The 56787-nt window shown below is 67.8% G+C and carries 58 protein-coding genes (2 of these 58 cut by a window edge); 17 read left to right on the forward strand and 41 right to left on the reverse strand.

Annotation, left to right across the window (positions count from 1 at the left end):
- Window positions 1-199 carry the start of a suppressor of fused domain protein gene (locus ACFWU2_RS07295; protein WP_378603200.1) on the reverse strand. 398 nt of this gene lie to the left of the window's left edge, so 199 of the gene's 597 nt are visible here — the first part of the coding sequence; its start codon is at window positions 197-199; its stop codon lies beyond the left edge, outside the window.
- 46 nt (window positions 200-245) lie between these two features.
- Window positions 246-1373 carry a winged helix DNA-binding domain-containing protein gene (locus ACFWU2_RS07300; RefSeq protein WP_378603203.1) on the reverse strand — a complete coding sequence of 376 codons (1128 nt, stop codon included), beginning with the start codon at window positions 1371-1373 and terminating at the stop codon, window positions 246-248.
- A gap of 73 nt (window positions 1374-1446) precedes the next feature.
- Here ACFWU2_RS07300 and ACFWU2_RS07305 point away from each other — a divergent pair, with 73 nt between their 5' ends.
- Window positions 1447-2292: a chromosome partitioning protein ParB gene (locus ACFWU2_RS07305; protein ID WP_378603206.1), complete on the forward strand. Its 846-nt coding sequence runs from the start codon at window positions 1447-1449 to the stop codon at window positions 2290-2292.
- 33 nt (window positions 2293-2325) lie between these two features.
- Here ACFWU2_RS07305 and ACFWU2_RS07310 read toward each other — a convergent pair whose 3' ends face one another.
- From ACFWU2_RS07310 to ACFWU2_RS07350, 9 genes are all read right to left on the reverse strand, one after another.
- Window positions 2326-3501: an ABC transporter ATP-binding protein gene (locus tag ACFWU2_RS07310; RefSeq protein ID WP_378603209.1), complete on the reverse strand. Its 1176-nt coding sequence runs from the start codon at window positions 3499-3501 to the stop codon at window positions 2326-2328.
- A 5-nt stretch (window positions 3502-3506) separates the two neighbouring features.
- Window positions 3507-4337, reverse strand: coding sequence for a carbohydrate ABC transporter permease (locus ACFWU2_RS07315; RefSeq protein WP_378603212.1), 831 nt, complete (start codon window positions 4335-4337; stop codon window positions 3507-3509).
- Between the two features lie 2 nt (window positions 4338-4339).
- Window positions 4340-5233 (reverse strand): carbohydrate ABC transporter permease, encoded by an 894-nt coding sequence (locus tag ACFWU2_RS07320; RefSeq protein WP_378603763.1) that lies wholly within the window; start codon window positions 5231-5233, stop codon window positions 4340-4342.
- A 53-nt stretch (window positions 5234-5286) separates the two neighbouring features.
- Entirely contained in the window at window positions 5287-6630 is a 1344-nt protein-coding gene (locus ACFWU2_RS07325) for an ABC transporter substrate-binding protein (RefSeq protein ID WP_378603215.1), read from the reverse strand.
- Window positions 6631-6757: 127 nt separating this feature from the next.
- On the reverse strand, window positions 6758-7990 hold the full coding sequence (locus ACFWU2_RS07330; RefSeq protein ID WP_378603218.1) for a GNAT family N-acetyltransferase: 1233 nt from the start codon (window positions 7988-7990) through the stop codon (window positions 6758-6760).
- A gap of 90 nt (window positions 7991-8080) precedes the next feature.
- Entirely contained in the window at window positions 8081-9013 is a 933-nt protein-coding gene (locus ACFWU2_RS07335) for a hypothetical protein (RefSeq protein ID WP_378603220.1), read from the reverse strand.
- 115 nt (window positions 9014-9128) lie between these two features.
- Entirely contained in the window at window positions 9129-9617 is a 489-nt protein-coding gene (locus ACFWU2_RS07340; RefSeq protein ID WP_169621655.1) for a general stress protein, read from the reverse strand.
- An 88-nt stretch (window positions 9618-9705) separates the two neighbouring features.
- Window positions 9706-10668: an HpcH/HpaI aldolase/citrate lyase family protein gene (locus tag ACFWU2_RS07345; RefSeq protein WP_378603222.1), complete on the reverse strand. Its 963-nt coding sequence runs from the start codon at window positions 10666-10668 to the stop codon at window positions 9706-9708.
- Window positions 10669-10840: 172 nt separating this feature from the next.
- Window positions 10841-11284, reverse strand: coding sequence for a DUF4383 domain-containing protein (locus tag ACFWU2_RS07350; RefSeq protein WP_378603224.1), 444 nt, complete (start codon window positions 11282-11284; stop codon window positions 10841-10843).
- A gap of 268 nt (window positions 11285-11552) precedes the next feature.
- On the opposite strand from ACFWU2_RS07350, the gene ACFWU2_RS07355 reads away from it, so the two are divergent.
- From ACFWU2_RS07355 to ACFWU2_RS07375, 5 genes are all read left to right on the forward strand, one after another.
- Entirely contained in the window at window positions 11553-12827 is a 1275-nt protein-coding gene (locus ACFWU2_RS07355; protein ID WP_378603227.1) for a magnesium transporter MgtE N-terminal domain-containing protein, read from the forward strand.
- The gene (locus ACFWU2_RS07360) at window positions 12820-13344 is read left to right on the forward strand and encodes a DUF1003 domain-containing protein (protein ID WP_378603229.1); all 525 of its coding nucleotides are present in this window, start codon (window positions 12820-12822) and stop codon (window positions 13342-13344) included. The genes ACFWU2_RS07355 and ACFWU2_RS07360 overlap by 8 nt, the downstream gene beginning before the upstream one ends.
- A gap of 91 nt (window positions 13345-13435) precedes the next feature.
- Window positions 13436-14359 carry a hypothetical protein gene (locus ACFWU2_RS07365; protein WP_378603232.1) on the forward strand — a complete coding sequence of 308 codons (924 nt, stop codon included), beginning with the start codon at window positions 13436-13438 and terminating at the stop codon, window positions 14357-14359.
- Window positions 14360-14687: 328 nt separating this feature from the next.
- Complete coding sequence (locus ACFWU2_RS07370; protein ID WP_378603235.1) at window positions 14688-15557, forward strand: lytic transglycosylase domain-containing protein; 870 nt, start codon at window positions 14688-14690, stop codon at window positions 15555-15557.
- A gap of 25 nt (window positions 15558-15582) precedes the next feature.
- Complete coding sequence (locus ACFWU2_RS07375; RefSeq protein ID WP_378603238.1) at window positions 15583-16716, forward strand: Mrp/NBP35 family ATP-binding protein; 1134 nt, start codon at window positions 15583-15585, stop codon at window positions 16714-16716.
- A 76-nt stretch (window positions 16717-16792) separates the two neighbouring features.
- On the opposite strand, the gene tatB is transcribed toward ACFWU2_RS07375, so the two are convergent.
- The 4 genes from tatB to sigE form a co-directional block, all read right to left on the reverse strand.
- Complete coding sequence (gene tatB / locus ACFWU2_RS07380) at window positions 16793-17188, reverse strand: Sec-independent protein translocase protein TatB (RefSeq protein WP_169621646.1); 396 nt, start codon at window positions 17186-17188, stop codon at window positions 16793-16795.
- Between the two features lie 81 nt (window positions 17189-17269).
- Window positions 17270-18823 carry a S1C family serine protease gene (locus ACFWU2_RS07385; protein ID WP_378603241.1) on the reverse strand — a complete coding sequence of 518 codons (1554 nt, stop codon included), beginning with the start codon at window positions 18821-18823 and terminating at the stop codon, window positions 17270-17272.
- A gap of 115 nt (window positions 18824-18938) precedes the next feature.
- The gene (locus ACFWU2_RS07390) at window positions 18939-19313 is read right to left on the reverse strand and encodes a zf-HC2 domain-containing protein (RefSeq protein WP_378603244.1); all 375 of its coding nucleotides are present in this window, start codon (window positions 19311-19313) and stop codon (window positions 18939-18941) included.
- Between the two features lie 16 nt (window positions 19314-19329).
- A complete protein-coding gene (gene sigE / locus ACFWU2_RS07395) occupies window positions 19330-19965 on the reverse strand; it encodes an RNA polymerase sigma factor SigE (RefSeq protein ID WP_378603247.1) in 636 nt (211 codons plus the stop codon).
- 285 nt (window positions 19966-20250) lie between these two features.
- Between sigE and ACFWU2_RS07400 the strand changes: the two genes are divergently transcribed.
- Window positions 20251-20886, forward strand: coding sequence for an O-methyltransferase (locus ACFWU2_RS07400; RefSeq protein ID WP_378603250.1), 636 nt, complete (start codon window positions 20251-20253; stop codon window positions 20884-20886).
- A gap of 72 nt (window positions 20887-20958) precedes the next feature.
- Here ACFWU2_RS07400 and glgC read toward each other — a convergent pair whose 3' ends face one another.
- Entirely contained in the window at window positions 20959-22173 is a 1215-nt protein-coding gene (gene glgC, locus ACFWU2_RS07405; RefSeq protein ID WP_378603253.1) for a glucose-1-phosphate adenylyltransferase, read from the reverse strand.
- A 134-nt stretch (window positions 22174-22307) separates the two neighbouring features.
- Between glgC and ACFWU2_RS07410 the strand changes: the two genes are divergently transcribed.
- Together ACFWU2_RS07410 and glgA are read left to right on the forward strand one after the other, a co-directional pair.
- Window positions 22308-22646 (forward strand): metal-sensitive transcriptional regulator, encoded by a 339-nt coding sequence (locus ACFWU2_RS07410; RefSeq protein WP_378603256.1) that lies wholly within the window; start codon window positions 22308-22310, stop codon window positions 22644-22646.
- A 65-nt stretch (window positions 22647-22711) separates the two neighbouring features.
- Entirely contained in the window at window positions 22712-23884 is a 1173-nt protein-coding gene (gene glgA / locus ACFWU2_RS07415) for a glycogen synthase (protein WP_378603259.1), read from the forward strand.
- Here the strand turns inward: glgA and ACFWU2_RS07420 are convergent.
- The 10 genes from ACFWU2_RS07420 to dapE form a co-directional block, all read right to left on the reverse strand.
- Window positions 23871-24758 (reverse strand): putative RNA methyltransferase, encoded by an 888-nt coding sequence (locus ACFWU2_RS07420; protein ID WP_378603262.1) that lies wholly within the window; start codon window positions 24756-24758, stop codon window positions 23871-23873. The genes glgA and ACFWU2_RS07420 overlap by 14 nt on opposite strands.
- Window positions 24759-24846: 88 nt before the next feature.
- Window positions 24847-25014: a DUF3117 domain-containing protein gene (locus tag ACFWU2_RS07425; protein WP_006554284.1), complete on the reverse strand. Its 168-nt coding sequence runs from the start codon at window positions 25012-25014 to the stop codon at window positions 24847-24849.
- A 97-nt stretch (window positions 25015-25111) separates the two neighbouring features.
- Window positions 25112-25741, reverse strand: coding sequence for a DNA-3-methyladenine glycosylase I (locus ACFWU2_RS07430; protein ID WP_378603265.1), 630 nt, complete (start codon window positions 25739-25741; stop codon window positions 25112-25114).
- A complete protein-coding gene (locus ACFWU2_RS07435) occupies window positions 25738-26172 on the reverse strand; it encodes a DivIVA domain-containing protein (RefSeq protein WP_378603269.1) in 435 nt (144 codons plus the stop codon). Before ACFWU2_RS07435 ends, ACFWU2_RS07430 begins: the two co-directional genes overlap by 4 nt.
- 59 nt (window positions 26173-26231) lie before the next feature.
- Complete coding sequence (locus ACFWU2_RS07440) at window positions 26232-27149, reverse strand: glucosyl-3-phosphoglycerate synthase (protein ID WP_378603271.1); 918 nt, start codon at window positions 27147-27149, stop codon at window positions 26232-26234.
- The gene (gene folP / locus ACFWU2_RS07445) at window positions 27146-28087 is read right to left on the reverse strand and encodes a dihydropteroate synthase (protein ID WP_378603274.1); all 942 of its coding nucleotides are present in this window, start codon (window positions 28085-28087) and stop codon (window positions 27146-27148) included. Before folP ends, ACFWU2_RS07440 begins: the two co-directional genes overlap by 4 nt.
- 52 nt (window positions 28088-28139) lie before the next feature.
- Entirely contained in the window at window positions 28140-29924 is a 1785-nt protein-coding gene (locus ACFWU2_RS07450) for a long-chain-acyl-CoA synthetase (RefSeq protein WP_378603277.1), read from the reverse strand.
- A 98-nt stretch (window positions 29925-30022) separates the two neighbouring features.
- Window positions 30023-30586: a TIGR00730 family Rossman fold protein gene (locus ACFWU2_RS07455; protein WP_378603280.1), complete on the reverse strand. Its 564-nt coding sequence runs from the start codon at window positions 30584-30586 to the stop codon at window positions 30023-30025.
- A complete protein-coding gene (locus tag ACFWU2_RS07460; protein WP_378603283.1) occupies window positions 30583-31392 on the reverse strand; it encodes a TIGR00730 family Rossman fold protein in 810 nt (269 codons plus the stop codon). Before ACFWU2_RS07460 ends, ACFWU2_RS07455 begins: the two co-directional genes overlap by 4 nt.
- A 10-nt stretch (window positions 31393-31402) precedes the next feature.
- Window positions 31403-32479 carry a succinyl-diaminopimelate desuccinylase gene (gene dapE / locus ACFWU2_RS07465; protein WP_378603286.1) on the reverse strand — a complete coding sequence of 359 codons (1077 nt, stop codon included), beginning with the start codon at window positions 32477-32479 and terminating at the stop codon, window positions 31403-31405.
- A 100-nt stretch (window positions 32480-32579) separates the two neighbouring features.
- Between dapE and dapD the strand changes: the two genes are divergently transcribed.
- Together dapD and ACFWU2_RS07475 are read left to right on the forward strand one after the other, a co-directional pair.
- Window positions 32580-33533: a 2,3,4,5-tetrahydropyridine-2,6-dicarboxylate N-succinyltransferase gene (dapD, locus tag ACFWU2_RS07470; RefSeq protein ID WP_378603289.1), complete on the forward strand. Its 954-nt coding sequence runs from the start codon at window positions 32580-32582 to the stop codon at window positions 33531-33533.
- Between the two features lie 77 nt (window positions 33534-33610).
- A complete protein-coding gene (locus tag ACFWU2_RS07475; RefSeq protein ID WP_378603766.1) occupies window positions 33611-34945 on the forward strand; it encodes an amino acid permease in 1335 nt (444 codons plus the stop codon).
- Here the strand turns inward: ACFWU2_RS07475 and ACFWU2_RS07480 are convergent.
- The 8 genes from ACFWU2_RS07480 to ACFWU2_RS07515 form a co-directional block, all read right to left on the reverse strand.
- The gene (locus ACFWU2_RS07480) at window positions 34914-36479 is read right to left on the reverse strand and encodes a substrate-binding domain-containing protein (RefSeq protein ID WP_378603292.1); all 1566 of its coding nucleotides are present in this window, start codon (window positions 36477-36479) and stop codon (window positions 34914-34916) included. The two genes, ACFWU2_RS07475 and ACFWU2_RS07480, sit on opposite strands and share 32 nt — an antisense overlap.
- A gap of 155 nt (window positions 36480-36634) precedes the next feature.
- On the reverse strand, window positions 36635-37840 hold the full coding sequence (locus ACFWU2_RS07485) for a PucR family transcriptional regulator (protein WP_378603294.1): 1206 nt from the start codon (window positions 37838-37840) through the stop codon (window positions 36635-36637).
- Window positions 37841-38048: 208 nt separating this feature from the next.
- The gene (locus tag ACFWU2_RS07490; protein WP_378603297.1) at window positions 38049-39491 is read right to left on the reverse strand and encodes an acyl-CoA synthetase; all 1443 of its coding nucleotides are present in this window, start codon (window positions 39489-39491) and stop codon (window positions 38049-38051) included.
- 43 nt (window positions 39492-39534) lie between these two features.
- Window positions 39535-40230 (reverse strand): rhomboid family intramembrane serine protease, encoded by a 696-nt coding sequence (locus ACFWU2_RS07495; RefSeq protein WP_378603300.1) that lies wholly within the window; start codon window positions 40228-40230, stop codon window positions 39535-39537.
- Between the two features lie 84 nt (window positions 40231-40314).
- The gene (gene dapC, locus ACFWU2_RS07500) at window positions 40315-41424 is read right to left on the reverse strand and encodes a succinyldiaminopimelate transaminase (RefSeq protein WP_378603303.1); all 1110 of its coding nucleotides are present in this window, start codon (window positions 41422-41424) and stop codon (window positions 40315-40317) included.
- A gap of 33 nt (window positions 41425-41457) precedes the next feature.
- Window positions 41458-41781: a ferredoxin gene (gene fdxA, locus ACFWU2_RS07505; protein ID WP_072699889.1), complete on the reverse strand. Its 324-nt coding sequence runs from the start codon at window positions 41779-41781 to the stop codon at window positions 41458-41460.
- A 186-nt stretch (window positions 41782-41967) separates the two neighbouring features.
- Window positions 41968-44559, reverse strand: a complete 2592-nt coding sequence (locus tag ACFWU2_RS07510) for a bifunctional FO biosynthesis protein CofGH (RefSeq protein WP_378603306.1) — start codon at window positions 44557-44559, stop codon at window positions 41968-41970.
- A 44-nt stretch (window positions 44560-44603) separates the two neighbouring features.
- Entirely contained in the window at window positions 44604-44804 is a 201-nt protein-coding gene (locus tag ACFWU2_RS07515; RefSeq protein WP_378603309.1) for a hypothetical protein, read from the reverse strand.
- Window positions 44805-45014: 210 nt separating this feature from the next.
- On the opposite strand from ACFWU2_RS07515, the gene ACFWU2_RS07520 reads away from it, so the two are divergent.
- The 3 genes from ACFWU2_RS07520 to ACFWU2_RS07530 all read left to right on the forward strand — a co-directional run bounded on the left by ACFWU2_RS07520 (window position 45015) and on the right by ACFWU2_RS07530 (window position 47817).
- Complete coding sequence (locus ACFWU2_RS07520; RefSeq protein ID WP_378603769.1) at window positions 45015-45491, forward strand: PH domain-containing protein; 477 nt, start codon at window positions 45015-45017, stop codon at window positions 45489-45491.
- A gap of 113 nt (window positions 45492-45604) precedes the next feature.
- On the forward strand, window positions 45605-47074 hold the full coding sequence (locus ACFWU2_RS07525) for a PH domain-containing protein (RefSeq protein ID WP_378603772.1): 1470 nt from the start codon (window positions 45605-45607) through the stop codon (window positions 47072-47074).
- Window positions 47071-47817 (forward strand): uracil-DNA glycosylase, encoded by a 747-nt coding sequence (locus ACFWU2_RS07530; RefSeq protein WP_378603312.1) that lies wholly within the window; start codon window positions 47071-47073, stop codon window positions 47815-47817. The genes ACFWU2_RS07525 and ACFWU2_RS07530 overlap by 4 nt, the downstream gene beginning before the upstream one ends.
- On the opposite strand, the gene ACFWU2_RS07535 is transcribed toward ACFWU2_RS07530, so the two are convergent.
- From ACFWU2_RS07535 to typA, 5 genes are all read right to left on the reverse strand, one after another.
- The gene (locus ACFWU2_RS07535; protein WP_378603315.1) at window positions 47771-48211 is read right to left on the reverse strand and encodes a hypothetical protein; all 441 of its coding nucleotides are present in this window, start codon (window positions 48209-48211) and stop codon (window positions 47771-47773) included. The two genes, ACFWU2_RS07530 and ACFWU2_RS07535, sit on opposite strands and share 47 nt — an antisense overlap.
- A 52-nt stretch (window positions 48212-48263) precedes the next feature.
- Window positions 48264-48422: a hypothetical protein gene (locus tag ACFWU2_RS07540; protein ID WP_378603318.1), complete on the reverse strand. Its 159-nt coding sequence runs from the start codon at window positions 48420-48422 to the stop codon at window positions 48264-48266.
- Between the two features lie 121 nt (window positions 48423-48543).
- Window positions 48544-49449, reverse strand: a complete 906-nt coding sequence (gene mshB, locus ACFWU2_RS07545; protein WP_378603321.1) for an N-acetyl-1-D-myo-inositol-2-amino-2-deoxy-alpha-D-glucopyranoside deacetylase — start codon at window positions 49447-49449, stop codon at window positions 48544-48546.
- Complete coding sequence (locus ACFWU2_RS07550) at window positions 49446-51329, reverse strand: ABC transporter family substrate-binding protein (protein WP_378603775.1); 1884 nt, start codon at window positions 51327-51329, stop codon at window positions 49446-49448. Before ACFWU2_RS07550 ends, mshB begins: the two co-directional genes overlap by 4 nt.
- Before the next feature lie 147 nt (window positions 51330-51476).
- Window positions 51477-53375, reverse strand: a complete 1899-nt coding sequence (gene typA / locus ACFWU2_RS07555) for a translational GTPase TypA (protein WP_378603324.1) — start codon at window positions 53373-53375, stop codon at window positions 51477-51479.
- A 355-nt stretch (window positions 53376-53730) separates the two neighbouring features.
- On the opposite strand from typA, the gene ACFWU2_RS07560 reads away from it, so the two are divergent.
- On the forward strand, window positions 53731-53910 hold the full coding sequence (locus tag ACFWU2_RS07560; protein ID WP_169621621.1) for a hypothetical protein: 180 nt from the start codon (window positions 53731-53733) through the stop codon (window positions 53908-53910).
- 2 nt (window positions 53911-53912) lie between these two features.
- On the opposite strand, the gene ACFWU2_RS07565 is transcribed toward ACFWU2_RS07560, so the two are convergent.
- On the reverse strand, window positions 53913-54317 hold the full coding sequence (locus ACFWU2_RS07565; protein WP_378603327.1) for a (deoxy)nucleoside triphosphate pyrophosphohydrolase: 405 nt from the start codon (window positions 54315-54317) through the stop codon (window positions 53913-53915).
- Between the two features lie 25 nt (window positions 54318-54342).
- Between ACFWU2_RS07565 and ACFWU2_RS07570 the strand changes: the two genes are divergently transcribed.
- Complete coding sequence (locus tag ACFWU2_RS07570) at window positions 54343-54639, forward strand: 4a-hydroxytetrahydrobiopterin dehydratase (protein WP_378603330.1); 297 nt, start codon at window positions 54343-54345, stop codon at window positions 54637-54639.
- On the opposite strand, the gene ACFWU2_RS07575 is transcribed toward ACFWU2_RS07570, so the two are convergent.
- A complete protein-coding gene (locus ACFWU2_RS07575) occupies window positions 54575-55894 on the reverse strand; it encodes a mannosyltransferase (protein WP_378603333.1) in 1320 nt (439 codons plus the stop codon). The genes ACFWU2_RS07570 and ACFWU2_RS07575 overlap by 65 nt on opposite strands.
- Window positions 55895-56245: 351 nt before the next feature.
- Here ACFWU2_RS07575 and ACFWU2_RS07580 point away from each other — a divergent pair, with 351 nt between their 5' ends.
- Window positions 56246-56787, forward strand: the 5' portion of a protein-coding gene (locus ACFWU2_RS07580) for a hypothetical protein (RefSeq protein WP_378603778.1). It continues 295 nt past the right edge of the window; 542 of the gene's 837 nt are visible here — the first part of the coding sequence; its start codon is at window positions 56246-56248; the stop codon falls past the right edge of the window.

Here is a 56787-nt window from a genome sequence, read left to right on the forward strand (position 1 = left end):
TCGGATCACCCATCGGACGCCGGGAGCATCCCAGGGTGGCGAACCGCAGAAGGCCGGTCTCGGGACTGCGGAACCGCAGCACATCGATGGGTTCCAGTCCCAGGAACGTCACCGACGCAGACTCCGGTTCCCCACCGCCGGGGCCGGAGAGGTGAGCGGTCAGATGGGCGCGGACTGCGTCGAGCACTGCGTCGGTCACCTCTGCAATCTAGTCCGCGCCCCCGACCGGGTGTCAGTCTGTGCCACTAGTGCGCGTCGGGCAGGATCCGGACCTCGCGGTCGTCTGCGCCGGGCGCCGAGAACTTCAGCAGGCGCATCCCTTCGGCCTCGATCGCGGACCGGTTCGCGTTGGTGAGCCGGCGCCACGGCGTGACCTCGAGGACCGCCGAACGACGTGTCGTGGTGCGGCGGACCGACCCGGCGACCGTCCCACCGACGAGGACGGCCGCGTGGACGATCCCATTCTTCGTGACGAGCCGGCGGCGGTCGGCGTCGGACACCAGCCGGGTGCGGTCGGCGTGGGAGAGCAGCACGTTGTCGTACTGCGCGAGGATGCGGACCGGTGCCGGCGTCCCGGGATCGGGACGGGGAGCGTCCGGCAGGTCGAACAGTTCGACACCGTTCTCGTCGCGGAAGACGGTGAGTCCGGGCCGAAGCGCGTCGAAGATCTCGCCGAGACCCGTGAGCCCCGACCACGCCTGCGCATCGCGTGCGCTCGCGGGGCCGAACGCCGCGAGGTACCGGCGTACGAGCGCGGCAGGTTCCGGTGCGAGCGGAGGACCGGATTCGCTGCCGCGCCCGAGCCAGTGGTCGAGAAGCGCGAGTCGCGGTAGACCCGATCGCCCCCACAGCCCGCGCGGAGGCACCTGCACCAGGGGTAGCAATCCGCGGATCGCGTAGGCAAGGGCACCGGGCTCGTAGCCCGGGAAACGTGCAGCGAGCAGATGGCCCAGTTCCTGAGCGGTGCGCGGTTCGCGGCGGACCACCTCTGCGGCGAACGCGGACAGCGCCGTGTGGTCGATGCCCGCGAGGCCGGCCGCGTGTTGCGCGTCGGTGCGCAGGGCACGGGTCAGCAGCGGCTGCACCCACGGCCGCAGGGCCAGAGCATCGGAGGCAGTCACGGCAAAGACGGTGCCGCGCATCAACGCGATACGGACGACCTCACGGGAGGCGAGAAGGTCCGAGAGCCGGTCGGGGGTGAATCCGCGCATCCGTGTCCACAACGCGAAATACGGCGGCTCGGGCGCCTGCGCCTGCAACCCGATCAGGTGCTCGAGCATCTCCGTGGCCGAGAGGCCGCTTCGCCTGAGCAGGTGCTGACGAGCGAGGGTGGCGCGACCGAGTTCGCGAACGGTGAGGGTCCGGTTCGTCACGGGTCGACTGTCGCACAAGTCTCCGACACGCAGGACGCCCCCGCGGCGGCTCAGCACCCGGTACCGTCGAGGAATGGCGCGCGACACCGGTTTTCCGGTTTCCGATGCCGGCGACGATTTCGCGCGGCAACGTCGCCGCGCCGAGTACGCCCGGCTGATCGCATGGCTGCGACGCGAACCCAACGATGTCAACACCGTGTTGCCCTTCGACGAGGTCGTTCGTGCGCTCGGCAGGGTCGACGAGCGCCGACTCGGCCTGCAGATCATCGAGGTGTCGTCGATCGTCGGCAGCGTCGACCGCACCGACGACTTCGATCGCCGTTTCCGCCCCACATCTGCGCGTCTGCGCGAACGCTGGGAGAGGATCGCCGTCGCACGGCGTCGAGGCGAGGCGATGCCGCCGATTTCCGTGTACCGGGTCGGCTCGTTGCATTTCGTGCAGGACGGGCACCACCGCGTGTCGATCGCCTACGCCCAGCACGACCGCACCATCGACGCGTACGTCACCGAGATCATCACCCGGATCTCCGCCGACGGGATCACCGGGCAGTCGGACCTCGTCCGCAAGGACCATTACCGGATGTTCTGCACTCGTGTCCCCCTGCCTGCCGGCGCCGGTGACGCCGTGCGGGTCACCGACCCGTGGGACTACGCGGAACTGTCCGAAGCTGTGGAGGCGTGGGGGTTCCGTCTCATGCAGGACCTCGGTGAGTTCTTGACCCGCGAAGATGTCGCGCAGCGCTGGTACGAGGACGAGTTCGTACCCGTGGTCGCGCTGGTCCGCGCCGCCGGCATGTTGCCGAACAGAACGGACGCCGAGGCATACCTCTGGATCGCGCGCGAACGCTATCGCCTCGTCCGCCGCCACGTGTGGAACGACGACATCGTGGAGACGTTGCGGCGACGCAATCCGCGATGATCGGTTCGCCCGGCCGTCACGGCTCTGGATGCGTCACTTCTGCAGCGTGACGTTCGTTCCCGTTTCCTGGTCGAACAGCGCGACTTTGGCCGGATCGAACCACAACTCCACCGGCTTGTCCTTGGTCACCCCGGATTCGACGGGGAGTCGTGCCACCAGCGTGCCGCCCGCGAGATCGACCGAGGCCGTCGCGGCGGCGAGTTCGTCGAGTTCCTTCGACCGCACCTCGGGACCTTCCACGGTGAAGTACGCGAATTTGTCCGACCCCATCGATTCGAGAACGTCCACATCTGCCGTGAAGGTCACGCCCTGTTCCCGCTGCGCGGGTTCGAGAAGGGCAGCGTCGTCGAAATGCTCGGGGCGGATCCCCAGCACCACGTCGCGGGAGGGATTGTGTTGGCGCACCATCTCCCATCGGTCGTCCGGGAGCGCGAAATCTCCGAAGGCGGAACGAACCTTGCCGGATTCCAGTTGCCCCGAGGTGAAGTTCATCGCGGGTGAGCCGATGAACCCGGCCACGAACAGATTTCGGGGATGGTCGTACAGGTCCTGCGGCGCGCCGACCTGTTGCACGAGCCCGCTGCGCATGACCACGACCCGGTCACCGAGTGTCATCGCCTCGGTCTGATCGTGCGTGACGTACACGGTGGTCGTGCCGAGCCGCTTCTGCAACCGGGCGATCTCGGTCCGCATCTGGACCCGGAGTTTCGCATCCAGGTTGGACAGCGGTTCGTCCATGAGGAACGCTTTGGGGTTGCGAACGATGGCCCGCCCCATGGCGACTCGCTGCCGTTGACCACCCGAGAGGTTGGCGGGCTTGCGGTCGAGATGCTGGGTGAGGTCGAGGATGCGCGCGGCCTCGTCGACCTTCTCCGCGATCTCGCTCTTCGGAAGTTTTGCCAAAGTCAGTGGGAACTCGATGTTCTCGCGCACCGTCATGTGCGGATAGAGGGCGTACGACTGGAACACCATCGCGATGTCGCGGTCCTTCGGGGCCTTCTCGTTGACGCGCTCACCCGCGATCCGCAGTTCACCGCTCGAAATGTCCTCGAGGCCCGCGATCATGTTCAGCGTCGTCGACTTCCCGCAACCCGACGGCCCGACGAGGATGATGAATTCGCCGTCCGCGATCGTCAGATCGACGTCGCTGACCGCTTTGGCGCCGTCAGGGTATTCCTTCGTCACCTTGTCGAGCACGATCTCGGCCATGAGGCTCACCCCTTCACCGCGCCGGACGTCAGTCCGGCGACGATACGACGTTGGAAGATCAGTACGAACACGATGATCGGGATGGTGATGACCATCGCGGCAGCGGCGATGGAGCCGGTCGGTTCCTCGAACTGCGAAGCCCCGGTGAAGTTCGCGATCGCCGCCGGTGCCGTGATCGATCGCTCCGTCGAGGTCAGCGAAATCGCGAACAGCAGGTCGTTCCAGCAGAAGATGAACACGAGAATCGCGGCGGTGATGATGCCCGGTGCTGCCAGTGGCGCGATCACCTTCCTGAACGCCTGCGCCGGGGTGGCGCCGTCCATCTTCGCGGCCTTCTCGAGTTCCCACGGGATCTCCCGGAAGAAGGCCGAGAGCGTGTAGATCGCGAGTGGGAGCGAGAAGGTGATGTACGGGATGATCAACGCCGCCCAGGTGTCGAACAGCCCGAGGCTGCGCATGATCTCGAACAGTGGGCTGACCAGGGAGATCTGCGGGAACATTGCGATGAGCAACGCGACGCCGACCAGCACCTTCTTTCCCGGGAAATCGAGGCGCGCGACGGCATACGCCGCCATCGTCCCGAGGATCACGGCGACGAACGTCGCGATCAGGCCGATCCCGATCGAATTGATCAACGCGCTGGTGAAGGCGTTGGTCTTGAAGATGCCGCGATAGTTGTCGAGGGTCCACTGCTGCGGGATGAAGTTGCCGTCCTGGATGGTGCCGGGCGGCTTGAACGACAGGCTGGCGATCCACAGCACCGGCACGAGTGCGTAGAGGAGCACGAGCACGTTGACCGCGGACCACGACACGGTCTTGTTGCGGGTATCCGCCATCGTCACCGCTTCCCTTCGTCCGACCCGGGCGCCGACGCACCGAACAGCTTGATGAACACGAACGCGATGATGGCGACACACACAAAGATCAGCACGCTGATCGCAGACCCGATCCCCAGGTTGAAAGCCTTGAACAGGTTGTCGTAGCCGAGGATCGACAAGGAACCGGTGCCGTTGGAGCCCCGAGTCAGCACGTAGATGTTGTCGAAGATCCGGAACGCGTCGAGTGTGCGGAACAGCAACGCGACGAGAATCGCCGGTTTCATCAGCGGCACGATGATGCGGATCAGCCTGGTCCACGCTCCCGCACCGTCCACCTGCGCAGCCTTGAGCAGGTCGTCGGGAACCAGGGCGAGCCCTGCGAGCAGCAGCAGGGCCATGAACGGTGTGGTCTTCCAAACCTCCGCGAGCACGATGATCGCCAGCGACGGGAATTGGTCGGTGAGCGGCGCGCTACCGTCCGGCAACAGGTTCGCAAGGTAACCGGTCCCCGGTGTCCACGCGTAGTACCAGCTGTAGGCGGCCGCAACGGTGACGATCCCGTACGGGATCAGGACGACGGTCCGTACCAGTCCTTTGCCCAGGATCGTCCGCTGCATGACCAGAGCGATCGCCAATCCCAGGACGAACTCGATCGCCACCGAGACGACGGTGATCCCCAGGGTCACGAAGAACGCCTGCCACCAGAAGCCGTCGGTGAGCACCGCGACGTAGTTCGACAGGCCGACGAATGTCCGGTCGTCGGGGAATCGGAGGTCGTAACGCTGCAGGCTCAGCCACACGGCGTAGGCGACCGGGTAGGCCGTCACCGCGACCATGACCAGAGCGGCCGGCGCGACGAGCCAGAGACCGAGACGCCGCTCTGCCTTCTTGCCTTCGGACAGAGCAGCTTTCACCGGGCGAGTGCTGTCGTCCTGCTCGTCGCTCTGTTTCTGCGATTCGACTGCCGTCACGGAACCAGCCCTTCCGAGTTGACCGCCTTGCGGACCTGTTCGGCGAGTTCGTCGACGGTCTTCGGCGGGTCGATCCGGTCCACCGGGTTGAGGATGGAGGTCACCAACGTCGAAATACTTTGATAAGCGGGGGAAGCGGGGCGTACGGCCGCGTTCTCGAGACTGGCGCGCACCTCCCGCCACGCGGGGTACGCCTCCTGGAACAGCGGGTCGTCGTAGAGCACTTCCAGAGTCGGGGGTACGCCGCCCGCGACCGCATTGTTGCGCTGATTCTCCTCGTTGCGCAGGCACGTCATCGCCTCGAAGGCAAGGTCGGGATGAGCACTCGTCCGGGCGACCCCGATGTTGAACCCGCCGATCGTGACCTTCGCCGGCTCACCCGGGATCACGGACGGGTACGGCGCCGGAAGGAAATTCTGCTCCCCGTCGACGGTGAGGACCGTGTTGCCGGTGTTCTCGGCGGTGACATTGCCGTTCTCGTCGATGAACGGCAGGTCGGCGGCATTTTCCAGGATCCCCGGCAGCACGAACGGCCAGTTCACTTCGAACGCCGTGCGGCCGCTCTCCATCCCCAGTCGCACGGCCGCTTCGTCGGCCTGGTTCAGGGACGGATCGACTCCCGGCGCGGTCGCCACCCGCTTCATGATGTCGAGGGCCGTCTCTGCCGCGTCCCCGTCCGCCAGGGTCACGGTGACGCCGTCGTCGGCGACGACGGACCCTCCGGCGCTCGCGAGAAGCGTGTTGAACCACACCATGAGACCTTCGTACTGACGGCCCGTGACCCCGATCCAGCTCGGTAGCCCCTCGGAGGCGAGGCCGCTCGCGATCTCGATCATCTCGTCCCATGTCTGCGGCGGCTGCCCGTCCGGCATCAAATCCTGTCGGTACCAGAGCAACTGGGTATTGGTATTGAGTGGCGCGGCGTAGAGGACGTCCTGCCAGGTGGCGGATTCGAGAGGCCCTCGGAGGGTCCCTTCGGTCACGTCGGCCGCAATTTCGGGGGGAAGCGGTACAGCCCATCCGGCTTCGGCGAATTCAGCGGTCCAGACGACATCGAGCGTCATCAGATCGAGACTGGAATCTCCGCCGGTGAGACGCCGCGCCAACTGCAGTCGCTGGTCGTCTGCGTTCTTCGGCAGTGTCCGCTGCTCGACCGTGTAGCGCCCCTGCGCCTGCTCGGTGCACACGGCCGCTGCCTGCGCATACTGTTCGGCACCGTCCGCTGCCGTATAGAAGCTCAGGACGATCCCGTTGCTACTGCTTCCGCAGGCCGTCAGACCGGCCGCGACAAGCACGGCAACGGCGCCGGCCGTGACGTGCCTTGCCCACTTCCGTCGCATACCGCCTCCGCCCACGCCGCCGAGACAGTGACTTGTGTCACTGAAATCGACAATATCGCTTCGGGTCGCGCAAGCGGAGCCAAACGGGCTTTGGACCCAATGCCGCCGGGAGGGAGGTGCGCTCTGCTCAGAAAGAGGTTCCGCCGAACGGTGCCGGGACCCACCCGAAAAGCCGGTCCGCGACCGGCACCGCGTCCGCGTGACGAACCTCGATCCGGCCCGCGGCGGCCAACGTGCGACACGCGACGCCGCCCAGCAGGAGCGACCCCAACTCGGCCACACCGATCCGCAGATCGGCCTGCTCGTCGCTGCGTACAGCGCCGTCGGCGGAGATCGTGTAGGTGCCCTCGTTCTCCGGGAACATCGGATCGACGACGCCGAGCGTCACCGCCCCTTCTCCCGTATAGGCGCGGGACGCCAGTGCCCGCTCCACGTCGAGTACCCGCAGCCACGTCTCGTCCTCGATCGATCTGGTGCGTACCGCACGGTGGTCGCGCAGGAGCCAGGGCATCGGATCGTCCATGGGCAGTCCGGCGAATCTCACGCGGGCGACGAGGTCGAGGCCGAGCAAGAAGCGCACGAGGCCGGCGTGCGCTTCGACGGACGGCGCGAAGAAATCGTCGACGACGATCGTGGGGGTCTCGCTTACGAACCACTCATGGGGGTCGGCGGTGCTGGGGCGGTAGCGCACGAACCCGTTCTCGTGTCCGGGCTGCCCGTGAACCGCGACGTAACGCGCCCCCGAGGTCGACTCCACTCGCATTCTCTGGGAGTTCCACCACCGCGACCACCGTTCGAGAGTGCCCGGACGAAGGGGGAGGTTGCGGGAGTGGATGCGCGGCAACAGATCCCATTCCTCCGATCCGGTCAGCAACCGAACGGGGCCGCCTTTCGGCGCACCTGGCCGGAAGGCCGCGCGGCGCACGTCCACCTCGGACTCCGCCGACCACGATGCGATTCCGTACCCGAACCTGCCGTAGATCGTCGCCTCGGAGGCCCGAAGCGTCGCGACCACGTCGCCGCGGGTACGCGCGTCGCGCAGTTGCCGCTGGACGAGAGCAGTGAGGACTCCCCGGCGGGTGTAGGTGGGCAGCACGCCGATGTGAGTGACGGCGGCGTGGGTGACCCGCGCGCCGCCGGGAAGGACGATCTCCCCCGAGAACGCATCGACCGTGCCGGCGAGAACACCGTCCACGAACGCCCCGAAGGTACGACCTGGTTCGAGATAGTCGTGGATCTTCCCGTCGGGATAAGCCGGTGCCGGAAGTCCCACCATCGCTGTCCGGAACACGGCCATCGCCTGCACCAGTTCGGCCTCCGACTCGAGGACCCGCACCTCCGGCTCTGCGTATTCACCCATGCCGGGACCCTAACCCCCGCCGACTCCTCCCCGCGACCGGGTATTCGGCCTGCGGCACGGACGCTTCGGCACCGCAGCGGTGTCTCCTCGTCACCGGGTCGCGTTCTGCAGGCGCACGAGTTTCGTCTCGGCGGCGGACGCCACCCGCTCCGCAGACGTCACTTCCTTCTTTGCGCGGGCCACGGCTCTTCGCGCGAATTGCCGTTGCTGCTCGGCATGTTCGAGTTTCCGGCGCAGGTCGGCAACCTCTCGATCGAATCGTTCGAGTTCGGCGTCGGCGTGCCCGGCCGCAGATCGCGCCTGCTCGACCGACGCGCGCGCCGACTCCACCTCTGCGGCGACCGCGTCGACTTCCACCTGCCGTGCCTCACGCTCCGCCTTGTCTCGCGCGGCTTTCTCGGTCGTGTCACGCGCGCCGGCGCTCCGGCCGCGTTTCGGCGCGGCGGTCCGTTTCCCGGACGTCTTGGGCCGCTCGGACGCGGGCGCGGGCTCCTCCGGCCTGTCGTCGTCGGAGGTCTCGGACACGAGCGTCAACGGCACGGCGGACAGGTCACCGAACCCGCTGTTTTCGACTATCGACGCGAGCCTTCCCGCGCGGACCTCGTCGGCCACGTCGGGGTCGGCGAGCGCGGCGTTGAGCGTCTGACTCACTTCCCTGAGGGTGCTCTCGGTGGCATGACGTCCGTGGTCGTCTGCAAGGTCGGCCGCCGCTTTCCCGAGCGCTGCCACCACCTTGCGCCGCTGCGCCGACAGGGATCGCATGTCGCTCCCGGACAGCCGTCGTTGCGCGCTGCGCAGGGCATCACCGAGATCGAAAAGCGCTGCGAGTTCGTCCCTGCGTTCGCGTGCGAGCAGATTGACCATCCATGCCGCCACTGTCGGCTTCCGGAGCCTGCCGATAGCGGCGGTGAGTTCACGGTCGCCCGCCCGGCGGGCTTCCGCCGCGCATTCGTCGCGAGCGGAGACGAAATCACCGGGGTCGAGACCGTAGAGCCTGTCGGCCACCGAATCGAGATCGGGCATACGACCGACACTAGTGGCGCGGGCCGGGCCGGTGCAGCCCTCGTCGCCGCGAGACCCGGCGCTCGGCATCTCCGTGATGACGAGCGTGGTGCCGGGGCCCGGCCCGCACCGAGGGTTACAGCGCGAGCTTGGCGAGCAGGTCGCGGGCCTGCTCGGCCGTCCGTGGCTTGCACAGCACGTCGTACCGTCCCGCGACGAGTTGCATCGTCGACGAGAAATCGCGCTGCCCGCGGGTCGCGGCGTACGGGATCGACGCCGAGATCAGGCCGAAGATGATGCCACCGACGAGACCCACCAGCAGCGGGCCGAGGAAGTCGGTGGAGAAGATGCCGAGCAGCAAACCGAAGAACACACCGAGCCAGGCTCCGGAGACGATTCCTCCTCCGATGACCTTGGGCCACGTCAGCCGTCCGGTGACCCGTTCGACCTGCATGAGGTCCACCCCGACGATCGTGACGTCCTCGACGGAGAAGTTCTGATCGGAAAGGTGGTCGACGGCGCGCTGCGCCTCGGCGTAGGTCGTGTACGACCCGACCGGCCACCCGGTCGGCGGTTCCGGAAGGCCCGGCACCTGACGGCCGCCAGGTCCGATGGGGTTGGTCATGAGTATTCGGCTCCTTCTCGATGGCCGCGCGCCGTCTTCACCGGCACGCCCGATGTCCATTCTGCCCGGACCACGGGCGAGAACACGATTACTCGCCCCGGGGAGGCTCGAACGTTTCGGTGCGAGACATCCCTGCCGCTCGTCCCTTGGCCGAGATGACGAGTGCCATCTTGCGGCTGGCCTCGTCGATCATCTCGTCGCCGAGCATCGCGGCACCGCGCGCTCCGCCTTCCGCCGACGTGTGCCATTCGTAGGCGTCGAGGATCATCTCGGCCTTGTCGTAGTCCTGCTGCCGCGGGCTGAAGACCTCGTTCGCGGCATCGATCTGGCTCGGGTGCAGTACCCATTTGCCGTCGAAACCGAGCGCGGCGGTCCGTTGCGCGGAACGACGGAACGCGTCGACGTCACGGATCTGGAGGTACGGGCCGTCGATGGCCTGCAGGCCGTGAGCGCGCGCCGCCATCAGAATCGTCATGAGGATGTGGTGGTACGCGTCGCCGCGGTCGTACCCGTCGGGCTGCTCCCCCACCACAAGCGTGCGCATGTTGATGCTCGCCATGAAATCCGCGGGCCCGAACACGAGTGTCTGTACGCGAGGACTCGCAGTGGCGATCGCGTCGATGTTGGTCAATCCGAGGGCGTTCTCGATCTGGGGTTCGATTCCGATGCGGCCGACCTCGAGTCCGTGAGCCTTCTCCACCTGCGTGAGCAGGAGATCGAGCGCATGGACATGGCTCGCATCGGGCACTTTCGGCAGCAGAATCGCGTCCAGGTGCTCACCCGCGCCCCCGACCACTTCGACGACGTCGAGATACGTCGAATCGGTGGTCCAGTCGTTGACCCGGACAACCTTGAGCTGGTCGCCCCACCCGTCCTCGTTGAGCGCTTCGACGATCGTCGTGCGGGCCTCGGCCTTGGCCAGGGGCGACACCGCGTCTTCCAGATCGAGGAAGATCTCGTCGGCGGGCAGGCCCTTGGCCTTGTCGATCATCTTGCGGCTACTGCCCGGAACCGCCAGTACCGACCGCCGGGGCCTGAAAGAAAACGACATGACCGCACAGACCTCCACGTTCGGATACGACACGAGCCACGAGCCTCCGGCCGATGGCGGTGATCATGCTACCGCCGGGGAGACCGGCGTTCGGGACCACGAACGCCCCAGGAAAGCACGTCCGTCAGCGGTCCGACATCGTGTGTCGGACCGCTGACAAACCTTCCCGCGTCTAGACGGCGGCGCGGCGGCGCGGCGGCAGCAACACCCCGAGTGCGATCATCGCGACCGCCAGTACGAAGTGCAGCCAATCGTCCGCGGTGTTGAGCGGCACGAAGTTCGCTGCGCTGTCCTTGTCGATCAGCAGACCGTAGATCCACAGGACTGCGTAGATGACACCGCCACCGATGAGAAACGCCTTGGCACCGGAGATCGTGCGGCCCAGGACGAGTCCGGCGACACCGAAGAGCAGATGCACGATGTTGTGGAGAATCGACACTTCGAAGATTCCGAGCAGCATTGCCCCGGAGTGATGCCCCGCGAAGGTCATGGTGTCGTAATCCGTGGTGACGCCCGGGATGAAGCCCAATATCCCCACCAGCAGAAACACCACGCCGAACACCATCGAGGCCAGTTGCACCGGCGTTCGATCCGCCCGCGTTACACGTTCGGCCATGGCCATCCTTTCTCGATCACGAGGGAATGAGACGTGCACGGGCTACCCCTCGTCCGCGGCATGAAACCGACTATGCGCTTCGGTTTTGCCGATCGATGCCGACGCACGGGGAGCCGGAGCGACGATGCGTACGATGACTACGGTTCATGCGGCTCGCTGCGAACGTCCGTCCGCGGTGGCCGAGAGGCCCTGGACGGTGTGTCCGCACCGCCCGGGGCCGCTTTTATGCTGAGCTCCGCGCGGCACCGATACGGTTGGGAGTGACCTCTTGGCAGCAGTGAGCAAGGTCTTCGTCGCAAGGCTCACGGGTCTGGTAGTACTTGGGCCCGACGGGGAATCCGTGGGTCGCGTGCGGGACGTGGTCCTCACGATTCGCGTCGGTCGTCAAGCACCACGCGTCCTGGGACTGGTCGTGGAGTTGCCCACGCGAAAACGCATCTTCGTCCCGATGCTGCGGGTGACGGCCATCGAACCGGGATCGGTCACGCTGGTGACCGGCAACGTGAGTCTGCGCCGATTCACGCAGCGTCCCTCGGAAGTGCTGGCGCTGGCACAGGTGCTCGACTCGAAGGTGCGCGTCGACGACCCGGAACTGCCCGATCTGATCGGTGTGGACACCGTGGTCGTGGACCTCGGCATCGAGCTCACGCGCACCCGGGACTGGGTGGTCGCGCGGGTTGCGGTGCGCCGGCATCGCGGCCGGCTCGCGCGGCGGGCCCCCATTCATGTCGTTGAGTGGCCGCACGTCCACGGTCTGACGCAGCAGGCGCTGTCCATGCCCGGCCAGGGTGTCGCGCAACTGCTCATGCAGTTCGAGGACATGCGGCCCGCCGACGTCGCCAATTCGTTGCGCGATCTCCCCGCCAAACGGCGCACCGAGGTCGCAGTGGCACTCGACGACGAGCGGCTCGCCGACATCGTCCAGGAACTCCCTTCGGACGACCAGACGGACTTGCTCACCGAACTGGGTGTCGACCGCGCGGTGTCGGTGCTCGAGGCGATGGATCCCGACGACGCCGCCGACCTTCTCGGCGAGCTACCCGAAACGGATGCGGAGTCGTTCCTGCAGCGGATGGACCCGGAGGACTCCGAGCCGGTGCGGCGCCTGCTCGAGCACTCCCCCGACACCGCCGGTGGTCTGATGACCCCCGAGCCGGTGACACTCAGTCCCGCGACCACCGTCGCGGAAGCACTGGCCCGGGCGCGGCACCCGGACCTCACTCCGGCGCTCGCCTCGATGATCTTCGTGGTGCGGCCGCCGACCGCGACACCCACCGGTAAGTATCTGGGCTGCGTCCATCTGCAACGATTACTGCGCGAGCCCCCGGCGACTCTGATCGGCGGCATCCTCGACAACGATCTGCCGCGCCTGGATCCCGGGGACGCGCTGACGACCGTCACCCGCTACTTCGCGACCTACAACCTCGTGTGCGGTCCGGTGGTCGACGACGAGCAGCACCTGCTCGGGGCGGTGAGTGTGGACGACGTGCTCGACCATCTGCTGCCCGAGGACTGGCGTGACGAGGAGACCGAGGATGAGTGACCGACTCTCACAGGGCCGATCGCGCCTCGAGACACCGCAGTCGTCCCGGTTCCGGTGGAACTTCGACGTGGAGGCAGTAGGACGGGTCAGCGAACGCGTCGCGCGTTTCCTCGGCACCGGCCGGTACCTGGCGTTCCAGACCATCTTCGTGATCGTCTGGATCGCTCTCAATATGACCGCGCTCGGCCTGCAATGGGACCCGTATCCCTTCATCCTGCTCAACCTGGCGTTCTCGACCCAGGCTGCGTATGCCGCGCCGCTGATCCTTCTGGCTCAGAACCGGCAGGAGAACCGCGACCGGGTCTCGCTGGAGGAGGACCGGGCGCGCGCGGAACAGACGAAGGCGGACACGGAGTTCCTCGCTCGTGAACTCGCGGCCCTGCGTCTCGCGGTCGGTGAGGTCGCCACCCGCGACTACCTGCGGCGAGAGCTCGACGATCTCAGGTCGCTGCTCGTCGACGACGACGAGGACGACACCGCGTCCGGATCCGGGAAGGGGCGCACCTTCCGCCGCTGACACCCGGAATTACACATAAGCCGACCCGGTTATGTAACGTTCGTCACAACACCAACCGATGTGGCAGACGGATACAGAAGGGGGCGGTCGGGTGCGTTGGACGGCGACATTGGCGATTCCGGTGATCGTGGCGGCCGGACTGGCCGCGACGGCGTCGTCGCCGGCACCGAGCGTCGCCGAAAACGTGCCGGTGCCCGCCGCGGCGACGCTGACGGCTCCCGCTACCGCAGTCGGCCTTGTACCTGCCGAACCCGCGTCGCCGATCACCTTCCGCACCCCGGGCGAACCGTCCGATCCGGCACTGGAGCGACCACCCGCGGTACCCGCCGGGGCAGTCCCCTCCGTATTCGGTGAGGGTCCGGCCGCAATTCCCGAACTCGTCTACTACGCGTACCGGGCCGCGGAGATGCAGATGGCCGTGGACAATCCGGAATGCGGAATGCCGTGGCACCTGCTCGCCGCGCTCGGGCGCCTCGCGTCCCAGCATGCCGACGGTGGACGTACGGACATCCTCGGCACCCTGACCACTCCCGTCGTCGCACCCACCGGAGCCCTCGGCCCGATGCTTCTCCCCGCCGCCGTCTGGGAGCAGCATCGCGCGGACGGGAACGCCGACGGAAACGCCGACGCCCAGAACGTGTTCGACGCCACGCTGGCCGCGAGCGCCTGGATGTGCGCGGACGGCGCCCGGCTTCGCGAACCGGACAGGGAGGCCCGCGCGGTCGCACTTTTCAACGGGTCGCCCGAGTTTCTCGCAACCGTGCGCGAGTGGTCGGCGACGTATGCCAAGGGTGCCGAAGTCGCCGAGTCCGCCTTGGCGCCGGCTCCGGCGCGGCCCCTTCCGGCCGCCTCCGACATCGCCGCGCCGGCCCCGCAGAGCGCTCCCGGCGACCCGGCAGCAGTGGACGAGACCGGCGAGCCCCGGGACGGTGTTCCGGCGCCGGCCGTTCCACCCTTGCCGGAGTTGCCCGAGCTTCCCCCGATTCCGTGCCTCGTACCCGCCTTCTGCGAATGAGCCGGTAGCGAGACACTGCCCGTCGGACCTTCTGCCCGTCGGACCTTCTGCCCGTCGGACCTTCTGCCCGGTGGACTTTCTGCCCGGTGGACTTTCTGCCGGGTCGCGCAGGTACCCACCGCGCCCTGAGGCGACACGCCACCCCATTATGACGCAGGTCACACTTTCATAACCGCGAAGCCGCCTCAACGGCGCAAACCCCTCGGGCATACACCCAAACCACGCGTTACATCACGTTTAAATAACAGAAAGGCTACGAACCGTGTACTGTCGGCCCCGTAAATAACGGAGGCATCTCGGGTTCGAGATTCGCCCGAGGGAGGTACGAGTGGGCCGGCACGCCAGACCGACGGATTCCAAGATCCGCCGCAATTCAGTGATCGCTATGACAGGTTTGGTACCGGTAGGCCTCGTTGCCGCCGCCGCTACCACTGCCGGTGCATCACCGCGTGCGCTGCTCGGAGTCCACCAGGACGCCCAGGCGACCACCATGGGGAACGCAGTCCCCGAGACGCTCCCCCAGATCCCCGAAGCCATATCCGTGGCGCAGTCCATCATGCTCGATCCTGCCCCGGCACCGGCGCTGGCACCGAAGTCCGCATCCCAGGCAGCGCCCGCACCCGAGGCGAAAGTGCTTGTCGAGGGACCTCTCGGCATCCCCGCCATCAACTTCGACGCCTACCGCAACGCCGAGCGCATCCTGTCCGAAGAGAACCCCGGCTGCGGCATGTACTGGACGCTGCTCGCCGGTATCGGCAAGGTCGAATCCGGTCATGCCAACGGCGGTCAGGCCGATGCGAAGGGCAATCTCTTCGAACCCGTGATCGGGCTGCCTCTCGACGGCAGCCTCCCCGGCCAGGCCACCATCGCCGACACCGACGGCGGCGTTCTCGACGGTGACGCGGTCTACGACCGTGCCGTGGGACCCATGCAGTTCATCCCCACCACCTGGAACCAGTACGCCGGTGACGGTGACGGTGACGGGGTCGCCAACCCCCAGAACCTCTACGACTCGGCGCTGACGACCGCGCGGTACCTGTGCGACGGCGGACTCGACATGCGCAACCTCGGGCACGCGACCAAAGCGATCCACCGATACAACAACTCGATGGCCTACGTCGCCAATGTGTTTGCGTGGTCGGCGGCCTACTCCACCGGCATCACGCCGAGTCCGGCCGACCTGCCGCGCATCCACTGAGACGTACCCACCTACCATGGGCGTCATGGCAGTCAGTGAGTCCGACGTCCGCAGTGCGCTCGCCCGGGTACAGGATCCCGAGATCCGGAAACCCATCACCGATCTCGGCATGGTCAAGAGCATCGAGATCCGAGACGACAGCAGCGTCGATATCGAGGTGTACCTGACCACCTCGGGATGCCCCATGCGCACCGAAATCACCGATCGCGTCACCAAGGCCGTCGCCGACGTGGCGGGAGTCGGCCCGGTCCGCGTCACCCTCGACGTGATGAACGACGAGCAGCGCACCGAACTACGCAAGTCCCTCCGCGGCGACTCCGCCGAGCCCGTCATCCCGTTCGCCCAGCCCGGATCGCTGACCCGCGTGTACGCGGTGGCGTCCGGTAAGGGAGGCGTCGGCAAGTCGTCGGTCACCGTCAACCTCGCGGCGGCGCTGGCCGCGCGCGGCCTGTCGGTCGGTGTCCTCGACGCCGACATCTACGGCCACTCGATCCCCCGCATGCTGGGTACCTCCGCGAAGCCGACACAGGTCGAGCGGATGATCATGCCGCCGATCGCGCACGACGTGAAGATGATCTCGATCGCGCAGTTCACCGAGGGCAACACGCCGGTCGTGTGGCGTGGTCCGATGCTGCACCGCGCGCTTCAGCAGTTCCTCGCCGACGTGTTCTGGGGCGACCTCGACGTACTCCTGCTCGACCTGCCCCCGGGCACCGGCGACGTGGCGATCTCGGTCGCCCAGCTGATCCCGGGTGCCGAGATCCTGGTCGTGACGACACCGCAGCAGGCCGCCGCCGAGGTGGCCGAGCGTGCAGGCTCGATCGCCTTGCAGACCCGTCAGCGCATCGCCGGCGTCGTGGAGAACATGTCGTGGCTCGAACTGCCGGACGGGACGCGCATGGACGTGTTCGGCACCGGTGGCGGCCAGGCCGTCGCGGAGCGCCTCACCCGCGCCGTCGGGGCCACAGTGCCCCTGCTGGGCCAGATCCCACTCGACCCCGCCGTCCGTGAGTCCGGTGACGCCGGAACGCCGATCGTGCTGTCGGCTCCGGACTCGGCGCCTGCGATCGCAATGTCGGAGATCGCCGACAAACTCGCGGTGCGCAAGCGTGGCCTGGCCGGCATGTCGCTGGGAATCGACACCACCCGGCACCTGTAAACGCACACGGTCGCCGCAACGATGTTGCGGCGACCGTGGAAAGTCCGGGCCGGGAAACTTCAGGCGGAGCGACGACCTAGGTCGCGTCCGGATCGATCGGGGGCCTCTCGTCGCGTGCGAGGGGCTTCGTCAGGTTGGGCGTCGAGGGCGACGATCCGTTGGCCGGCGCACCCGGTGTCTTCCCCATGTCGTTGAACAGAGAACCGTCACCGTCGAGCAGGTGCTTGGTGATGACGGCCTTCGGTGTCATGCCCCGGAGTTGGTTGAGTTCGGCGAGCGGCTGACGGAAGTCGTCGAACTCCGGACCCAGTTCTTCCTTCAGCTGATCCCGTGCGCCCGAGGCGTAATCGCGCACCTGTCGCAGTGACTTGGTCACCCACGAGACAGCACCTGGCAGCCTCTCAGGACCGAGCACCACGAGGGCCGCCACGAGGAGGACTACGAATTCACCCCAACCGATGTTGCCGAACACGGGTCAAGACTACGTGTTTCCTGCCGAAATTCAGCGCGAGCGGACTCAACTCACACCGGAGGCACGTCCGGAACCGGTACGTCAGTCCGATTCCGGGGTGACCTCGATGTCGACGAGGCGTCCACTCCGGACGATCTGGACATTCACGGGCTCTCCGATCTCCTGAGCGTGCACCGCGACCACGAGCTCGTCGGCGGTGGTGACCTCGCGGTCGCCGACACGCACGATCACGTCTCCTTCGACGATTCCCGCGCGCTGTGCGGGGCTGTTGCTCTGGACGTTCGCGACCTCTGCCCCGCTGGCGACCTCGTTGACCACCGAGCGGGCATTGACACCGATTTCCGGATGGCTCATCTCACCGTTGCGGATGAGTTCCCCCGCCACTTCGGTGACGTCGTCGATGGGGATCGCGAAGCCGAGGCCGACGGACCCACCGGTTTCGGACTTGATCGCGGAGTTGATGCCGATGACGCGACCTTCGATGTCGACGAGCGGTCCACCGGAGTTACCCGGATTGATGGAGGCATCGGTCTGGACCGCGTCGATGACGGCGTCGGTGTCGGTGCCCTGGCCGCTCAGCCGCATGGGCCGGTGCAGCGCGCTGACGATGCCGCGAGTGACGGTCTTGCTCAGGCCGAGCGGGGAACCCACGGCGACGACGTCCTCACCGACCTGCACATCCTCGGATCGTCCGAGTTCGGCCACGACCAGGTTGTCGACGTCCTTGACCGCGAGCACCGCCAGATCCGTCTTGATGTCCCGTCCCACGACCGTCGCGGGGACCTTGGTGCCGTCGTCGAAGGTGACCTGAACCTTCGCGTCGGGGTTGGTCGCCGCCATGGAGATGACGTGGTTGTTGGTCACGATGTATCCGGCCCCGTCGATGACGACGCCGGAGCCTGTTCCTGCCTCTTCGCCCATGGTGACCTGAATGGATACGACCGACGGCAGTACTGCGTCGGCAACCTGCGCGACGGTCCCGGCGGGCACTTCCCCATCCGACGCGACCTGCGACAGCGACACGCCTCGGCTGGTGAGTGAACCGTTGTCGGAGGTCACCACCGCCACGGCCAACCCGCCGACGACGGCGATCGCGAGAGCGAGGGCTGCGAGGGAGACCAGAGCGCGAGGCTCGACGCGGCGGTCGAACAGGACCTCACGCAGAGTCAGCTTCGGGGCCGGCGGCAGATTCTCTTCGTCCTCCGCCTCGAGCGGCTCACCGAGTCGGACGGCGGAGTCGGGGTCGCGCCACGGGTCGGACGGGCCCGAATCGTCCCCGGGGTCGTCGTCGGGCACGGAGGGCGGCCGCTGCAACGTTTCGTCCGCCGCGTCCGGCTTTCCGTATGCCTCGGCGAGGATGGCGTCGGTCGGCGGGGCGTGCCGGATTTCGGGTTCGGACGCCCGCGCGCCGGGTGTCGCCCCGAAGGGGCCCTCGGTACCGGCCGGTCGCCCGAAGACGCGCTCGGCAGCGGGATCCACCCTGGGCCGGTACACCGGTCGCGGGTCGAGGCGCGGCGCGTCGGAGGGACGCTCGATGGCGCCGTTCGCCTGATCCTGCCTTCCGAACGAGGCGTCCGGCTGGTCGGTGTCGTCGCTCCCGCGTCGGCCGTTGTGCTCCACAGAATCCGCGGTCACGCGTACCCGTCTCCCCCGTGTAGGTCCGTCACAGAGCCCAGTATCACCGATGGCCTCGGGTGCCCTGTTATCGACCGGTCTCCGACCGGCCGGGCTGTGGTGACCTTCCGGTCGATCACCGCCTGCGACGGATCGCCCATCGCCGCGCTGCGAACCACGCCTCGGACTGCGCCGCGTCGGACTCCGGCGCCCTCGCACCGTTCCGGGTCCGATCCGCGCCGGGGGCGTCGAAGAGATGACTGGGGATGCTGCAGAGCGCGCCCCGGAGGGAACTCGACATTTCGGGTGCGTCCTCGGCGGCGGCACGCAGGGCTCGACGGGCCTGCTGCTGCGCCTCGACTTCGGCCGCGCATTCGGGGCATTCCGCCAGATGCTGTGCAGCCCGAAGATATGGCGCCATCCGGAGTTCGCCGTCGACATACGCGGCTACAGCCTCGCTGGCCAAGTGCTCCGTGGAACCGAACCTGCGAGGTGGCTGCACCATCGTCATCAAAACCTCCCGGCGGCTACCCCGCATCGACGCGAACGACTTCGGCCTTCCCATTCTCGCGCAGGTACTCGCGGAGTGCCTGGCGACCTCGGTGGATGCGACTGCGCACCGTCCCGAGTTTCACCCCCAGTGTGGCACCGATTTCTTCGTAGGACAGACCTTCGATGTCACACAGCACCACCGCGGCGCGGTACTCCGGACCGAGCGAATCCAGTGCGGATTGCAGGTCGGCGCCGAGTCGCGCGTCGTGGTAGATCTCCTCGGGGTTCGGCCCTTGGGCCGGCACCCGATCGTAGTCCTCCGGCAGCGCTTCCATCCGGATGCGGTTCCGGCGACGCACCATGTCGAGGAAAAGGTTGGTGGTGATGCGGTGGAGCCAGCCCTCGAACGTGCCGGGCTGGTAGTCCTGCAGTGAACGGAAGACACGGATGAACGTGTCCTGGGTGAGGTCTTCGGCGTCCTGTGCGTTACCCGATAGCCGGTAGGCCAGCCGATAGACGCGGTCGCCGTGCTCGCGGACGAGTTCGTCCCACGACGGCATGGAAGCACGATCTCCCGTCGCGTCGAACACCGCGGTTCCGCTCAGGTCTTCCAGGGAGACTTCGTCGAACGGGACGGCATCGGGCGGGAGAACGGTGCGGGATTCGGGCATGTGGATCGCTGGATCCTCCTCTTCGGGACCGCTACGCGGATCATTGGTGGAAAGTTCAACATTCGGGCCCTGAGGTTTGTTCCTCACCACTCAGGGTCCCATGAGGCGTACTCCACCGAAGCTCCGTGTCCTGCCGGCCTTCGACTTCGTGATCTGAGTCTTTCCTATGGGGATGTGCTGGTCGTGTGAGTTACCTGAAACGAAGCTGAGAAAACATCGCCACATCCTTGCCCACATCTGCGAGCCTGCCCGCACAAACATCCCGGCGCGGATAGCCTCGGTCTCGTGCAGACCAATGCAGACCGCATCTTGACCCACGCGGAGAACATCGTCGTCGAGGACGAACAGCTCGCCGTCGCGCGGGAACGCGCCGAGGACCTCGGCGCGGACCCGGTGTCCCCGGCGGTGGGCGCTGCTCTCGCGATGTTCGCCCGCATGCTGGACGCGAAGACCGTGGTGGAAGTCGGTACGGGTGCGGGAGTGAGCGGCCTGTGGTTGCTGCACGGGCTGCGCGAGGACGGCGTCCTCACCACAATCGACAGTGAACCCGAACATCAGCGGGCTGCCAAGCTCGCATTCCGCGATGCCGGTGTCGTCGCTTCCCGCACGCGGCTCATCAACGGCCGTGCGCTCGACGTGCTGCCGCGACTGGCCGACTCCGGCTACGACCTGGTGTTCGTCGACGCCACCCCGTCGGACCACCCGCATTACGTTCGCGAGGGCGTGCGCCTGCTGCGGCCGGGCGGCGTCATCGTGCTGCACAACGCGCTGCTCGGCGGCAGGGTCGCCGATCCGTCCGCACGCGATTCGACCGTGCTGGCCGTCCGAGAGGCAGCACGGGCCGTCTCGGACGACGAACGACTCGCTCCGGTGGTACTGCCGCTCGGCGACGGGCTCCTGTGCGCGGTGCGGCTCAGCTGAGCCCGCGGGGCCGCGCGACCCCGGGCTCGCCGGGTCGCACAGCTCCCGGGTCGTGGGGTCGCACAGCTCCCGTCAGATCCACACGCCCTTACCGATGGCGACCACGCCGCCGCCGCTGACAGCGAATCGTTTGCGGTCGCGCTCGAGATCGACGCCGATGATCTCGCCGTCGCCCACCACCACGTTCTTGTCGAGGATCGCGCGTCGCACCACCGCGCCCTTGCCGATCCGGACACCCGGCATCAGGACGCTGCCCTCGACGGTGGCGCCGTCCTCGACCATGACGTTGGAACTGAGCACCGAATTGCGGACGGTGGCAGCGGACAAGATGCTGCCCGCACCCACGATCGACTCCTGGGCGAGACCACCCTGGACGAACTTCGCGGGCGGCAGGTTCTCCGCGGCCCCGCGGATGGGCCAGCGCCGGTTGTAGAGGTTGAAGATCGGGTGGACCGACACCAGGTCCATGTGCGCGTCGTAGAAGGCATCGAGCGTCCCGACGTCGCGCCAGTACGCCCGGTCGCGTTCGGTCGCACCGGGAACGACGTTGTCGTTGAAGTCGTAGACGTGTGCGACACCGGCGGTGACGAGTGCGGGAATGATGTCGCCGCCCATGTCGTGATCGGAATCGGGGTTCTCGGAGTCGGCACGCAGGGCTTCGACCAGAACCTTCGTCGAGAACACGTAGTTGCCCATGGAGGCGAAGGTGACGTTGGGATCGTCGGGCGTCCCCGGCGGGTGCGCAGGTTTCTCGAGGAACTGGGTGATGCGGCCCTGCTCGTCGCTGTCGATGCATCCGAACGCGAAGGCTTCGCTGCGCGGCACCCGGATGCCCGCCACCGTGACGCCGGCGCCCGACTCGATGTGCTGACGCACCATCTGTTCGGGGTCCATCCGGTACACGTGGTCGGCGCCGAACACCACGATGTACTCGGGGTCCTCGTCGTAGACCAGGTTGAGCGACTGCAGGATCGCGTCGGCGCTGCCGGTGTACCAGCGCGGTCCGAGTCGCTGCTGGGCCGGCACCGGGGTGATGTACTCCCCGGTGAAGCCCGACAGACGCCACGTCTGAGAGATGTGGCGGTCGAGGGAATGCGACTTGTACTGCGTGAGTACGCAGATGCGCAGGTAACCGGCGTTCACCAAGTTGCTGAGCACGAAGTCGATCAGGCGATATGCGCCCCCGAAGGGCACTGCCGGCTTCGCGCGGTCTGCGGTCAGAGGGTAAAGACGCTTACCCTCGCCGCCGGCAAGCACGATTCCAAGCACATGTGGCTGGCTCCTCACACGCCCAACCTATCCGTCGCCCAACACTGCCGCCAGCGAAGGGTGATCTCCGTCGCGCCCGGTGAGCAGTTCCGGGCACGAGCGCACAACGTCCCACCAGGGTATATACCCCTCTGGGGTATAGAATGGGTGTTATGAACGACTCACTTATCGCGGTGACCGAGACCACCGAAGACGGCGGCTCCTGCCACACCCACGGCTACATCGGCGACAAGAAGAAATACCTCGCGCGCGTCAAGCGGATCGAAGGGCAGGCCCGGGGCATCCACCGCATGGTGGACGAGGAGCAGTACTGCATCGACATCCTCACCCAGATCGCTGCGTTGACCAGCGCCTTGGAAGGCCTCGCACTCAACCTGATCGACGATCACCTGCGGCATTGCGTAGTGGACGCCGCGAAACTCGGAGGCGAGGAAGGCGAGGCGAAACTGGCGGAAGCATCGGCCGCGATCGCGCGCCTCGTGAAGTCCTGAACCGCATTCGCGCCTGCGGCGGGGATCGATTGGCTGTAAATCGAACGGCCCGATAGTTTGAGGCGATGCAGGTGGCGATGATGACGCGGGAATATCCGCCGGAAGTGTACGGCGGTGCGGGTGTTCACGTCACCGAGCTCGTCGCGCAGCTCCGGAGACTGTGCACTGTGGACGTGCATTGTATGGGCGCACCCCGCGACACCGCGACCGTGCACGCGCCCGACCCTGCGTTGGACGGGGCGAATCCCGCTCTGACGACGCTGTCGGCAGAGCTGCGCATGGCTCACGCGGCCGCGGGCGTCGATGTCGTTCACTCGCACACGTGGTACACCGGTCTCGCCGGGCATCTGGCAGCCGAACTCTACGACGTGCCGCACGTACTGACCGCACACTCGCTCGAACCGCGACGGCCGTGGAAGGCCGAGCAACTCGGCGGCGGTTACCGGATCTCCTCGTGGTCGGAACGCAACGCCGTGCAGTACGCCGACGCGATCATCGCGGTGAGCGAAGGCATGAGGCTCGATGTCCTCGACGCCTACCCGTTCGTCGACCCCGCCCGCGTGCACGTCGTGCGCAACGGGATCGACACGACGACGTGGCATCCCGGCCCGGCCGAACCGGGCACCGAGTCGGCGTTGGAGCGCATCGGGGTCGATCCCGATCGTCCGATCGTCGCCTTCGTCGGGCGTATCACGCGGCAGAAAGGCGTCGGGCACCTGATCGCCGCGGCGCATCACCTCGACCCGGACATCCAGCTGGTGTTGTGCGCGGGCGCCCCCGACACCCCCGAGATCGCCGCCGAGACCGCACGTGCCGTCGCCGAACTCCAGGCGGCGCGCGGGAACGTCTTCTGGGTACAGGAAATGCTTCCCGTCGAGTCGGTGCGGGAAATCCTCTCTGCCGCCCGCGTGTTCGTGTGCCCGTCCGTGTACGAACCGCTCGGCATCGTCAACCTCGAGGCGATGGCGTGTGAGACCGCCGTGGTGGCGTCGGACGTGGGCGGCATCCCGGAGGTCGTGCAGGACGGCGTCACGGGCGTCCTGGTGCACTACGACCCGTACGAGCCGCAGGCGTACGAGCAGGCACTCGCCGCAGCCCTCAACGAGGTTGCCGGCGACGCGGCGCGTGCCGCCGAGTACGGCCGAGCCGGTCGCGACCGCGCCATCTCCGAGTTCTCGTGGGCGCAGATCGCCCGGCAGACCCTCACGGTCTACCAGGGTGTGATCAACCGCCCCTGACAGCCGTGTCGCCGTGCCCGTCGGGCACCGTCACGTCGTCCCGCCGGGTCCACGTCGACACCGTGACGGACACGGTGACCTCGAACGGGTCCGGGAGCGCTGCCAGCAGGTCGGTGCGCTCCGGGGCGGTCAGGTGATGCGCCGAGGGGCCCATTCCCGCCAGGTCCGCGAGTGCTCGACGCGGCAACGCCGCGGAGAACTGCACGGGGATCCGCGCGGTTCGCTCGAACAACCCCGACAGCGCCGCCGACAACCGTTCGGTCTTGTGCTCGTCGACGCTGACCATCCCCGGCAGCGACACGAGTTCGCGCAGATGTTCCGTGGTGGGCGTCGCCACGACGAGGACGCCGCCGGGCGCGAGTACGCGATGACTCTCGGCTGCGTTCCGGGGCGCGAAAATCGATAGCACGTGGGTGAGCGACCCCGACCGCACAGGTAGCTGCCGCCACACGTCGGCGAGCACCGAACCCGCGCGTGGGTGAGCGCGCGCGATGCGCCGGACAGCGGGTTTGGATACGTCCAGTCCGATGCCCCGCGCGGCGGGCAGGGCGTCGAGGACTGTCGCGAGGTACTGGCCCGTTCCGGCGCCGACCTCGAGAATGCGGGAGTCGTCACCGGCAGCCTTCGTGCACGCGGACGCCACGGCACTGCGGACGGGGTCGTAATACCCCGTGTCGAGAAAGTCGCCGCGCGCCGCGATCATGTCGGCGGTGTCACCCGTGAAAGGCGTGGCGGATCCGGTGAGCAGAGAGACGTAACCCTGGCGCGCCACGTCGAAGCTGTGGCCGCGTTCGCACAACACCGCGGCATCGTCGAGATCCATCGAACCGTCGCAGTGCGGGCACGCGAGAAGGTCTATGACGGTATCGAGCACGCGGACTCCTCACCCGTTCCCGGTACGGACAGCTCCGGGCCCCGCGCGCCGAGGAGCGCGGGGCCCGGGTTGCCCGAAGAGGGGCCGATCAGCTGGTGACACTCTTGAGTTCGTCGCCGAGGGCCGCAGCCTCTTCCGGCGTGAGCTCGACGACCAGACGTCCGCCGCCCTCGAGTGGAACCCTCATGACGATTCCTCGTCCCTCTTTGGTTGCTTCGAGGGGACCGTCCCCGGTCCGGGGCTTCATGGCCGCCATCCTCTGCTCCCTCCAAATCTGCACCCGACCGCCGGGCGCGTGGGTTACCGTGTGGTTGCACCACCGACCTCGATGATGCGCGCTATCCCATTCTTCCCTATTGCGGTGTGCGTCGGGTAGCTGACTCCGCAGTAAGGGCCGGTCGTGTCCCTTCTCGGGCCTTCGACACCCAGCACTCTGCGAGATGATCATCGACCATTCCGGTTGCCTGCATCAACGCATATGCAGTGGTGGGACCCACAAAACGTAGTCCGAGTCGCTTCAGTTCACGGGCCATGGCGGTGGACTCCTCCGTGACCGCCGGGATCGATTCGACACATTTCGGACGTCGCGCGCGCCGCGCGGGCTCGGGCGCGAACGACCACAGCAGAGTGTCGAGATCGGTCGGCAGTTCGAGGATCACTCGCGCGTTCGCGATCGTGGCTTCGATCTTGCGGCGATTGCGGACGATATCCGCGTTCGCGAGCAACCGGTCGACATCTGTTTCGGTGAAGCGGGCAACGACATCGACGTCGAAGCCGGCAAAAGCTTCACGGAACGCCGCTCGCTTACGCAGGATCGTGAGCCACGACAGCCCCGACTGGAATGCCTCGAGGGCCAGTCGCTCGAACAGCGCGTCGCGGCCGTGGAGTTCGCGGCCCCACTCCCCGTCGTGATAGTCGCGGTAGATCGTGCTCCCCGGGCGGTCGACAGCCCACGGGCACCGCACGAGTCCGTCGTCGTTCACGGCTTCTCCTGGTGGTCGACGACGCGGACTTCCTCCGTGACCGCCTCGTCGCCGGACGCGTCCCCGGCGCGATCCTCGCCCTCGATGTCGGCGGCGTTCTCGGGCGCCGCGCCCACCTCCGGCGCGGAGTCTTCCCCGGGCAGCGGCTCTCCGGCGGTCCGTGCGAGTTCGGCACGCAGATCGTCGATTTCGCGGGCGAGCCGGTCGAGGGCCCAGTCGACCTCGCTCATCTTGTAGCCCCGCCACGTCTGCTGGAAACGCAGGTCGCGCACGTCCGTGCCGGTGACGTCGGCCGCCGGAAGCACCGTCGCGGTGGTGCCGGGCGGGATCGGCGCGAGAACCTCGCTTCGGCCGAACACTGCGGAAGCGATGAAGAACAGCACGGCGCCGACAACCACCATGACGACCACGTACACCAGAACCGTCACCATGTACCGATCTTGGCACGGCCCGCCGACGCCTTCGAGGTCGGCGGGCCGTGAGAGAAAGATCAGCCGGTGATGGTCTTCATCGGCGGACGGTCCTCGAGGTTCACATCGGTGTCGAAGGACACGAACGACTCGCCCTCGACGAGGAACTGGGTCAGCGGTGCCCCCGAGTCGGGGATTCCGCACCGGCCGAGCATCGTGCCGACGATCTGCCGGCTCATCGCCCCCAGCTCGGACAACGGCCGGTTGCGGTGCTTACGCACACCGAGGTTGACCTGCGCGATCGCGTTCAGCCCCAGGCGGTCGTAGGTGTCGAGCAGCAAGCCGATCTCGACGCCGTACCCGGGGGCGAACGGCACTGCCTCGAGGAGTTCCCGGGTACCGGCGTATTCACCCCCGAGTGGCTGGAGAACGCACGTCAACTCCGGTCGCAGGGCGGCAAGGAGTGGCCGGGCGACCAGTTCGGTGACGCGCCCTCCCCCGTTCGAATCCTCTCCGCCGCGAACCCGCAGGGGACGGCGGTAGTAACCCTTCACCAGGTGGATGCCGTCACCGAGCAGGAGCGGCCCGAGCAGCTTCGGCACGAACGCCGGATCCGGGTTGATCAGGTCCGAGTCGACGAAGGCGATGATGTCGCCGGATGTGCCGGCCAGCGAGCGCCACAGCACTTCTCCCTTGCCCGGCGCCGGAGCCAGTCCCGGTACCGCTTCCTCACGCGAGACGACCCGGGCCCCCGCGGCACGCGCACGCGCCGCGGTCCGGTCGGTCGAGCCCGAGTCGAGTACCACGAGTTCGTCGACGAGTCCGCCGAGCAGGGGGTGGATGGTCTCGACCACCCCCGCCACGGTCTCCTCTTCGTCGAGTGCGGGCAGCACGACCGTGACGGTGCGTCCTGCCTTCGCCTGTTCGAGTTCGGCGACGGTCCATGTCGGCTGATCCCAGCTGTTCGCCTCTGTCCAGATGCGAGTCGGTGCGCTCATGCCAGCCCCCTCACCGTGCGGGCCGGCGGACGTGTGCCCGCGATGGCCGCCACCATATCGACCACCCGGCGGGTGGCCGCGACCTCGTGTACCCGGAACATTCTCGCTCCTGCTGCTGCGGCCAATGCTGTCGCTGCCAAGGTGCCCTCCAACCGGTCTTCGAGTTCGACACCCAGAGTCTCGCCTACGAAGTCCTTATTGCTCAGCGCCATAAGCACAGGCCACCCGCTTTTTACAAGAACTTCCACGCCCCGCAACAGAGCGAGCCCGTGATAGGTGTTTTTCCCGAAATCGTGGGTGGGATCGATGAGGATCGAATCGGTCGCGACGCCCGCTCGCGCCGCGCTCTCGGCCGCCGCGACGACCTCGCCGGTCACCTGCGCGACGATGTCCACGTACCGGACCCGGTGCGGCCGGGTACGCGGGATCGCACCCCCCGTGTGCGAGCACACGATGCCGGCGCCGAGTTCGGCGGCGACCTCCACGAGGTGCGGGTCGGCCCCGGCCCACGTGTCGTTGATGAGGTCGGCGCCCTCACCGACCGCGCGACGCGCCACCTCGCTGCGCCACGTATCGACGCTGATGAGCACGTCCGGGTACCGCTCGCGGATCGCAGCCACGAACGGGACGACGCGGCGGATTTCCTCCGCCGTGTCGACCACGTCGCCGGGTCCGGCCTTGACCCCGCCGATGTCGACCAGATCGGCACCCTCGGAGACGGCCCGGTCGACAGCCGCGAGCGCCGCGTCGTCGCTGAAGGTGGCCCCGCGGTCGTAGAACGAGTCCGGTGTGCGGTTGACGATCGCCATGACGAGTGCACGATCGGTCGCGACCGGGCGCCCGCACAGCGTCGGCGGTAGAGGCCCGGGAGGGGTCGGGACGTCGTGGCCGGGTGTGACGGGCGGATGCTCGGGAACATCGACAGCGGAGCCGCTCATGCCTTCATCCTGACACGAGCGCCGATTCGGGCCCGTCCGGAGTCCGACCCGTTCAGGGCTTCGGCAGGTCCCCCCGTGCCACCCCGTCGACGTACCCCTCGAAGATCGGCGCAAAGCCTTCGCTGCGGCTCGCGAGGACATACAGCTCGTCCGACCCGATGTCGGTGTACCCCTGCTCGCGTAGATCCACCTTGCGGCTCTTGAACGTCGACGTGTACTCGAGTTCCTCGACGACGCGGACGAACAGCGGGACCGCGTATCCGGGCAGGGAACGGTGCAGGGACTCCGCGAGCGCGGCACCGTCCAGTTCCGAGCCTTCCTTCAGTGTCACTGCTGCCATGCCCGCGCGTCCGTCCGTGCCCGGCACCTCGACGCCGTAGACGACGACGCCGGAGACCGAGTCGTGCGACGAGATCGCACCCTCGACCTGCGTGGTCGCGACGTTCTCACCCTTCCAGCGGAACGTGTCGCCGAGCCGGTCGACGAACGCGACGTGCATGTACCCCTGGCTCCGGACGAGGTCGCCGGTGTCGAACCACACGTCGCCGTCCTCGAACCCGTCACGGACGAGCTTGGATTCGGTGGCGTCGGGGTCGGTGTACCCGTCGAACGGCGCACGGTCGGTGATCTTCGCAAGCAGTAGTCCGACCTCGCCGCGCCCCACGCGAACCAGTCGTCCGTTCGCGTCCCGCCGGGCCGCGCCGGTCTCCGGGTCGTACTCGACGACCGCGTACGGCAAGGGGCACACGCCCGCGGTGCGCGGTTGGTTGAGCGCGTTGATGAAGGCGATGTTGCATTCGCTCGCGCCGTAGAACTCCGCGACCCGGTCGATGCCGAAGCGCTCGGTGAATTCGTCCCAGATCTCGGCGCGGAGGCCGTTGCCGACCATCAGCCGGATGCCGTGGTCGCGATCGTCGGGGCGCTCGGGCTGCCCGAGCAGGTACCGGCAGAACTCACCGATGTAGATGAACGCCGTCGCCCCGTTGCGCTCGGCGTCCTCCCAGAACTTCGACGCCGAGAACTTCTTGCCCAGTGCGAAGGTCGCACCCGCACCGAGCACCGACGACAGCGCGACCGTCAGCGCGTTGTTGTGGTAGAGCGGCAGGCAGCAGTAGAGGGTGTCGTTGCGGCGCAACCGAACACCGAGACTGCCCAGTCCCGACATGGACTTGAGCCAGCGGAAATGGGACATCCGGCTCGCCTTGGGCAACCCGGTGGTTCCGGAGGTGAAGATGTAGTACGCGATCTCGGACGCCGAGAGCGTCTCCGTCACTGCCGGGTTCGCCGAGTCGGCATCCGCGGCGAGTGCGTCGAGTTCGGCGAGACGCATCACCGAACCCGCCTGCGGTTCGGAGTCGAGCGTCTCGAGGGCCTCTGCGCATTCCTCGTCGACGACGAGAACGCGGGAGTCGAGCAGCGACAGGCTGTGCTCGAGCACCTCGCCGCGCTGGTTGTTGTTGAGCATGCCCGCCGCGGCACCGAGTTTGACGGTGGCGAGCGCGAGCAGCAGCGCCTCGGGCTTGTTCTCCATGAGAATGCCCACGACGTCTCCGGTGCGCACACCCTGCGCCGTCAGGACGGAGGCGTAGCGGTTCACCTGCGCGTTGGCTTCGCCGTAGCTCAGGGTGTCGCCCTCGAACCGCAGGAAGGGGCTGTCGGGCCGGCGGGCGGCCTGCTTCTGGAACACCGATCCGATGGTCTCCCGCGCACTCGGCTTCCGGGTCATCCCGACCGCGCCGCGCAACAGACTCGGCAGGTCGGGCAGCATCCCGGGCAGCTTGGCTACAAGACCGGGAAGGGAGATGGTCGATTCGCTCTCGGCGGAGGCGGTTTTCACTGGTGGATCCTCACTGCGACGTCGGGTCTGTCGGGACTACGGCGGCAACGCCTCCCGAACTTACCGGAGAGTAGGGAGCGAATGGTCGATTCGGTCCCTCAGTCCTCCCCGCTCGACCCCGCACATCGATCCAGAGCGTCCTCGAGATCGGACGTGACATGAAGGCCGTCGAGCGCGCGCCGCGCCACGAAGCCCGTGTCGACCATCGACTCGAGCCACGTGAGCAGTCCGTCGAAATGCCCGAGCGGGTCGAGCATCACGACCGGTTTGTCGTGCATACCCAGATATCCGGCGGTCCATGTCTCGAACAGTTCCTCGAGCGTGCCGATGCCGCCGGGCAGCGTCACGAACGCGTCGGCTCGATCCTCCATGATGCGTTTCCGCTCCCGCATCGTCTCCGTGACGATCAGTTCATCGGCGTCGACGTCCGCCACTTCCCGGTGCACCAGCGCTTTGGGGATCACTCCGACCGTGTGAGCACCCGCTTCGCGAGCAGCTTCCGCGACAGCGCCCATCATCGACACGTTGCCGCCGCCGGATACCAACTGCCACCCGCGCCGCCCGATCGCCGTTCCCAGTGCCGAGGCGAGCTCCAGGTACTTGCGGTCGACCGGTCCCGACGCGCAGTACACGCAGACCGATACCCGTCGCAGGTCGCTCACCAAGACGTCTCCTCTCCGAACAGCGCGTCGTCCCCGTTGCCGCGGTGTGCCTCGCGGATGATCCGGACCGTCTCGTCGACACTGTCGGTCACCGACAGCAGATCGAGATCCGACTCGAAGATCTTCCCCTCCCGCACCATCGTCGCCCGCAGCCAGTCGACCAGCCCCGACCAGTACTCGGTGCCGAACAGCACGATCGGGAAACGGGTGATCTTGCCGGTCTGGACGAGCGTGAGCGCCTCGAACAGCTCGTCCATGGTGCCGAAGCCGCCCGGCAGGCACACGAAAGCCTGTGCGTACTTGACGAACATCGTCTTCCGCGCGAAGAAGTACCGGAAGTTCAGGCCGAGGTCGACCCAGTCGTTGAGACGCTGCTCGAAGGGGAGCTCGATGCCGAGCCCGATCGAAAAGCCCCCGGCTTCGCACGCGCCACGGTTCGCGGCCTCCATGATCCCGGGGCCACCGCCGGTGACCACGGCGTACCCCGCCTCGACGAGCGCTTCACCGAGCCGCCGGCCGACCTCGTAGTCGGGATGGTCGACGGGAGTGCGGGCCGAACCGAACACCGCCACCGCGCGCGGCACCTCGGCCAGGGCTCCGAAACCTTCGATGAACTCGCTCTGGATGCGCAGTACCCGCCACGGGTCGGTATGCACCCAGTCGGACGGGCCCCGCCGGTCCAGCAGCCGCTGGTCGCGGGTCGTGGTGTCGCGGGCACGCTCACCGCGCAGCTGAACGGGGCCACGCTGCACGACGTCGTCGCGCGAGCCGGACCGATCGGAGGAGGAATTCGTATCTCCAGGCATGACGGCAACGCTATCGCGTCAGGTAGTCACGCAGAACGGTGGTGACGTCGGTGATGCGCTGTACCTCGACGTGCTCGTCGCGCTTGTGAGCGACATTCGGGTCGCCCGGACCGTAGTTCACCGCAGGTATTCCCAGCGCCGCGAAGCGCGCCACGTCGGTCCATCCGTACTTCGCCCGGAACTTGCCACCGGCAGCGTCGACGAGGGCCGCCGCAGCCGGGTGGGACAGACCCGGAAGCGCACCCGGCGACATGTCGGTGGTCTCCATCGTGATCGGGAGACCGGCGAAGACCTCCTCGACGTGGGCGAGCGCGTCGTCGGGACTGCGGTCGGGCGCGAATCGGAAGTTCACGTCGAGTTCGGCCGCGTCGGGCACCACGTTCCCCGCGACGCCACCACCGATACGCACGGCCGACAGTCCCTCCCGGTACACGCAACCGTCGATATCGACCGAGCGCGCCTCGTAGCGCGCCAGTCGCTCGAGCACCGGCGCCAGCTTGTGGATCGCGTTCTCCCCCAGCCACGACCTCGCGGAATGCGCACGGACACCGTCGGCCGTGATCCGCACCCGCAACGTGCCCTGGCACCCGGCTTCGATCTCCCCGCCCGTGGGTTCACCGAGGATCGCGACGTCCGCGTCCAGCCAGTCGCGCAGGTCGCGCTCGATCCGGCCGAGACCGTTGTAGGTCGCCGCGATCTCCTCGCAGTCGTACATCACCACGGTCAGGTCGTGCGCCGGGTCGGTGATCGTGGCCGCCAGATGCAAGAACACCGCGTCGCCGGCCTTCATGTCCGAGGTACCGCAGCCCCACAACACATCGCCGTCGAGGCGGGAGGGCACGTTGTCGGCGATGGGCACGGTGTCGAGGTGCCCGGCCAGCATCACTCGGCTCCCCAGTCCGCGGTGGGTACGGGCGAGTACGCAGTTGCCGCTGCGCACGACCTCGAACCCGTCGGTCTGCTCGCGAAGCGCCTTCTCGACAGCGTCGGCGATGAGCGTCTCGTCCTGCGACACGCTCGGAATATCGACGAGGGCGGCGGTCAGTTCGATCGGATCGGCATGCAGGTCCAGGTGCGGTACGGCCATACGTGAACGATACGGAGCGTGGAGTCTCCCGTGCGGGCCACGTCGGGTTTTCCCAGGGCCTGATCGGCCACGATCCCGGGCTGAAGTACGATTCTCGACCGTGAGTGCACACGGAGCAGCAGCAGTAGGCATCGCGAACATTGCGGCCGACGGGACCGTTCTCGACACCTGGTATCCGGCCCCCACGCTGGGCGAATACGCCGAAACGGGAACGGTGCGGCTCGAAGGCACCGACATCCCGTCCGACCTGGCGCTGGTTGCCGGCGCCGACGAGGCGCGGGACGTGAACCAGGTCGTGGTGCGCACCACGATCGCGGATCTGTCCGCGGCGCCGGTCGACGCGCACGACGTGTACCTGCGTCTGCACCTGCTCTCCCACCGCCTGGTCAAGCCGCACGGACAGAACATGGACGGCGTCTTCGGCTTGCTCACCAACGTCGTGTGGACCAACTACGGCCCGTGCGCGGTCGAGAACTTCGAGACCGTCCGGTCGCGTCTGCGCATCCGCGGACCGGTCACCGTCTTCGGTGTCGACAAGTTCCCGCGCATGGTCGACTACGTCGTGCCGACGGGTGTCCGCATCGCCGACGCCGACCGCGTGCGCCTGGGCGCCCATCTCGCCTCCGGCACCACCGTGATGCACGAGGGCTTCGTGAACTACAACGCCGGCACTCTCGGAAACTCGATGGTCGAGGGCCGCATCTCCGCGGGAGTCGTCGTCGACGACGGCTCCGACATCGGCGGCGGCGCGTCGATCATGGGCACGCTGTCCGGTGGCGGCAAGGAAGTCATCTCCGTCGGCAAGCGCTGCCTTCTCGGCGCGAACGCCGGTGTGGGCATCTCGCTCGGCGACGACTGCATCGTCGAAGCCGGCCTGTACGTCACCGCCGGCACCAAGGTGACGGGCCCGGACGGCACGGTCGTCAAGGCCAAGGACCTGAGCGGAGCGTCGAACCTGCTGCTCCGCCGCAACTCTGTGAGCGGCGCCGTCGAGGTCGTGCCCAACAAGGGCACCGGCGTCGAACTGAACGCCGCACTGCACGCCAACGACTGAGGAAGATCGTGAGCCGAGTTCCACAGACCGACGCTCCCGAGGACCTCGGGAGCGGACTGAAAGTCCGGCATCTGACGATGATGGGACTCGGCTCAGCAATCGGTGCCGGCCTGTTCCTCGGGTCCGGCGTCGGTATCCAAGCGGCCGGCCCGGCCGTGCTCGTCTCCTACATTCTCGCCGGCATCATGGTCATCTTCGTGATGCGGATGCTCGGCGAGATGGGCGCTGCTCTGCCCGTCAGCGGATCGTTCTCCCACTACGCCCGTATCGGTATCGGCCGCTGGGCCGGCTTCTCGATGGGTTGGCTCTACTGGTTCATGCTGATCATGGTGCTCGGCGTGGAGATCACCGGTGCGTCGGCAATTGTGCAGTCCTGGTTGCCGGGGGTGCCGCAATGGACGGTCGCGCTGGTGTTCGTGAGCGTCTTCGCGGTCATCAACCTCGCCCAGGTCGCGAATTTCGGTGAGTTCGAATTCTGGTTCGCCGCGCTCAAGGTCGCCGTCATCATCGGCTTCCTGATCATCGGCGTCCTGCTGGTGTTCGGGTTGCTCCCGGGCACCGAACCGGTGGGGACCGAGCATCTGCTGGGCGACGGCGACGGATTCGCACCCAACGGCATGGCGGGAATCGCGGCCGGCCTGCTCGCGGTCGCCTTCGCGTTCGGCGGCATCGAGATCGTGACCATCGCCGCAGCCGAATCCAAGGATCCCGAGCGGTCCATCGCGGTGGCGGTTCGCACGGTGGTCTGGCGGATCACGCTGTTCTACCTCGGCGCGATCTCCATCATGGTGCTGGTACTGCCTTGGACCACCGCGAGCGGCGAAACGTCGCCGTTCATCGCGGTGCTGGACGTCGCGGGCCTGCCCTACGCATCCGGGCTCATGGAACTCGTCGTGGTGGTCGCGCTGCTCTCGGCCTTCAACGCCAACGTGTACGGCACCTCGCGGATGGCGTACTCGCTGGCCCGTGGCGGCGACGGACCGGCATTCCTCGGCAAGCTCACCCACCGTGGTGTCCCCCGCAACGCTGTTCTGCTGTCGGTGTTCTTCGGCTTCGTGAGCGTGCTGCTCAACTGGCTGTTGCCCGACACCCTCCTGGAGATCCTGCTCAACGCCGTCGGGTCGGCGCTGCTCGCGATCTGGATCTTCATCGTGGTCGCACACCTGCGGTTGCGGCGCCGGTTCGAGGAAGAGGGAACGCTGCGAGTGCGCATGTGGGCGTTCCCCTACCTGAGCTGGTTCACCCTGGCGATGCTGCTCGGGTTCATCGCCCTCATGCTGTCCGACAGCAACGCTCGCGTTCAGCTCGCGTCGACCTTCGGCCTGTTCCTGTTCATCACCGCACTCGGATTCCTGTGGCATCGCAGGCAGGACGCGCGGGTCAGCGACGACTTCGGTCTGCCAAAGCGCTGACGAAAATCTGGGCCAGTTCGCTGATGTCTTCCGCGACGTAGCTCGACCCCCCGGTTGCCGTCGCGATCTCCACGAGAACGGGTGCGTCGGCGGTGTCCGTCACTCCGATGGTCAGTACGGGTACGGGCCGGGCTGGGTCCCGGAGTTCGCCGAGGGTCGCGAGAAGTTCGTCCTTCCCGATCCCCTCCGGGTGGTCGTTGCCTCCGTCCGTCACCACGATCACGCTGTTGACAGCCCTGGGGTCGTAGCCGGCCTGCGCCGTACGGACGGCCTCGAGCACGGTGTCGTAAAGCGCCGTACCGGTGCCGGTGGAGTCGGGAACCCACTTGTCGAGCGAGGTCACGATCTCGCGCTGGGTCTCGCCCCCGATTGTCGTGTCGAAGCGGCGCACGGGCGCGATCTCCACGTGGTCGCGTCCCGGGATGCCGATGTCGCTGGCGAACATCCACAGTCCGGCAGACACGCTGTCCGGGAACACGTCGTCGGCGGCCTGCGCGGCCTGCGCGACGAGTTCGAGCGGAGTGGTGCCGTCCACCGACCGCCGCATCGACTCGGACACGTCCACCACGATCAGGGTGCGCACCGGCACCGCGAGCAGACTCCAGGTTCGCATCGCCTCGCTCATGATCGCGTCGTCCTGAAGCTCGAGCACCGGAACGGTTCCCAGTCCGCGGACATCGGACAGTGCGTGTCCTACCCCGTCACGAAAGCCTTCGCGCCACAGGATCGCGCGCGCATCCGCCGCGTGCAGCGCGTCGGCGAGCGCCGCGCCGGTGCGTGCCGCACGGGCGTTGCGGTCCGGGTCGGGCGCGGTAACCACGATCGGGTAGTCGGCCATCACGGTGCCGTTCTCCGGTATCCACACGTCGAGGTCCCGCTCCCGGGTCCGGCGGTGCACCTGCACCTGTTGCTCGGTGGTCACGATGACGTCGTCGCCCTCGATGCGCTCGAGTGCCTCCTGCCCGGTCGGCGGTTCCTCTCGGCGTGCACCCTCACGCTGGGCGTGCACGGCGAGCGCCGAGCGCACGGTTCCCACCGCAACCGGGTTGTCGGCGGTTTCCGCGAGGGCAGCCCGGATCGCGCCTGCTGCCGTGCCCGTGCGCAGGGGGTTGCCCAGGTCGAGGTCGGTGAGACCGAGTGCGGACCGCCAGTTGGGGGCTACCGGTACGGCGTCCGGGGCGCCTGCGAGCACCAGCGGCGATGTCGCGAGCGGAAACGAGATCGTTCGCACCGACCCGGCGGCGTTCTCCTGGGCCCGGCGCGCCCACCATCCCCCTTCGGGGATCCACAGATCGGGCGCGCCCGCCCCGGTTCCCAGCCTGCTCGCGACGTCGCCCGGTTCCTCCGCGGTGATCTCGAAGGTCGCGCATCCGGTGTCTGCACGACCGAGCACCTCACGGACCGCGGGAGCCAGCGCAGGCGCTACCGCGAGCGTGTACTCGTCGGTCGTGGAGCATCCGATCCCCCATTGCCCAGATACAAACGACAGCGCCGCGACGGCCAGGGCCGCCACCACGATTCCCACCAGAACCATTCGCGCACGATCGGAATTCCTCCGACGCCGCGACGTCGCGCCGGGTTCGTCCGTCACGTGTTCCCCTCCCGCCACGATCGGCCGCCCACCCCGACCCGTGTGAACTTGGCCACATGGTATCGGGTGAACTTCCGATGCGTGACGAGACGGTGAGGTCAGCTCGCTTCGGGATACAGCCCTTCGAGCCTGCGGGCGATCAACGCGGCCTGCAACTGCCGCAGGCCCGACGGGCGGGTGGGATCGAAGCCGGTGAGCTGCGCGACCCGCTTGAGGCGGTAGTCGACGGTGTTGGCATGCACGTGCAGCGTGCGCGCCGTGAGTTGCCGGCTGAGATCGTGCGCGATGTGCGTCTCGAGGGTCTCGACAAGTTCCGCGGCGTCGTCGAGCGGTTCGAGCACCCGGGCGAGATGCTTACGCGCCGGTCCGGGCCGGGTGAGCTGATATTCGAGCGCGAGGTCCGCGATGCTGTAGGCCCCCGCCGGCCGGCCCAGGCGGCGCACCAGGTCGAGGAGTTCGTGCGCCTGTTTCGCGGCCGACGGGATCTCCGGAACCTCCGCGTGGACGAGCGCAACGGTCACCTCCACCCCCGCGACGGTGCCGATCCGCTCCCGGAACTCGTCGATGAGTGCGGTAGCGGACGAACCCGGCAGCAGGACGGTACCTCCCTCCGGGCCGAGCAACGCAAGATGCTTGCCTTCGCACAGCGTCTCGAGTTCGATCTCGACCCGCCGCAGGGTGCGGCGCGCGACCACCTCGGGCCGGACGTGGGGATTGCGTTCGTCGGGATGCCGCGCGAGCGAGACCGCGAGAACCGTGTAGCCGTCGGCAAGCTCGAGACCCGAGCGTTGCGCCACCGACGCCGCGTCCTGTCCGCTGAGCAGCGCGGTGACCAATTCCTGGGCCGCGACATCGCGTTCACGCCGGATGGCATCGAGTTCCGCGACGAACCCGGTGGTCGCGGCGACCGTGACCTTCTCGAGCAGCGCCATCCACAACCGGGACGCGTCGGCGAGCGCGGTGACGTCACCTTCGCGTGCTTTCTCGGTGACGAGTTCCCAGCCCAGGCGGATACCCTCGTGGTAGATGCGCAGCATGTATTCGAGACGGAACCCGGCGCGTGCCCACTGCGCGGCGCTGCTACGCAGATCGGCGAGATCCGAGTCGGAGGGCAACTCTCCGGCGTCGAGCAGATGGATCGCGATACGAAGACAGCGGACCGTGACCTCGGTGACGTCGCCTCGCAGCGACTCGCCAGGGCGCAGCGAACACGGCGCGACATTGTCCGCGAAATGCGCCACGAGCTTGCGCGCGACGGCGGGCAGATCTCGCAGCGGTACCGACGCAGGCTTCCCGTCGACCACGAATCTGGGAACCTCGCTTTGACGACCGCCACCCCGGCCGTGCTCCGCTATACGGATCTGATCCGTTACAGACATCCCTCGAACCCCCATCGAAGTAACAAACCTATATACCGTGCAGTAGAGAATCCGCCTCGTACCGCGGCATGCGCAACCCCTGGGGCGTCTTTTCTATGATCCGGAGTCGCACGAACTGCTGCACGACCGGTGGTCACCGGGCGTCCGACGCCAGTTGCTTCTTCTGCACCTTTCCCATCGCGTTACGGGGCAGCGCGTCCACGACACGCACCTCGCGCGGCCGCTTGTGAACCGAAAGTTGTTCTGCAACATAACTTATCAACATGTCTTCGTCCACCCCCGGACCCGAGGGCGCGGGGACGACGAACGCCACGATGCGCTGCCCCAGGTCCGTGTCGGGCAGGCCCACCACGGCCACCTCCCCCACCGACGGATGACCGAGCAGCACCGTCTCGATTTCTCCGGCACCCACCCGGAAACCACCGGATTTGATCAGATCCGTCGACTCGCGGCCCACGATCCGGTGGAAACCGGCGTCGTCGACGACCGCCACGTCGCCTGTGACGAACCACCCGTCCTCGGTCCAGGAGGCGGCCGTCTCATCGGGCCGGTTCAGGTAGCCGTCGAACAGCATCGGCCCGCGCACCTGCAGGACGCCGATGCTCTCGCCGTCGTGCGGCACATCGGCACCGTGCTCGTCCCGCAGTCGCGTCTGCACGCCCGCGACCGGCGTCCCGACCCAGCCGGGGCGGCGCTCACCGTCCACCCGGGTACTCAGGGTGAGCATCGTCTCGCTCATTCCGTACCGCTCGATGGGCGTCAGGCCCGTCAACTCCCGCAGTTTCTCGAACACCGGCACCGGCAGCGGGGCGCTCCCGGAGACGAGCAGACGAGCACCGCTCAGCGCACGGGCCGACTCCTCGTCCTGCACGATGCGCGACCACACGGTCGGAACACCGAAGTACAGGGTGCCGCGTGCGCGCGCGTACGCCTCCGGGGTGGGAGTGCCCGTGTGAATCAGGCGGCTGCCGACGCGGAGCGGGCCGAGCAACCCGAGCACGAGACCGTGGACGTGGAACAACGGCAGGCCGTGCACCAGCGTGTCGCGTTCCGTCCAGTCCCATGCGTCGGCGAGCGCATCGATCCCGGCGGCGATCGCACCGCGGCTGAGCAGGACGCCCTTCGGTGCACCCGTGGTACCCGAGGTGTAGAGCACGAACGCGGTCCGGCGCGGCGACGGTTCGGGCACGTGATGCCAGTCGCGGGCGTGGAGTCGCACGGGGAGCACCGGGAGTTGCGGCACCTCGGGATGCTGGGTGTCCGGAGCGGCGCCGACCCACGCCTGAGCGCCGGAATCCTTCAGAATGTGCGACAGTTCCGCCGGTCCCGAGTCCGGCGGAACCGGCACGACCGTCACCCCCGCGAGAAGGCAACCGACGATCGCGACGACGGTCGTCGCCGTGGGGTGTGCGAGGACCGCGACCCGTTCGGCCCGCGCGACCCTCGCGGCGAGCGCTGTTCCGGCACCGAGGACGTCGCTCCGGGAGAGGGTGTGGCCGTCGATGCGGACGGCGTCGGGAATGTCGTCGCCGCGAGCGACGGCCAGTGGATTCAGCGAACGGAGGAGTGCAGACACACGCGACAGGATTCCATACCTGCCGGCGGCACCGGCACTCTCGTCACGACGTGACCCCGCCGAACGACCCCGAGTTGAGCACCGCCGGACGCCGGGGCGGCAGCACGGTTCCGAGCACCGCGCCGAGCAGCATCCCGATCAGCACGGCGACACCGTGGGCGTCGTCGAACGCCACGAGAACCACCCCGAGAAGAAACGTGGCCGAGGAGGCCAGCAGCAATCGCCGCCGCGCCCCCACCACCGGCCACAACCCCGCGATCGACGCGGCGAGGGCAAGTGTCGCGCCGGAGGTGCCGGCACCCACCGACGGAGAAACGAACGTCGTGAACAGTCCCCACAGGATCTGTCCGACGACGAAGAGCGCGGCCGCGCGATACCAGCCCCATATCCGTACTGCTGCGACGGCGACCACCGCGAGCAGGGCAAGGTTCGCGGCGGTGACGACGACACCGCCGTCCTCGACGAGTCCGGCGGTCAGCACGCGCCACCACTGTCCCCCGTCGCGCGTGCGGACCGGTTCGCGCCGGAACAACTCGACCAGGGACGGCACGATCAGCCTCGTCACCGACGCCACCGCGACGACGCCCCACAACACGACGGCGGCCATCGGCGGGGGCCACCACCACGAGCGCGCCGCCGCGCGGGACGAACGAGGATCGGGCATTGCGGCGAGGGCGGTGAGCGCTACGACGGCAGCGTAGAACGCCCACAGGCGTGGATCGTCGCCGGATGCACTCACGCGCTCAATCTACCGGCGATCCGGGTACGGGCACACGGCAACGCCGCCGCGTCGGAGCGTAAGCGCCGTGCACCGGACGGAGCCTCAGCGCAGTCGCCGAGCGGCAGCGTCGATCGCATCGTCGGTGGCGGTGAGCGCGATCCGCACGTGCAGCACGCCGCCGGGACCGTAGAACTCTCCGGGCGCCACGAGGATGCCCCGATCGGCGAACCAGTCGACGGTCGCGCGGCACTCTTCCCCGCGGGTCGCCCAGAGGTACAGGCCCGCCTCCGAGTGGTCCACGGTGAAACCCGCGCCGCGGACGGCGGCGAGCAGGACGTCGCGGCGTGCCCGGTACTTCTCCCGCTGGATGTTCTCGTGCTCGTCGTCGTTCAGCGCGGCGGTCATCGCCGCCTGGATCGGCAGCGGCATCATCATGCCCGAGTGTTTGCGCACCTCGAGGAGGTCGGCGACGAGTTCGGCATCGCCGGTGACGAACCCGGCGCGATAGCTCGCGAGGTTCGACGTCTTCGACAGCGAATGCACCGCGAGCAGGTTCGTATGGTCTCCGTCGCACACGCTCGGGTGCAGGATCGAGAGGGCTTCGCCCTCCCAGGTGAGCCCGAGGTAGCACTCGTCGGATACGACGATCGCGTCGCGGCTTCGCGCCCAGTCGACGACCTTGCGCAGGTGGTCGAGGCCGAGCACCTTGCCGGTGGGGTTCGACGGAGAGTTGACGAACACCAGCGCGGCACCTTCGGGGCCCAGCCTGTTGAGTCCGTCGGCGCGGATCAGGCGCACCCCGGCGAGCAATCCGCCCACCTCGTACGTCGGGTACGCCAGTTCGGGGATGACCACGAGGTCTCCGGCGCCGAGGCCGAGCAGCGTGGGCAGCCACGCGATCATTTCCTTGGTTCCGATCGCGGGCAGCACCGCTGCGGGATCGAGTCCGGTGATGCCGTAACGGCGCGCGAGCGCGGCCACGGCCGCCTCCCGCAGTTCCTCGGTTCCGTGGGTGGTGGGATACCCCGGTTCCGCAGCGACCGATGCCAGTGCATCGCGGATGACGGGAGCGACCGGATCCACCGGCGTACCCACCGACAGGTTCACGATTCCGTCGGGGTGCGCGGCCGCCTTGGCCTTCGCCTCGGACAGCGAGTCCCACGGGAAGTCCGGGAGGTTCTTCGCCACCGACCGGCGTACACGTGCCTTCACCGAAGCACCGCCCGTCCGTTCATCGAGCGACACCTACTCCTCGCCCATGGGAGGGAGGTTCTTGATGAAGGGCGGGTCGTAGGCGACCTTGCCGAGCTTCGCCGCTCCGCCGGGCGAACCCAGGTCGTCGAAGAAGTCGACGTTGGCCTTGACGTAGTCGGACCACTCGTCGGGCACGTCGTCCTCGTAGAAGATCGCCTCGACCGGGCACACCGGTTCGCAGGCTCCACAGTCCACACACTCGTCGGGATGGATGTACAGCATGCGTCCACCCTCGTAGATGCAGTCGACGGGGCACTCCTCGATACATGCCTTGTCCAACACATCCACACACGGTTCCGCAATCGTGTACGTCACTGCTGTCTCCCTGCCTCTCTGTCGGCCCGCCGACGCGGCCGCACCGGCGATCCACCGGCCGTGCGCGGTCCATCGTTCGTGGCGCACTCACCACTCGTCCAGTATCCCCCGTTGTTCGGGCACGCCTGTGCATTAGGGTGCCCTGACCCGGCGGCGTGCACCCGCAAGCACCCGGACTCCGGAAGGCTACCGAACGGTGGCGTCCAGCCCCCGGGGTGCGTACGCGGTGGTGCGCTGACGCGCGGGACGGCCGATGCCCTCGGCGATCGCGACGAGTTCTTCGACCGACTTCTCCGAGCCGTGCTGCGAACCCGCCATCCGGGAGATGGTCTCTTCCATCAGCGTGCCGCCCAGATCGTTGGCGCCGCCTTCGAGCATCGCGCGCGTTCCGGCGACACCGAGCTTGACCCAGCTGGTCTGGATGTTGTCGATCCGACCGTGCAGCATCACACGGGCCAGCGCATGTGCGGCCCGGTTGTCGCGCATCGTCGGCCCGGGACGCGACGCGCCGGCCAGATACAGCGGCGACGACTGATGGACGAAGGGCAGCAACACGAACTCGGTGAATCCGCCCGTGCGGTCCTGGATTCCGCGAAGCACGTTGAGATGCCCGACCCAGTGGTGCGGCTGGTCGACGTGCCCGTACATCATCGTCGAACTCGAACGCAGACCCACTTCGTGCGCGGTGGTGACGACTTCCACCCACTCGGCGGCCGGCAGTTTGCCTTTCGTCAGCACCCAGCGGACCTCGTCGTCGAGGATCTCCGCGGCTGTTCCGGGGATCGTGTCGAGGCCGGCCTCACGCAGATCGATCAGCCAGTCGCGGATCGACGTACCACTGCGGGCCACGCCGTTGACGATCTCCATCGGCGAGAACGCATGCACGTGCATGGACGGAACACGTGCCTTGACCGCCCGTACCAGGTCGGCGTAGCCGGTCACCGGCAACTCGGGGTCGATACCGCCCTGCATGCAGACTTCGGTGGCGCCGGCGACATGCGCCTCCCAGGCACGGTCCGCGACCTCCTGCGCCGACAGGGTGAACGCGTCCGCGTCGCCCTTGCGCTGGGCGAACGCGCAGAAGCGGCAACCGGTGTAGCAGATGTTGGTGAAGTTGATGTTCCGGTTGATCACGTAGGTGACGTCGTCGCCGACGGTGTCGCGGCGCAACTGGTCGGCGAGCGCGACCAGCGCTTCGAGACCGGCTCCGTCCGCGTTGGCGAGCGCGATGTACTCGTCGTCCGAACATCCCGCGGGATCGCGCTCGGCCGAGCGAAGTGCGGCCAGCACGTCGCTGTCGAGCCGGACCGGAGCCGACTCGCCGAGGGCGAGCACCTGTTCACGCACGGTTTCCCAGTCGCCGAACGCACTGCCGAGGTCCGAGCGGTACTCGGTGTTGCGTCCGCTCACGTCGATCTCGGAGTTGAGGTCCACTCGGCCCGACGACTCCCAGTCGATGTCGGGTTCCTGCCACGGCAGGCCGGTCGGCAGCAGGTCACGGGCCAGCCCGGTCTCGGGGTCGGCGAGTGCGCGCACGTGCGTGGTGATCCGGGGGTCGATCCAGGGCTGCCCTGCCAGTACGTACTGGGGTTGGGCGGCGATCCGCTCGGTGAGGACGTAACCCGCGTCGGCGCTTACCGCGGCGAGCGTGTCGAGGTTCGGCCACGGCCGTTCGGGATTGACGTGATCCGGGGTCAGCGGCGAGACTCCGCCCCAGTCGTCGACGCCGGCGCCGAGAAGAGCGCGGCACTCGTCGAGCGAGACGAGGTTGGGCGGCGCCTGGATACGCATGCCGGGTCCGAGGACGAGCCGTGAGACAGCGACCGCCGCGAGGAATTCGTCGAGGTCGGCATCGTCCGCGTCGCGCATCACGGTGTCGTCCTTGGCGCGGAAGTTCTGGACGATCACTTCTTGGATATGGCCGAATGCTTTGTGCGACTTCCGGATCGCGTGGATCGAGTCGGCACGCTCGGCGACGGTCTCACCGATACCCACGAGAATCCCCGTGGTGAACGGCACCGACAGACGTCCGGCGTCGGTGAGCACGCGCAAGCGCACCGCGGGGTCCTTGTCGGGGCTGCCGTAATGGCACTGTCCCTTGTCGGTGAACAGTCGCTCCGAGGTGGTTTCGAGCATCATGCCCATCGACGGCGCGACCGGCTTGAGCCGCGACATCTCGGCCCAGCTCATGACACCGGGGTTGAGGTGCGGCAGCAGGCCGGTCTCCTCGAGAACCCGGATCGACATTGCGCGCACATAGTCCAGCGTCGAGTCGTAGCCGCGCTCTTCGAGCCACTGCGCAGCCTCGGGCCAGCGCTCCTCCGGCCGGTCGCCGAGCGTGAACAAGGCTTCTTTACAGCCCAGTTCGGCGCCCTGACGCGCGATCTCGAGGATCTCGTCGGGCTCGAGGTACATCCCGCGGCCTTCGGCGCGGAGTTTGCCCGGCACCGTCACGAACGTGCAGTAGTGGCAGCGATCCCGGCAGAGCCGGGTGATCGGGACGAAAACCTTGCGGGAGTAGGTGACGGTGCCGGGCCGTCCGGCGGCGAGCAGACCCGCATCGCGAACGCGGGCCGCAGAGACACACAGGTCCTCGAGATCGGATCCGCGTGCCTGCAACAGAACTGCGGATTCGTCGACGTTGAGCGTGACGCCGTCGCGCGCCCGGCGCAACGCCCGACGCATCGCGGAAGGCGCCGGCGGCGGTACCGCCCCGGGACGCACGGCGGGCGTCGGGAGGATCGCGGACTGCGCGGTGTCGTCTGCGGAATCGGTCATTGGCCGATCATCCGCTTCACCCGGCGCGCATGCCACCTCGGGGTCTATTCCCGCGGGTAGTCGTCGTCCGACGGCACTTCGCGGTGCTGTTCGTAGGTATCGACGGGGTCGGCTTCGAGGGGCACGTCGGACGGCGGCACGTCCGCGGGTTCCTCACCCACAGGAATAGCCTGATCGAGGCGATCGGCTTCGGAATCGTCACCCTGCGGGATGTCGAAGTCGAGAGCGTCCGACGATTCGGTCATGGCGATCCTCCTTGTGCGATTCCGGCCCGGACGGGCCGGGCTCGAGTTCCGGCATCAGCCTAGCCTGGATGCCGACAGGGATGTCGGGCCGCCGTCACAGGCCCCGGCGAGTATGGGAGGACCATAGTGGACAGCGATGCCGAGGTGCGTTCGGAACCTCCGGTGCAAGGGACGCCGCCGCAGGCCGAGGCGCCGGTGACACAGGTGAGGATGGCCGACCCGGCGTGGCGCCCGAGCGAGAAGGCACGCTTGCTGTGGTCGATCAACGCCGCCCTGCTGTGGGTGCCGGTCGTCGTCGCGCAGATCGTGTGGTGGGTCGTCGATCCCCGTCTCACGATCTGGCATGTCGCCGCCGCCGCGGCGACCGTCGTCGTCGGCGGGCTGCACATCGCGGTGGTGCCGCAGTGGCGGTACCGCGTCCACCGCTGGGAGATCGGCGATACAGCCGTGTACACGCGATCCGGATGGTTCACCCAGGAACGGCGCATCGCGCCCATCTCACGCATCCAGACGGTCGACACCGAGCGCGGCCCCATCGACCGCCGGCTCGGCCTGGCCACCGTCACCGTCACCACCGCGTCGTCCGCCGGCGCGGTCGAGATCACCGCACTCGACGTGGCCGTCGCGGACGAGACAGTCGCGCGACTGACGGAAATCGCAGGTCGCGACGGGATCGACGCGACGTGACGACCGACCCGCACCCCGACCAGGATCAGGTCGCCGGGGTATCCGCGGTATCTGCGGTATCCGCGAACGACCGGACGGACGAATCGGCGTCGTGGTCGAGGCTCGATCCGCGCATGCTGCTCGTCCACCCCGTCGAAGAGATCCTGCGCCTGCTGCCCGTGCTGGTCGGCACGGTGGTGCTCGGCAGCAGCAGCGGCAACCCGTACTGGGGACTCGCCGCCGCCGCGGTGCTCGTCGTGATCGGCCTGTCCCGGTGGTTCACGACGACGTACCGAGTGGGACCTGTGCATGTCGAACTGCGGCGCGGGCTGCTCCAACGACAGGAACTGTCGATCCCGCGGAGCCGGATCAGGTCGGTCGACGTCGAGCAGCGGGTCCTGCATCGGCTTCTCGGTCTCGCCGTCGTGAAGATCGGGACCGGACAGTCCGCCGGCCACGGCCCCGGCCGCGACCGCAACCGGTTCGAACTCAACGGGCTCGCCGCCGACTCCGTACCGGCGTTGCGCGACGCCCTTCTCAGCGACCGGTCTGCCCGCACCGACGCCGACGCCGACGCCACGGCCACGGCACCCTCGGCGGAGGCGTCGCCCGAAATCGAGATCGCCCGGTTCGATCCGCGCTGGATTCGGTACGCCCCTTTCTCCGCGACCGGCCTGATCGGTATCGCTGCGGTGGTGGGTATCGCCTTCCAGTACGGGCTGGGCGAGCGTCTCGCCGAGTCCCGCAGCGTCGAACGCGGTGTCGCGGCATTCGAAGCTGCCGGAGTGGTGGTCTCGGTCGCGGTCCTCACGCTCGTCGTGCTGCTGATCGCGAGTATCGCAGCGTGCGCGCGGTACGTGTTGCTCTACGGAAACCTGCGGGTGACCGACGACGGGCGCATGCTGCGCATCGGCCACGGCCTCGTGAAGGTCCGCCATTCGACCCTCGACCGCGAGCGCTTGCGCGGAGTCAACCTGCGTGAACCGCTCGCTCTCCGGCTCGCCGGCGGCGCGCGTCTCGACGCGATCATGACGGGCGTCGCCGCGGAAAGCGGCGAATCGTCGCTGGTGATGCCGTCGGCGCCGGAACGCGACGTGCACCGCGTCGCCGCACAGGTGCTCACCGATCCGCTCCCCGTAAACGTGCCGCTACTCGCCCACGGTCCCGCGGCCCGTCGCCGTCGGTACACGCGCGCACTCGTCCCGGTGGTTCTTGTCGCGGCCGCCGTGATCGTCGCTCTGGCGGTGGTCGGTCGCTCGTTGCCGATTCCGGCGACGGTTGCGGTACTCGTGGGACTCCTTGCGGGCGCTGGCGCACTCGCATGGGACCGTTACCGCGGACTCGGCCACGCCGTCGTGCCCGGTCGTCTCGTGACGCGGAGCGGATCGGTAGACCGGCAACGCGTGAGCCTGGACGCCGAGGGGATCATCGGCTGGACGGTGCGGCAATCCTTCTTCCAGCGCCGGGCAGGTGTGGCCACGGTCGTCGCCGCGACGCCGGCCGGGGCAGGACACTACGAGGTGATCGACATTCCCGAAGAACTCGCGTGGTCGCTGGTCGAGGCGGTCACCCCCGGCTGCGCCGACTCCTGGGCCCGGCGATGAGGGGCCCGCTGCCCGGCCCGGAGCCGGAAAACCTCGAACAGATGGACGCCGAACTCGTCGACTGCCGGGCATGCCCGCGGCTGGTGGCGTGGCGCGAGCAGGTCGCGCGCGAGAAGCGTGCCGCCTTCCGCGACGAGGAGTACTGGGGACGGCCGGTGCCCGGCTTCGGGCCGGACGACGCGTCCCTGCTGATCGTCGGGCTCGCGCCTGCGGCACACGGAGGAAACCGCACCGGGCGGATGTTCACGGGCGACCGTTCGGGTGACGTGCTGTACGCGGCTCTGTATGAGGCGGGCTTGGCGTCGCAGCCGGTCGCAACGCACCGCGGCGACGGTCTCGAACTGTTCGGAACGCGCATCACCTCACCGGTGCACTGTGCTCCGCCGGCGAACAAACCGACGGTGCTCGAACGAGACACGTGCCGCCACTGGCTCGAACAGGAACTCGATCTGCTGTCACCGACCCTGCGCGCGGTGGTGGTACTGGGCGGGTTCGGGTGGCAGTCACTGCTGCCGGTACCGGCAGCAGCCGGATGGACGGTGCCCGCGCCACGGCCGAAGTTCGCACACGGGGCGCATGTCGTCCTGGAACCGGCCTCGGACGCGCGGCAGCCGCTCCACCTGTTCGGGTGCTATCACGTGAGCCAGCAGAACACCTTCACCGGGCGGCTGACGCAGGACATGGTGGTGACGGTGCTCAGGGACGCGGCTCGGGCGGCCGGACTGCCCGTGAAATCTCTTTGATGCGAACCGAGAACAGGTACACACCGGCCGGCGCGAGGGCCGCGACCGGCAGCAGCAGGATGCGCCAGTCGGCGACGACCACTTGGTCGCCGCCGGGACCGCCGGCCAGGCACAGCAGGAAGACGACGCCCCACGCCACCAGCGGAAGCGCAGCGCGGCCCAGCGATCCCGTCTCGGTTCGCATCGCTGCCACCAGGAGAAGATTCATCACGGCGGCCAGCACGATGACGATGGGGAACGGCACCCCGCCGAGGTAGAGGCCCAGGTAGAACACCGACAACACGGCGCACAGTCCGCCGCTGATCACGAGCAGGGCGACTACGCCCCTGCGCGGTGCGGGTTCGGATACGGACGCGGGACCACCGGACAGCCCGGTTGCGGGATCGACCGTCATGACACGATAGTGCGCCACACGGCCGGGGGCGGCGCAACCGGGTCCTGTGCGATCACGGGACGGGCGGGTAGCCGAGCATCGTCAGCAGGGCACTCTGCTGATCGGCGAAGTGGTAGAGGGCGTCGTAGTACTCCGCGCGGATCTGGCCGGAATAGGGCCGCAGCGAGTCCACGAACGCGACGATCTGATTCTGCACGGACCAGTTGTACATCGAACCCCCTGTGGTGGGGCCGCCCCCGCGCGGCAGTACCTATGACCGCGGCACCATGACCGCGGTACCTTTGACCGCCGCGGTACCTATGACCGCCGCAGTGCCTATGACACAGGTCACACTAGCCGATGCCGGCGAACAGGTCATCCTCGCGACCGGTCTCGTCGACGCGACCGAGTTCCCCGCGGGCCAGCACGAAGTGCTCCTCGGCGAACACGGGTTGCGCCACCATGTTCGACAGTGCGAACCCGCCCCCGCAGGGAGCCAGGACGACCTGGGTCGCATGGGCGGCCATCGCCGAGCGTTTCGCGTCGAGCACACCGCTGACATCGACGACCGTGGTCACCTGTTCGTCGGGCACACTCGGAAGCTCGTCCGGTTCCGGCATGCGCCAGCCTTCGGGCAGGTGGTCCAGAGCGGCGATTCCCGCATCCAGAGCCGAGCGTTCGGTGACGGTCCAGTACACCTTCGCGGGTGTCCAGGGCGCACCCGCCTCCGGAAAGTCGTCGGTGCCGGACACTTCGACGGCAGCGGTGACGCGGTCGTGGACCGCGATGTGATCGGGGTGCCCGTACCCACCGCGCGGGTCGTAGGTGACGACGACCTGTGGGCGGGTCTCCCGGATCACCGCGACGAGCGCCTCCAGCGCCTCGTCCGCGTCGGCGTTCACCCACGCTCTCGGGTTCTCGGCAGAGGGTGTCCCGGCCATTCCCGAGTCGCGCCAATGGCCTGCACCGCCGAGAAAACGCGGCCCGTCCACCCCGAGCGCCGCGAGAGCGCGACCGAGTTCGAGGATGCGGTACCCGCCCAGTTGGTCGGCCTGGTCGGCGGCCAATTGCGCCCAGCGGTCTCCGATGACCTCACCTTCCTCGCCGAGCGTGCAGGTCACGACGGTGACCTCGGCGCCTTCTGCGACGTAGCGGGCGATGACGCCGCCAGTGGTGAGCGATTCGTCGTCGGGATGGGCGTGAACCAGCAGCAGCCGACGATCCGCAACGTTCGGCGTCTGAGCGAAATCTGTTGTCACGGTGTACTCCTCCACCACAAATGTGCGTCTCCGAAGATGCCGGCGGGGACCGAACCGGCCAGCGACACGTTGTCGATCTCCGGCCCGGCCGCGACCACGGTGCGATCCTGCAGGATCGGGAGGTTCACGGCGAGCGCCCACAGCTCGGGCTGCGCGGCGGCGATGACCTCCCGTGGGTCGGCAGTGCCGCGCACCGCAGCGAGCAGATTCTCCTCGAGGTCGGGATCGCATGCCCCGGACAGGTTGCTCGGTGCATCGAGCATTGCCCGTATCTCGTCTTCTTCGTCGTCCGAGCTTCCACCCGTCGCCGCGGAAGAGCCGGACGTGGGGGCGGCCTCCGTGGCGCCCGCACCGGGTTTCGTGGACTCCCCGCCTTCTGCCTGCGGCGGATCGGCGGCGCGGGCAGCGCCCTCGACGACGGGCAGCACCGGTGGACAACCGAACCGGGACAGCGCTGCGGTGGCGGGATCGTCCCCCACCCGCATCCATCCCAGAACCGCATGCACGCTGCCGTCGACCAGGGACTCGCCGTACAACTCGTCCGGAGGTAGCTCCGTCACGGTCGCGGCGATACCGGCGTCGCGCAGGACATCGGCTGCCGTGCGCGCGACCGCGAGGGTGGTGTCGGCGTCCTCCGGCACTCCGATCACGAAGTTCAGAGGTTCGCCGTTGCGGAGCAGGAGATTGTCGTCCGATTCCGGGGCGGGCGGTGCGCCGGTGGGTGACGGGGCCGGTTCGGCAGACGGGCCGTCGGCGCCGGCAGGCGGTTCCTCGGGCAGGGGGTCGGGAGCGACGGGCATGTATCCCGCTTCCGCGAGGAGACCGAGCGCCTCTTCCCTGCTGGGTCGCGGCGGCATCGTGGGCGCGTATCCGGGATCGGACGGCGCCAGCACCTGGGCGCGTGCCGGGACGACGCTGGTCTGGGTTCCCGCACCGACGAGTGCGAGCAGGTCCGGGTCGAGCAGACCGAGGATCCCGCGGCGCACGCGCAGATCGGCAAGTTCGTCCGCACGGGTGTTGAGCGTGAAGTCGAGCGTGCGCGGCTGCAACTGAATACCGGTGCGGACGCCGGGTACCGCGTCGAGTTGGGCAAGCAACGCCGCCCCTCCCCGCGTTTGTGCCACCTGAGCGTCACCGCTGCGCAGAGACTCGGCGAACTGGGAGTCGGTGCCCCCGCGGCGCATCAGGATCTCGTCGGGCACAGCAGGAGTGCCCCAGAAGCGATCGTTACGTTCGAGGAGCACCTCGCCGCGACCGCGGTCGACGGCATCGACGTGGAATCTGCCGCCCGAGACCGGAATCGTTTCGGACAGTCCGCTCAGGAACCCGCCGGGGGTGTCCTTGACGAGATGTGCGGGCAGCAGGTCGGTGAACAATTCGCGCCAGGCCGGATACGGTTCGCGCAGCGTGACGGTGACAGTCTTGCCTCCGCCCGACGAACGGACGTCGTCGATGAGCCGATAGCCCGCGGGATCGACCACTCCCGGCTGCGTGATCATCTGCTGCCACAGGTACCGGAAGTCCTCGGCGGCGATCGGGGCGCTGTCGGACCACTGCGCCTCGTCGCGCAACTGGTACGTGATGGTGAAGGGATCCTGCTCGGTGACCTCGGCGGAGATCAACACGGTCACGTCCGGTACCCACAGCGTCGCCGCCGGATTCTGCGGATCGGGCACCGCCCGGAACGGGCTGGGCAGTACCAGGCCCGCGACGGCGTTCGCGACGGGCGACTGGTCCGCCAGCAGATGCGGATTGAAGCCGGTATCGACCCTGTCGATCGCCACGACCACGGTGCTGCGGGGGCGCGTCGGAGCCGGAGGAGTCGTCGGCTCGGCCTGTTCGATGGGCGGCGGCGGATCGGCGGTACACGCCGTCAGCATCAAGACCACCGATGCAAGGAGCGCCGGGACTCCGCTACGCCACCGGCGACGGACACGCGTACGCAACACTCCGGCTTCCCTCCCGTCGACCAGGCGGTACGTGGCGGTCCCGGCCAGCAACTGCTCGCCGGGACCGCCACATCCTTACTACTTGTTACGGGCCTTCTCGCGCGACCGCGCGCGCTGCCGGTCGGTCGCCGAGAGGTGCACCTTGCGCACGCGCACGATCTCGGGGGTGACCTCGACGCACTCGTCGCCGGAACAGAATTCCATAGCCGCCTCGAGGGTCAGCTCGATGGGCTTGGCCAGCGTCTCCATCACGTCGGCGGAAGACTGACGCATGTTGGTCAGCTTCTTCTCACGCGTGACGTTGATGTCGAGGTCTTCCTGGCGCGGGTTGATGCCCACGACCATGCCCTCGTAGGTGTCCGCGCCGGGCTCGACGAAGAACGTGCCACGGTCGGCCAGCTGAATCATCGCGAACGGCGTCACGGTGCCGGTCCGGTCGGAGACGAGCGAGCCGGTGTGGCGGGCGCGGATCTCGCCGGCCCACGGGGCGTAGCCGTGGAAGACGGCGTTGGCGATGCCCGTGCCGCGCGTTTCCGTGAGGAAGTCGGTACGGAAACCGATCAGGCCGCGGGACGGGACGAGGAATTCCATCCGCACCCAGCCCGCACCGTGGTTGGTCATCTGCACCATCTTGCCCTTGCGGTTGGCGAGCAACTGCGTGATGGCGCCGAGGTACTCCTCGGGCGTGTCGATGGTGAGCTCTTCGAACGGCTCGTGCAGCTTGCCGTCGACCTGCTTGGTGACCACCTGGGGCTTACCGACGGTCAGCTCGAAGCCTTCGCGGCGCATCTGCTCCACGAGGATGGCCAGCGCCAGCTCGCCACGACCCTGGACCTCCCAGGCGTCGGGACGACCGATGTCGAGCACCTTCAGCGACACGTTGCCGACGAGTTCCGCGTCGAGGCGGGACTTGACCATGCGAGCGGTGAGCTTGTGGCCCTTGACGCGCCCGACCAGCGGGGACGTGTTGGTACCGATCGTCACCGAGATGGCGGGCTGGTCGACGGTGATCCGGGGCAGTGCCACCGGGTTCTCGAGGTCCGCGAGGGTGTCGCCGATCATGATGTCGGGGAAACCCGCGACGGCGACGATGTCACCGGCGATGGCGGACTCTGCGGGATGCCGCTCCACGCCGACGGTTGCGAGCAACTCGGTGATCTTCGCGCGGGTGACGACGGGCTCGCCGTCGACTTCACGCATCCAGCTCACGGTCTGTCCCTTGCGGAGCTCACCGTTGTGGATGCGGACGAGCGCGAGACGACCGAGGAACGCGGATGCGTCGAGGTTGGTGACGTGTGCCTGCAGCGGTGCTGCAATGTCGCCCTTCGGCGCCGGCACGTACTCCATGAGGACGTCGAAGAGATCGTCGAGGTTCTCCGCGTCGGGCGCATGGCCGTTCTCGGGCTGCTTGCGCGACGCCTTGCCCTCGCGACCCGATGCGTAGAGCACCGGGAGACCGAGTGCGAGTTCGGCCGCCTGGGCCGCCTCGTCGTCGAGGTCGGAGGCGAGGTCGAGCAGAAGGGTCTGGCTCTCCTCGACGACCTCGGCGATACGGGCGTCGGGACGGTCGGTCTTGTTGACCACGAGGATCACCGGCAGCGACGCGGCGAGTGCCTTGCGCAGCACGAACCGGGTCTGCGGCAGCGGTCCCTCGGAGGAATCGACGAGCAGCACGACGCCGTCGACCATGGACAGGCCGCGCTCGACCTCTCCACCGAAGTCGGCGTGGCCGGGGGTGTCGATGACGTTGATGACTGTGACGCTGCCGTCGGGGTGGTGACGGTGCACCGCGGTGTTCTTCGCGAGAATGGTGATGCCCTTCTCGCGCTCGAGGTCACCGGAGTCCATGACCCGGTCCACGAGTTCCGCACGTTCGGCGAACGCGCCCGACTGGCGCAGCATGGCGTCGACGAGGGTGGTCTTTCCATGGTCGACGTGCGCCACGATGGCGACGTTCCGAAAATCAGCGGTGCTCACGCGATGGCTCTCCTGGCTGTTGTCCGCGGCCACACGGCACTGGACCCGGTCGGCACCTCGCCCGTACGGCGCATATTGTTCGAAGCCGCTACGCGATTGCGATACGCCCGCTACCGGCCTGAGACGGCCCGAGCAGGCACTGCGGCCACGAACATCCTACCGCCCTTCCGGGGGCGCCTGCTCCGAGCCCTCCCTGTAATGCCAGGTCACGACGTCGGAACGTGAGATTCGCCACGCAAGAAGGCCGTTATGCGAGCGTTACGGTCCTCTCAGGGTGTTCCGAAACCGCCTCTTGCGTTCCCGTAAGGGCACGCTAACCTGACACGCGAATGCTGCGACGAGGGCGGGACGATTCATGGGCAAGAAGATCAAGCCGAGCAAGGTCGCCGGCCTGAAGCCGAAGAAGAAGTGCTGCCGTAAGAAGACCCGCTGCGTGAAATGCCCCGTGGTCATCATGCGCATGAAGAAGGTCGCGAACGACGACCTGAGCAAGAAAGAACTCCGCAAGCACCTCGAGAAGGCGCGCGCCGCCTGAACTCAGCCGGCAAGGAGTGCCCGGAGGTCCGGCAGCCACGCCCGGTCCGCTGCCACGAGGTCCACCTCGTCGAGTTCACCGGCATCGACCCAGCGCACTGCGGCGTGATCGAGTGCGCGGGGCTCCCCGTCGAGCAGGTGCACCCGGTACGCGCACATCACCAGGCCGCCGCGAAGGTGAACTTCGGCGCCGAACCGTTCACCCCCGCGGACCTCGATGCCCAGTTCCTCCCGCAGTTCCCGGCGAAGCGCCTCCTCGGCACTCTCCCCCGGTTCGACCTTCCCGCCGGGCAACTCCCACTGCCCGGCAAGTTCGGGCGGCCGGGTCCGCTGAGCGAGGAGTACGCGCCCGTCACGGAATACTGCTCCGGCGACGACGTGTCCCGTCGGCGGTGTCGTTGCGGTCATGCCGTGCATCGTCCCAGAATGGTTCATGGCCCAGTTACTGACGGACGGCGAGATCGACGCGGCGCTGTCCGAACTCCCGCACTGGCGACGAGCAGGCGCGTCCCTGACCCGAACGATCGATGCTCCGACGTTTCCCGACGCGATCGCACTGGTCGACAAGGTCGCGGAGGCCGCCGAAGAGGCGGACCACCATCCCGACATCGACGTCCGATGGCGGAAGGTGACCTATTCGCTGTGCACGCACTCCGCGGGGGGGATCACCGAATCCGACGCGGAGATGGCGCGCCGGATCGATCAGCTGGCTCAGACGGTCGGTCTGTAGGGGTCGCGGCGTCGGAGGTTTTTGCCTCCGAGTTCGCGACGGGTGCCGGCGCGGCGTGTCCAGTCTCCGAGTCACGCAACCTCCGGGCGCCCACGATCATCCAGACGTAGGCGAGGACCGCACCCGTGACGTAGACCGTGCCCAGCCACGCCAGGGGTGCGGGCCGTCCCACCGTCCAGATCGAGTCCTGCGCACTGCTGAGCACCCACGGCACGCCGACGAGCGTCACGACGGCCCAGAACGCGGCGAGGATGCGGGTGCCGGTGAGCCGAGCCAGCGGGCCGTACAGGAGCCAGATCAGCATCGGGATCACCCACACCCAGTGATGGGCCCACGAGATCGGTGAGACCAGCAGACCCAGGAGCTGGACGACGAGCAGGGTCCCCAGTAGATCGTCCTTGCCGAGCGAACGCCACGCGGCGAACGCGAGTGCTGCGCACACGACGACAGCGACGAGCCACAGCGGTCCGGTCTCGACGTCCTCCCCCACGATGCGGCTCAGCGCACCGCGGAGCGACTGGTTCCACACCGATCCGACCGGACCGATTCGGTCGGCGTCGCCGAACAGGGTGGTGAAGTAGGTCAGCCCTTGCTCGCCGAGCGCGAGCACGCTGACCAGGACGGTCGCCGCGAATGCGACGGCGGAGAAAAAGGCTTCTCGCCACCGACGCCGTGCAAGGAAATAGAGACCGGTGATGGCCGGCGTCAGCTTTATTCCGGCGAGAATTCCTACGAGGCCGCCGGAAAGCCACCATCGGGAACTACGCACGCCAACCATGACGCCGAGTACCAGGAAAACGTTGATCTGCCCGTAGTCGAGGGTGGTGCGCAGCGGTTCGGTCCAGATGCCGACGGCCGTCCACGCGAGGGCGACCCCGGTCCACTGCCGCGTGCGCGCTTCGGTCCCGATCACAAGTTCGAACGCGATACGCACCACGAAGAACAACGCCGCGACCGTGAGTAGTTGCCACGCCACACCGAGTACCTCGAACGGCACTACGTGCAGCGGAAGGAATATCAGCGCTGCGAACGGCGGATAGGTGAAGGGCAGCGGGAAGTCCGGGGTGTAGCGACTGTAGGTGAAGTTGTAGAGGTCGCCGTCGAGCAGAGCGGCGGAGCCGTCCACATACACGTGCAGGTCGACGAGGTTCATCCCGTTGGGCGTGAACAACGTCCAGGCGAGCCGCGCTGCGACGGACACCACCAGCAGTGCCGCGCACCACCGCACCGGATACGAAGGAACTCGTCGTGGCACCGCGGTGCAGCCTCCCGTCGTTCCCTGGCCCGGATGCCCGGACCTTCGGCAGTAGAGACTACCGGCGAACACCCGGCCCTCCGAAACCCTGATTCACTCTGGTAACAATCTCATCTCTACTCACAACAGTCACAATGGAAACACGTTACCGTCTACCGGGTACCGCCATTCGGAACAGACTGTGGCTACACTCCCCCGAAGGCAACCGCCAACCCGGGTTCGGCACGGTGGGTTGTCCTGCGGGAGGCGACTCCATAGAGTGTCGCCTCGAGCCGTCAGTACCGGCTGGTCTTCCAGGCCTACCAGGTACTTCAACGACAAGGATGGGGAACAGTGCTTCGTACTCGAGGAATGCGGCGTGCGCTCACAGCGTGCGCACTTGCCGCCACTGCGGGACTGGCGGTGCCGTCGCACGCCTTCGCGCAACCGGCGCCGCCGGCGCTGCCCGACTTGGCCCAGTTCGTCGAACTCCCCCAATTCGAGGTTCCGGCCGACCTCTCCATCGAGTCGTTGACACGTCTGATCCCCGAAATCCAGGCGAACCCCGAGCAGGTGGAAGCGCTTGCGTCGCTCGCGCCGGCCATCGTGGGAGCTGCAGCCGGGCCGTCGGATGTTGCCGACGTCGCGGACGGCAGCAACGACCTGCTCGCACAGGCGAAGGAACTGCTCGCGAATTCCGAGCTTCCCGAGTCCCTGAAGGGCACCCTCGAGCGCGTCATCACCTTCCTGGACGGCAGCGGTGGCGGTGGCCCCGACATTCCGGCACCGGGCACGGTCGTGATCTCGCAGTTCCTGTACCCGACGCTCGGCCAGGATTGCATCGGTGACGGACAGGACTCCGTGGGCAGCGCGCTCGCGGTGGCCGGTCCTGCTCAGCTGCCGCCCCCGGGCCC

Origin of the sequence: Rhodococcus sp. NPDC058639 (assembly GCF_042717545.1) — a bacterium.
In the GTDB taxonomy this organism is placed as follows: Bacteria; Actinomycetota; Actinomycetes; order Mycobacteriales; family Mycobacteriaceae; genus Rhodococcus.

What these genes read in the sequence shown, in the direction of transcription:
- ACFWU2_RS07305 (WP_378603206.1), top strand. Translation starts at nt 1,447, where the DNA reads ATGGCGCGCGACACCGGTTTTCCGGTTTCCGATGCCGGCGACGATTTC.
- ACFWU2_RS07310 (WP_378603209.1), bottom strand. Translation starts at nt 3,501, where the DNA reads ATGGCCGAGATCGTGCTCGACAAGGTGACGAAGGAATACCCTGACGGC.
- ACFWU2_RS07315 (WP_378603212.1), bottom strand. Translation starts at nt 4,337, where the DNA reads ATGGCGGATACCCGCAACAAGACCGTGTCGTGGTCCGCGGTCAACGTG.
- ACFWU2_RS07325 (WP_378603215.1), bottom strand. Translation starts at nt 6,630, where the DNA reads ATGCGACGGAAGTGGGCAAGGCACGTCACGGCCGGCGCCGTTGCCGTG.
- ACFWU2_RS07330 (WP_378603218.1), bottom strand. Translation starts at nt 7,990, where the DNA reads ATGGGTGAATACGCAGAGCCGGAGGTGCGGGTCCTCGAGTCGGAGGCC.
- ACFWU2_RS07335 (WP_378603220.1), bottom strand. Translation starts at nt 9,013, where the DNA reads ATGCCCGATCTCGATTCGGTGGCCGACAGGCTCTACGGTCTCGACCCC.
- ACFWU2_RS07340 (WP_169621655.1), bottom strand. Translation starts at nt 9,617, where the DNA reads ATGACCAACCCCATCGGACCTGGCGGCCGTCAGGTGCCGGGCCTTCCG.
- ACFWU2_RS07345 (WP_378603222.1), bottom strand. Translation starts at nt 10,668, where the DNA reads ATGTCGTTTTCTTTCAGGCCCCGGCGGTCGGTACTGGCGGTTCCGGGC.
- ACFWU2_RS07350 (WP_378603224.1), bottom strand. Translation starts at nt 11,284, where the DNA reads ATGGCCGAACGTGTAACGCGGGCGGATCGAACGCCGGTGCAACTGGCC.
- ACFWU2_RS07360 (WP_378603229.1), top strand. Translation starts at nt 12,820, where the DNA reads ATGAGTGACCGACTCTCACAGGGCCGATCGCGCCTCGAGACACCGCAG.
- ACFWU2_RS07375 (WP_378603238.1), top strand. Translation starts at nt 15,583, where the DNA reads ATGGCAGTCAGTGAGTCCGACGTCCGCAGTGCGCTCGCCCGGGTACAG.
- ACFWU2_RS07390 (WP_378603244.1), bottom strand. Translation starts at nt 19,313, where the DNA reads ATGACGATGGTGCAGCCACCTCGCAGGTTCGGTTCCACGGAGCACTTG.
- sigE (WP_378603247.1), bottom strand. Translation starts at nt 19,965, where the DNA reads ATGCCCGAATCCCGCACCGTTCTCCCGCCCGATGCCGTCCCGTTCGAC.
- ACFWU2_RS07410 (WP_378603256.1), top strand. Translation starts at nt 22,308, where the DNA reads ATGAACGACTCACTTATCGCGGTGACCGAGACCACCGAAGACGGCGGC.
- glgA (WP_378603259.1), top strand. Translation starts at nt 22,712, where the DNA reads ATGCAGGTGGCGATGATGACGCGGGAATATCCGCCGGAAGTGTACGGC.
- ACFWU2_RS07425 (WP_006554284.1), bottom strand. Translation starts at nt 25,014, where the DNA reads ATGGCGGCCATGAAGCCCCGGACCGGGGACGGTCCCCTCGAAGCAACC.
- ACFWU2_RS07435 (WP_378603269.1), bottom strand. Translation starts at nt 26,172, where the DNA reads ATGGTGACGGTTCTGGTGTACGTGGTCGTCATGGTGGTTGTCGGCGCC.
- ACFWU2_RS07440 (WP_378603271.1), bottom strand. Translation starts at nt 27,149, where the DNA reads ATGAGCGCACCGACTCGCATCTGGACAGAGGCGAACAGCTGGGATCAG.
- folP (WP_378603274.1), bottom strand. Translation starts at nt 28,087, where the DNA reads ATGAGCGGCTCCGCTGTCGATGTTCCCGAGCATCCGCCCGTCACACCC.
- ACFWU2_RS07460 (WP_378603283.1), bottom strand. Translation starts at nt 31,392, where the DNA reads ATGCCTGGAGATACGAATTCCTCCTCCGATCGGTCCGGCTCGCGCGAC.
- dapE (WP_378603286.1), bottom strand. Translation starts at nt 32,479, where the DNA reads ATGGCCGTACCGCACCTGGACCTGCATGCCGATCCGATCGAACTGACC.
- ACFWU2_RS07475 (WP_378603766.1), top strand. Translation starts at nt 33,611, where the DNA reads ATGATGGGACTCGGCTCAGCAATCGGTGCCGGCCTGTTCCTCGGGTCC.
- ACFWU2_RS07480 (WP_378603292.1), bottom strand. Translation starts at nt 36,479, where the DNA reads ATGGTTCTGGTGGGAATCGTGGTGGCGGCCCTGGCCGTCGCGGCGCTG.
- ACFWU2_RS07510 (WP_378603306.1), bottom strand. Translation starts at nt 44,559, where the DNA reads ATGACCGATTCCGCAGACGACACCGCGCAGTCCGCGATCCTCCCGACG.
- ACFWU2_RS07515 (WP_378603309.1), bottom strand. Translation starts at nt 44,804, where the DNA reads ATGACCGAATCGTCGGACGCTCTCGACTTCGACATCCCGCAGGGTGAC.
- ACFWU2_RS07520 (WP_378603769.1), top strand. Translation starts at nt 45,015, where the DNA reads ATGGCCGACCCGGCGTGGCGCCCGAGCGAGAAGGCACGCTTGCTGTGG.
- ACFWU2_RS07525 (WP_378603772.1), top strand. Translation starts at nt 45,605, where the DNA reads ATGCTGCTCGTCCACCCCGTCGAAGAGATCCTGCGCCTGCTGCCCGTG.
- ACFWU2_RS07530 (WP_378603312.1), top strand. Translation starts at nt 47,071, where the DNA reads ATGAGGGGCCCGCTGCCCGGCCCGGAGCCGGAAAACCTCGAACAGATG.
- ACFWU2_RS07535 (WP_378603315.1), bottom strand. Translation starts at nt 48,211, where the DNA reads ATGACGGTCGATCCCGCAACCGGGCTGTCCGGTGGTCCCGCGTCCGTA.
- ACFWU2_RS07540 (WP_378603318.1), bottom strand. Translation starts at nt 48,422, where the DNA reads ATGTACAACTGGTCCGTGCAGAATCAGATCGTCGCGTTCGTGGACTCG.
- ACFWU2_RS07550 (WP_378603775.1), bottom strand. Translation starts at nt 51,329, where the DNA reads ATGCTGACGGCGTGTACCGCCGATCCGCCGCCGCCCATCGAACAGGCC.
- ACFWU2_RS07560 (WP_169621621.1), top strand. Translation starts at nt 53,731, where the DNA reads ATGGGCAAGAAGATCAAGCCGAGCAAGGTCGCCGGCCTGAAGCCGAAG.
- ACFWU2_RS07565 (WP_378603327.1), bottom strand. Translation starts at nt 54,317, where the DNA reads ATGACCGCAACGACACCGCCGACGGGACACGTCGTCGCCGGAGCAGTA.
- ACFWU2_RS07570 (WP_378603330.1), top strand. Translation starts at nt 54,343, where the DNA reads ATGGCCCAGTTACTGACGGACGGCGAGATCGACGCGGCGCTGTCCGAA.